Here is a 57,671-nt window from a genome sequence, read left to right on the forward strand (position 1 = left end):
GCGCTTTCAATATTTTATTGAAAGCTTTGAGAGATACCTCCCAAGCCGGAATCCTGACCGATTTTCAGGTTTTGCCATACACAGCTTGCCGAGGATTGCCGGGAATTGCCGGGTTAAATGTATCTGGTAATATCAATATTGTTGCAAATTCGATCGCTCTCGACACCAAAGGCAGCATTGATGGCGCGACTGTATCGGGTACAGGAGCAAATATCAACCTACAAGCGCGAGATATCCAGTTGCGACGCGGGAGCAGAATTACAACGGATGCAGGTACTTCTGAGGGTGGAAATATCGCCCTCAACAGCGATATTTTGGTAGGGCGAGACAATAGCGACATCACCGCCAACGCTCGCAGCGCTGCGGGCGGCCGCGTGAATGTCAACGTCCCGAATGTCTTGGGCTTTGGAGTAGCGAGCCGCGAACAAGTCAGAGGCAATTTGGGACTGAGTGACGCACAATTTGCAGCTTTGCAAGTAAGTCCGACATCTCTGCTTGACAGCAGCGACATTGCCGCCTTTTCTCAAAGTGTCGGCCCGGCTTTGCAAGGTACTGTTACTTTTAGTGATTCTGGGGTGAATCCGGGTCGAGGTTTGGTGGAACTGCCGCAAAATCTGGTGAATCCGGCTGCTTTAATTGCGGCAAATCCCTGCACGGAAGCGGCCGAGAGCGCGTTGATTGTTACTGGTCGGGGGGGATTGCCAGCTCTTCCTCAGGACTCTCTGGACACCGCAGAAACGCCGTTTCCGTGGGTGGAAATAGAAGGAAGAAGTCCGATGGAAGTCGGAAGAAGGGAAGAAATAGAAGGAAGAAATGCAACGGGTAATGTACGGGATTTAAGGGATGTAACAGATAGAAGTTCGAGGGAATTCGGGGAAAAGAGGGATGGGGAAGTTGTTCCGCCTCGCGGGTGGGTGATGAATAATCGAGGGGATGTGACGCTGGTGGCGGCTGAAGTTGGGGGTGAATTTCCACAGCGCGCCAAACATCCTGTCTCGGTTTGTCAGCCGCGATAAAAGTTGACATCATCTCGATCGAATGCTGGTCGATCGCTGGGAGCAGGCATTCTGCTACACTGCGGGTGATATCACCTGCGATCGATTAGCATCACCAAAACTGTTCTGTGCCGAATGCGAGTCCGCTTTCAGGCGGAGGACTCGCATTCGGCACTACGAACCAATATTACTGCTGATATGAAAGATTGTATCTGCACGGATGTGGAGAAACATTTGAGGGGCGTTCGATGATGGGGCGATCGAACTCTGACCATAACAAACATCTACTGTTCTAGCAAATATTTTCACTTAAGGCGATCGTCATGACTAATTACAAATTGCCAATTAGCCATCAAGCTTACTTTTTCCTAATTAATTTTTACTTGTTACTTCTGGCTTTCCCAGCCCGCGCCCAAATCGTCCCCGACAGCAGCTTGGGTGGCGAAAGTTCGCGAATTGTTCCCGATACAATCAACAACTTACCCTCAGATAGAATCACCGGCGGCGCCACTCGCGGCTCCAATCTTTTTCACAGTTTCCGAGAATTCAACATCAAAAGCGGAGAGGGAGCTTATTTTGAAAATCCCCGCGGCGTGTCTAATATTTTCACTCGCGTTACTGGCGGCAACTCTTCTAATATTTTAGGAACCTTGGGAGTCCAGGGAAACGCCAATTTATTTTTAATCAATCCCAAAGGAATTGTGTTCGGCCCCAACGCTCGGTTAGATTTGCGCGGTTCATTTATCGGTACAACGGCTGAGGGCGTAGTGTTTAATAACGGGTTTGAATTCAGCAGCACCAACCTGCAAACATCACCGCTGCTGACAGTTAATATTCCCGTAGGTTTAAGATTTAGAGACAATCCCGGTACAATTGTCAATCAATCCACGGCTTCAGGAAAAACAAATCTGCCAGCATCTCCCGTACCAATTCCGATTACAGAGCGAGTAGGTTTAGCAGTAGACCCCGGTCAAACTTTAGCGCTAATTGGCGGGAATGTCCAAATTGCCGGGGGCAATTTAACGGCTAGCGGCGGACAAATTGCACTCGGTAGCGTTGCCAGTCCGGGTGTAGTTAATGTGGCACTTACAGCGCCGGAACTAGGAAATTTAAGTTTAAATTATGGCAATATTCGGAATTTTGGCAATATTCAAATATCCAATGGAACACTTATCAATACCAGCGGCATCGGTGGCGGCAGAGTAGAGATTAAAGGTGGAAATGTCACCATTAATGCAGCGCGAATTTATGCGCTGACATTGGGAAATATTGATGGTAGAGGTATCGAAATCGGCGCCCAACAGTTGCGAGTGCAAAACGGCGCACAATTTTCTACTTTTACTTTAGGAGATGGTGCTGGAGGCAATATCAACTTGCGGGCTGCTGATTCGGTAGAAATGAGCGGGGTGGGAGTTGATGGCTATCAACAGGTTGTAATTAAATATCTCGTATCGGGAACGACAGACCCATTTGACCCGCTATTTATGCTGTTTAATGGTAGTGCTGGTGCTGGTGCGGGGGGGAATATTGCGATCGACACCGGACGCCTGCTCTTCAATAATGGGGTAGTTGGTAGCGGGATTACTTTTGGCAGCGGTAGGGGCGGCAATTTAATCATTCGCGCCAATACTTTTGAGATGGTAAGTTCTGGAGTCAACAACGGCACGGCAAAAGACAGTAGCGGTGCAGGGGGAAGCATTACTATTGACGTGTCCAAATTAATTATGCGCGACGGTTCTCTTCTGGGTACTACCAGCTACAGCAGCGGCCCGTCGGGGAATATTAACGTGAAAGCTGTTGAATCAGTCGAGTTGTCTAACAACGGCCCGAGAACAGTTGTATCAACTGGAATTAGCACGCTGAGTATCGGCTCTACGGGCCGCGCGGGAAATATTAACATTGATACGAAGCGGTTGAGTCTTTCTCAGGGTTCTGCGTTTACCTTAGGAACGGGTGTATTGATTGGCAGGCTCTTGTTTTCTCAGGATGGCGGGCCAGCGGGAAACTTAACAGTTAGGGCGAGCGAATCAGTAGAAGTTTCCGGGATTTCTCCACTTTTAACCAGCGGAATTCAAAATGCTAGCGCGCTGACTTCTGGAACTTTAAGCTCTAGTCGTGGCGGGGATATTCGGATTGATACGCCCAGCCTGACTGTGCGGGATGGGGGGATAGTTTCTACAAGTTCTTTGGGTAAGGGAGATGTGGGGAATATTACTGTGAATGCCGATCGCATTTTGGTCAGCGGTAGCGGTAATAACGGTTTGTTTGTCAGTACAATTGATGCTTCCGTTGGCAAGACTTTCGGTACTAATCCTAATGCTACAGCAAATGCCGGTTCCTTGAATTTGACTGCGCGCGATCGACTAACTGTCACCAACGGAGCTACAGTCACAGTACAGGCTACAGGAACCGGGCGCGCTGGTAATATTAATGTGGTCGCAAATTCGATCGGCCTCGACAACAAAGCCAGGATTGACGGTACAACTGTATCCGGTACCGGAGCAAATATTAACCTGCAAGCACAAGACATCCAACTGCGTCGCGGGAGTCGAATTACCACCGATGCGGGCAATTCTGACGGCGGCAATATCAACATCAACAGCGGGATTCTGCTAGCCCTCCCCCAAGAAAACAGCGACATCACCGCCAACGCCCGCACAGCAGCCGGCGGCCGCGTCAATGTCAATGTCCCCAATGTCTTCGGCTTTAGGGCGGTGGGCCGCGAACAAGTCAGAAGCAACTTGAATCTCACCGACGCGCAATTTGCAGCTTTGCAAGTCAGCCCAACTTCCCTGCTTCCTACCAGCGACATCGCCGCGATTTCCCAAAACGCCGGCCCGGCTTTGCAAGGCGCGGTAACATTTAGTTCTTCTGGCGTGAATCCCGCTCAAGGTTTAGTAGAATTGCCCCAAAATGTGGTGAATCCGGCAGCATTAATTGCAGCAAATCCCTGCATTGAAGGAGCCGCCAACGAGTTTACTGTTACTGGTCGGGGGGGAGTGCCGCCCAGCCCAAATGACTCTCTGGGCACCGCAGAAACGCCGTTTCCGTGGGTAGAAGCCGCAGGCAATTCGGCAGCGAACACTGTACCGGATGTAAAGGAGAAAGTGATTCAGACAGAAGCGGAAAAAAAAGCTCGCGAAGTGGTTCCGGCGCGCGGTTGGGTAGTGAATGAGAAAGGAGAAGTTACCCTTGTAGCTTCGGAAGTTGCGGGTCAATTTCCACAGCGCACGCGGCCTCCTGTGTCTGCTTGTCAACCGCGATGAGTTGAAAATATAGCAGTTCTCAGAAAGGTGAGGTACGTTTAGGGTAATGGGTAATAAGCTGTTGCGGCATTTAAATTGTATATCAAAAAACCATCAAAATCTTGTGGGGTGGGCGTCCCGCCCGCCCTGAATATGCAATTTAAATGCGCGACAGCTTAAGTAATAGGTAATCGGTAATGAAAGAAAAAGGCAATCAATAAAAAGCTGGGCTCGTACCGCAGATGGTTTCGTGCTTTCTCAGCCATTACCCACTACCATAAGCGTGCCTCATCTTTGTGATAAAAGCTATAGCTTGTAGAAACAAAAAATCTCGCCGAATGTCAGCTAATTAAAGGTTAATTATGGTTCAATACGGTTTACTTAAGATTGTCCGAAGAGAGGAACGAAGCAAACAAGAGAGATTATTTTTCAGAGGTTTTTCCTGTTGTCATCTCTTAAGTGAACCGTATTGAATTATGGTTTTCCAATATCTCTCCTTGTGGAAAATCTTCAAAATTAATCAACTAAAAGACCCAGACTTAGCGGTTCTCAAAAAAGTGAGGATAGCCCTATGCCCTATGCCCTATGCCCTATGCCCTATGCCCTATGTCCTATGCCGGATAGTACCTCATCTCTCAGAGAAAGGCTCTAAATACTATATCTCTGGAGCGAGTTACCTGTTTTTTTTAAGTTTGTACTTGTGCTTGTTTCCCGGAAGTGCGATCGCCCAAATCGTCCCCGACGGCAGCTTGGGCGCCGAAAGTTCGCGGATTGTTCCCGATACAATCAACAACTTACCCTCAGATAGAATCACCGGCGGCGCCACTCGCGGCTCAAATCTGTTTCACAGTTTCGGACAATTCAACATCGGTGAAGGGCGGGGAGCTTATTTTGAAAATCCCCGCGGCGTGTCTAACATTTTTACCCGCGTTACGGGCGGAAACTCTTCTAATATATTAGGAACCCTCGGAGTCCAGGGAAACGCCAATTTATTTTTAATCAATCCCAAAGGAATTGTCTTCGGCCCGAACGCTAGGCTAGATTTGCGGGGTTCATTTATCGGTACAACGGCTGAGGGCGTAGTGTTTAATAACGGCTTTGAATTCAGCAGCAGCAACCAGCAAACATCACCGCTGCTGACAGTTAATATTCCCGTAGGTTTAAGATTTAGAGACAATGCCGGGACAATTGTCAATCAATCCACGGCTTCAGGAAAAATAAATCTGCCAGCATCTCCCGTGCCAATTCCGATTACAGAGCAAGTCGGTTTAGCAGTAGACCCCGGTCAAAGTTTAGCACTCATAGGTGGCGAAATCCAAATTGCGGGCGGAAATTTAACGGCTAGTGGCGGACAAATTGTACTTGGTAGCGTTGCCAGTCCGGGTGTAGTTAATTTGGCAGTGACATCGAACCCACAGCAGGGAAATTTAAGTTTAAATTATAATAACATTGATAACTTCGGCAGTATTCAAATATCTGAAGGAAGCCTCATAAACACGAGCGGAACAGGTGGTGGCAGGGTTGAAATTCAAGGTGGAAATGTCACCATTAACTCCGCGCGAATTTATGCGCTGACATTGGGAAATATTGATGGTAAAGGTATTGACATCCGCGCCCAACAGTTGCGAGTTCTAAACGGCGCGCAATTTTCCACCCAAACCATAGGAGATGGTGCTGGAGGCGATATCAACTTGCGCGCGACTGATTCAGTAGAAATGAGCGGGCTGGGAATTCAGGGCTATCAGCAGCTTGTAATTAAATATCTGGCATCGGGACTAATCGACCCATTAGATCCGCAATTAGTCTTGCTGAATACTACTCTTGGCGCTGGGGCGGCAGGAAATATTACCATCGATACCGGACGCCTGCTGATGCGGGATGGGGTAGTATTTGGCGGCATAACTTTTGGTGCTGGAAATGGTGGAAATTTAAGCATCCGTGCTAACACTTTTGAGATGCAGGGTTCTGGGAGCAACAACGCGACAACAAAAGGAAGTACCGGTGCTGTAGGAAATATTACCATTGATGTCCAAAGATTGAACCTGCGGGATGGTTCTATTATTGGCAGCACTAGCTACAGCGATGCTCGATCGGGAAATATAACTATTAAAGCTGCTGAATCGGTAGAATTGTCAAACACCATTTCTAGAACTGCTGTCGCCAGTGGCATCAGCACGCTTAGCATCGGCTCTACGGGAAAGGCGGGAGATATCACTATTGATACAAAACGGCTGAGTCTTTCTGGGGGCTCGGCGTTTACCTTGGGTAGCGGTGTCTCAGTTGGCGGGGTTGTCTTCTCTACGAATGGGGGGCCCGGAGGAAACTTAACAGTTAGGGCTAGTGAATCAGTAGAAATTGTAGGTATTTCTGAAGTTTTGAGCACCGGGGATCGAGTTGCTAGTGCTTTTTCTTCGGGCACGGTTAGTTCTAGCCGCGCTGGGGATATCCGCATTGACACGCCCAACCTGACTCTGCGGGATGGGGGCTTCATTGCTTCTAATTCTTCGGGTAAAGGGAACGTGGGGGATATTACGATTAATGCCGATCGCATTGAAGTAAATGGTACTTTGGGCAATCCTCGTTTTAACAGTTCTATTGATGCTTCCGTTGGCAACGTGACGGCTGAGAATCCCAATGCTACAGCGAATGCAGGTTCGGTAAATCTCAATGTCGGTAGATTGATTGTCCGGGATGGAGGCAAGGTGACGGTGCAGGCTTTGGGAACCGGGCGCGCTGGTAATATTAATGTGGTGGCAAATTCGATCGCCCTGGACAACAAAGCGAGGATTGATGGCAGAAGTGCCTCCGGTGTCGGAGCAAATATTAACCTGCAAGCACAAGACATCCAATTGCGACGCGGGAGTCAAATTACAACCGATGCGGGTACTTCTGAAGGTGGCAACATCAATATTAATAGCGACATTCTAGTGGGTTTGCCGCGAGAAAATAGCGATATTACTGCGAATGCGCGATCGGCTGCCGGTGGCCGAGTTAATATTAATGTCCCCAATATTTTCGGCTTTACGGCGGTGGATCGCGAACAAGTTCGAGCTCGTTTGGGATTAACAGATGCTCAATTTGCAGCGCTGCAAGTAAGTCCTACTTCTCTACTTCCTACCAGCGATATTGCGGCGATTTCACAAACTGGTGCGCCGGCTTTGCAAGGGACGGTAACATTTAGTTCTTCAGGGGTGAATCCCGCTCAAGGTTTAGTGGAACTGCCGCAAAATCTGGTGAATCCGGCTGCTTTAATTGCGGCAAATCCCTGCATCGAAGGGGCTGCAAACGAGTTTAATGTTACTGGCAAAGGAGGAGTGCCACCGAGTCCTAGCGATGCCCTCAGCAGCGCAGAAACGCCGTTTCCGTGGGTGGAAGCCGAAGGTTCGGCAACGGATTCTGTAGCGGATGTAACGGATGTCACGGATAGAAGTTCGCCAACTAGCAATGTACGGGATGTAACGGATAGAAGAAAGAGGGAAGAAGCAGAAAAACAAGCTCGGGAAGTTGTTCCGGCGCGCGGTTGGGTGGTGAATGAGAAAGGGGAAGTTAGCCTAGTTGGGTACAATCCGGGTAATGCTGCTGACTCTCGCAATCCTCGATCGAATTCTCTGTGCCCGCCACGCTGACGAGATGTTTTTTGGCTGCGGATAAATGCAGATTCATTTAGTAATTGGTAATGGGGAATTAGTAATTGGTAATGGGGAATTGCTTCGACTGACAACTATCAACTGAAAACTGTCAATTATTAACTGCCAATTATCAACTGCCAACTGAGAGGGCGGGCACGGGGGCACCGCCCCTACCAACTGTCAACTGCCAACTGCCAACTGCCAACTGCCAACTGTCAACTGTCAACAGAATGAAATGAAATTTACCCGATCGCTCCGACAAACAATTTTGTTATTTGTGATTTCCTGTCTACTAGCGGTTGCGATTCTTCCCGCAGTGGCTCAGATGAATGTACCGCCTGCATTACAGCTTTTGAGACAAGCTAAAACTCTCTACGCTTCGGAACGTTTTTCCGAAGCTGTAGGGCTGTTGCAGCAAGCGGTGGCGCAGTTTGAGGCGAAAGGTCAAAATCTCGATCGCGCCGCAGCGTTGAGCAATTTAGCCGCAACTTACGGGCAGCTAACACTTTGGGAACCAGCAGCACAAGCTGTGAATTCGAGTTTGTCGGTGGTGCGGGCGCAACCCACAACTCCGGAGCAGCAGCGGATTTTGGGGGAAACTCTCAACATTCAAGCACAGATTAAACTCGAACGAGGTCAGACTCAAGAGGCGATCGACATTTGGGCGGAATCTGCTAAAATTTTTGAGAAACTTGATAACAAAAACCAACTCGTTCAAGTTCAAATCAATCAAAGTCGAGGCTGGGAAAATCTGGGACTTTACCCGAGAGCTTGCAAAATATTGTTAGGTTCATTGAAGCTGGAAAACAAAAGTTGCGAAGTTTTAGATGCGGCTTTAGCTCGTTTAAAAAATCAGTCTATTTCCTTAGAAAATGTTCGAGGAATGAATGCTTTAGGCAGGGTGCTGCGGGTTTTGGGAAAACTCGATCGCTCCGAAGAGATACTGTTATTAGGACTTGATGCAGCCGTCCAATTGGGAGTCAGACAAGAGCAGGCTGCAATGGAGCTGAATCTGGGCAATACGCAACGCGCTAAAAGCAATAAACCAGGTTTAAGCCGTCAACAGCGGACAGAATTGGAACGCTCGGCTCTAGATTATTACGATCGATCGGCCCAAGACAACTCGGGGGCATCAACAATCGGGATGCAGGCGAAGTTAAATCAGTTGAGTTTGTTTGCTGACAGCAAAAATTCCGAGGAAGCAGGAGTTTTGTGGCGATCGATCGCACCTCAAATCTCTCAATTGCCATCGAATCGGGCTGGAATTTACGCTAGAGTTAATCTCGCAGAAAGCTTGATGAAATTGGATCGGTTCCCCATCGGTACTCCTGGTTTAAATGATATTGAAAAAATACTTTCAGATGCAGCATCCGCAGCAAACAGCTTGGGCGACAACCGCATACAAGCTTATATTTTAGGAGCTAAGGGCAAGGTTTACGAACGAAAGCAACAGCATTCTGTGGCTGAAAGTCTGACGGTAGAGGCTTTGAGTTTAGCACCGGCGTTTCAGTCTCCTGATATTGCTTATCAATTATTGTGGCAGCTCGGACGAATTCGGAAAGCTCAGGGAAATACACAAGGGGCGATCGTTCAATATACTCAAGCTGTAAATGTACTGTCTTCTCTGCGGGGCGATTTGGTGACAGTCAATCCAGAAGTGCAATTTTCGTTTCGGGAAAGTGCCGAACCGGTGTATCGCGAATTAGTCGAACTGCTTTTGCAAGAAGAATCGCCCAGTCAAGATAAGTTAAAGCAGGCGCGCCAAACTGTGGAATCTTTGCAGTTGGCAGAATTGGATAACTTTTTTCGAGATGCTTGTGCTGATGCTAAACCAAAGTCGATCGAGGAAATAGATCCGAAAGCGGCGGTGATTTATCCGATTATTTTGAGCGATCGTCTGGAGGTAATTTTGTCAATTCCCGGCAAACCCCTGCGCCGCTACAAAACTAAGAAGACTCAGGAAGAGTTAGAAACTGCCTTCAGACAAGCCAAAAATACCATCAGGCCTGCTGCTTTTCCCAGGGACAGGTTGCCCCCTGTCCAACAGGTTTACGACTGGTTAATTCGCCCAGCAGAGGCGGATTTGACCGCCAGCGGGATTAAAACTCTGGTATTTGTACTTGACGGTTATTTGCGGAATCTGCCGATGGCGGTGCTGCACGACGGCGAAAAGTTTTTGGTAGAAAAATACAGTATTGCTTTGGCGCCGGGGCTGCAACTGCTGGCGCCGAAGCCGTTGAGCCAAGTCAAGTTAAAAGTGCTCACGGCTGCTCTGTCGGAAGCGCGTCAAGGCTTCTCGGCTTTGCCGGGGGTGATGCGGGAAGTGAAGGAAATTGCAGCGCAGATGCCGGCGAGCGGGCTGCTAAATCAAGAGTTTGTCAGCGGGCAGTTGCACGATCGCATTAAAGCTTTGTCATACCCGATCGTCCATTTGGCAACTCACGGTCAGTTTAGCTCGAATGCGGCGGATACTTTTATTGTGACTTGGGATCGGAAAGTGAATGTTAAGGACTTCGATCGGCTTTTGCGATCGCGCACGGGAGAAAACCAACAGCCGATCGAGCTTTTGGTGTTGAGTGCTTGTGCGACGGCTGCGGGTGACAACCGGGCGGCTTTGGGTTTGGCAGGTGCGGCAATTCGATCGGGAGCCCGCAGCACCGCCGCCACCCTTTGGCAAGTCAACGACGAATCTACAGCTATTTTTATGACTGAGTTTTACAAGCAGCTTGCTTCTGCTAAAAGCAGCAAAGCTGAAGCCCTCCGCAACGCTCAATTAACCCTGCTGCAAAACCGAGAGTATCAAAATCCCTATTTTTGGGCGCCTTTCGTGCTGGTGGGGAACTGGCAATAATTTGACAGTTGACAGTTGACAGTTGACAGTTGACAGTTGACAGTTGACAGTTGACAGTTGACAGTTGACAGTTGTCTGTTGTCTGGGAACCGATATCTAAATACTCTGCATCGCCTCGGAAAAAATTTTCGGACGGGCAAGATGCCCGTTCCACAAGAAAACACAATGTTTGTGGGATGGGCATCTTGCCCGTCCCAGCCCCAACAAACAACAACAATGCTTTGTGGGATGGGCATCTTGCCCGTCCCAACCCCAACAAACAACACAATCTTTGTGGGATGGGCATCTTGCCCGTCCCAACCCCAACAAACAACACAATCTTTGTGGGATGGACATCTTGCCCGTCCCAGCCCCAACAAACAACAACAATGCTTTGTGGGATGGACATCTTGCCCGTCCCAGCCCCAACAAACAACAACAATGCTTTGTGGGATGGACATCTTGCCCGTCCCCACCCAAAAAACAACAACAATGTTTGTGCGATGGGCATCTTGCCCGTCCCCACCCCAAAAAACAACAACAATGTTTGTGCGATGGGCATCTTGCCCGTCCCAGTCAATCAGAAACCGGGTTTCTCGGAGGTGTGCACAAATCTTGAAAAAATGCCAGTGCCCAGTTCGTGTTGGTTTTTTGTAAAAAATTGTAAACTGTAACGAGTGCTTTCTGCATCTGATATTTTTTCGAGGAGTCCCATGAAGCAACTTTTGATGGCTGAGCGTTTTTGCCTGATAGCCCATGTCTTGTCAATGGCTTTTGGATTGGCAGGGTTGCTGCTGATTTTACCCCGTCCCGAATTGGTAATGAATTTACCGCCCGCCGGACAAACTTTGTTCCAGTGGGGGATGGCTGGGGGTGGAGTAGTTTATATCATTTTTGGTGCAGCGGCGGTTGCTCTCTATGCCTATCGGACGTTGGGGCTGGGTGCAACTTTGACATTTTTGCTGCCTTCGGTGTTTTTATCTTTGAGTAGCGAGTTGTTGGGAACCAGTACGGGTTTTCCCTTTGGCAATTACCACTATTTGAGCGGTTTGGGCTACAAAATTGCAGGGCTGGTGCCGTTTACAATTCCCCTGTCGTGGTTTTATCTAGGACTGGTTTCATATATAATTGCTCGCGCTGGACTCGCTGGCGGTAAAGGCGAACTGAACTGGGTGCGCCAAATAGGAGCGATCGCCCTTGGCGCTCTATTATTGACAGCTTGGGATTTTGTACTAGATCCGGCGATGAGTCAAACTGCTGTGCCTTTTTGGGAGTTTGAGGAACTTGGGGCTTTCTTTGGGATGCCTTACCGCAATTTGGCGGGCTGGATGGGTACGGGGGCTGTGTTTATGTCGGTAGCAGCTTTCTTTTGGAGAACTAGATCGATTAAATTAGAGCGATCGGAATTGGGTTTGCCTTTAATTGTTTATTTGGTAAACTTTGCTTTCGGAGCAATTATCACTGTCACTTCCTTGGATTCTCGCTTCTGGTTCCCGACATCCCTAGCTGTGCTTCTGGGTGTAGTTCCGGCGATCGTATTGAGCGCGATCGCGAAACCCGCAGCAGATGACTTAACAGAAGCAATTCCATCTTTGGAATCTGCTCTGAAAGCTGAAATTCCATCCGAGCGCGTGGGCGCTTTGCGGAAGTAAGCGACTGATGAGCGATCGCGACTGATTTGGCGAAAATTTACACGAAATTTTGAGCTAATTTAAAAACCCGGTTTCTACCAGAAACCGGGTTTTTTAGCTATAGAACCCATTTGATATCTATTTTGCGTAAATCTCAGAAACCGGGTTTCTCTCTATATTTCTCGTCACCCAACCCAAAAACTCGTAGAAACCCGGTTTCTCGCCCCTTGCGTAAATCTCAGAAACCGGTTTATCTCTATATTTCTCGTCACCCAACCCAAAAACTTAAAGATGTCAAATGGGTTCTATACAGCAATAGGCTTGGGATAAGAGATTCCAACAGGAAAAACCTATGAAAAATAGACACAGTTTGCTTCGTTCCTCTCTTCGGACAATCTTAACTGAACCGTATTGAGCTATACAGTATTTCTTCTATTTTCCCAATCTTGGTAACGGGCAACAAATGGTTAATCAAGTTGCTGCCCGATTGCGATCTAAAATTACCAGAAAGAATTGGTTTAAAGCCGGAACCCTTGTAGGGAGAAATTAAAAGAAGACTATTCATTACTCCAATCCTCTTCCTGACCGGGAGAGGTCGCCCTCATCCCCTCGGCTCCGCTACTTCGGCTACGCTCAGCACAAGTCGGGCCAAGCTGTCAACTGTCCCAGGTCAACTGTCAACTGAATGACTTGATAGAATAAAATTGATTAAATTGCAATTAAGGCCCAAAACAGTAATTTTCATCCTTAACCCACTGGGGTCGAGGCAAGCAAAATGTAGTTTCCAAAACCATTTCGGCCGTATTCAGTGCCCCTCCAACCCAGCCCTGATTTTCCGAATAGCAATCGCCACAAAGAAACACATTATATCCAGGTAAAGGCTGGCGGATGCGCGGCGCAACATCCCAACTGCGGACGTGAGGATTCCAAAAGTACCAGGCTCCGCCAAACGGGTCTTCCATCCAATCGTGGTAAATTGCTGCGTAGGGGTCAGGGATTTGACAATTGTGCATCTCTTTAAGTTGCCGCTGGATCTCCATCACCATATCGTGAGGTGCTAACAGACTTTGTTTGAGTTGACCTCCGTGACGGCCCATATAGGGTGGGTTGTGCAGTCCGAAGCGATCGGGTTGCAGATAACCATCCCAGAATGAGGCAGCGCGGTCATCATTATAGCTGGCCATCATTAGCGACATTCCCTTGTTTTGCCCTTCAGTCTCAGTACCGACGTAATAGCACTGTCGCACAGGCAAGTCAGTGTCAGAACGACCCTTCTCAATCTTCGGAGAAAGTTCTTGCCACCAAGGTCGATCGTAACTCAGAAAAAGTTTACTAGAGGCCTGAGCACTGACAGTTGCCAGATCCTTCTTAAACTGTCGGTTGAGGAAGATGAAGCTATCAGGATCGAGTAACTCCAGCGATCGCCCTCATCGACCAAACCAATGATAACATCAGTAGCGGCCAGCATTTGCACCACATCCTCCCGCCTGCGCTTGTCGCACCAAAACTCGTTTTTGTACAAATCCATCAAATCAGAAACCTGATTTTCCGTCAAAGTTTCGACGATGCGGTACTTATCCATGTTGTCGGTCATACTCGATTTTACCGTAATCTAGTTTAATTGCGCGATCGGCTAAATCGAAATAGCGATCGTCATGACTGATAACAAACACAGTTTTACCGCGCCGCTTCAACTCCGGTAACAACTGCTTGTAAAAAATATCCCGAAAAAACGGATCTTGATCCGAAGCCCACTCATCAAACAAATAAATCGGCCTATCTTCCAAATAAGCAGTCAGCAAAGCCAACCGTTTTCGCTGTCCCTGAGACAAAGCCGTAGTTGACAAAACACCATCTTTCACCTCAACCTTATTATCCAAATGAAACTCTCGCAAATATTCAGCCGCCTGCTTGTCCAAATCATGATTAGTCATTCCCAACAGCCTTTCAAACAAATAGAAATCCGAAAAAATTGCCGAAAAATGTTGCCTGTACCACTCTCTGTTTTCATTAGTAATCCGCTGTCCATCTAGCAAAATTTCTCCCGATTCAGGAATGTACAAACCAGTAAGTAACTTAGCAAAAGTAGACTTACCGCTGCCATTTCCACCCACAATAAACACCAACTCTCCACGATGGAACTTTAAACTAATTTCGCCCAATATAAAATTGCTGTCTTCCTGATCTCCCGGATAGCTGTGAGTAGTCTCCTTCAACTCAAGTGTTTGCCAATCAGCAGTTTTAACTGGTTTAACCGCAGCAGTTATCTCAGCTTGACTCGCCAAAGCCAATCCCATTCTCTCAATTTTTTCTACAGCAGTATTGGCTCGAAAAATTGCCGGCAACCTCTGCAAAATATTCTGAAACGGAGACATCAAATAGGTACTTGTCAGAATATAAGCCGACAAAACAGAAGTAGAAACTGGCACAAATTTCGGTACAGCAAACAGCAGCAAACCAATCAACATAAAAAATAGCAACTGTCCGACTCCAGTCGCCACCGCAGCGGTATTCAGCGCCTGCAAATTGTAATCACGGGAATCAGCAGCACTTACCTGCAACTCTTCATCAAAAAACTCTTGGCGGCGCGACGAATGCAGTTTCAATTCCTTAATTCCTTCAGTAATGCTGCGAAAATGCTTGAACAATACATCTTGTTCTTCCCGCGCCAAATCAAAAAACTTTCGCATTTTGTTCAGCAGCAACTGTACCGTAGCAATCGTCAAAGCTAAAAAAGCAAATACAACTGCAAAAACCGTCCCAGACAGCGTACTCAAATAAGTCAAGCAGCCGACAACAACGGCCATGTCAACGCAAAGAAAAGGAATCAAAAATATAGTATTAGAAAGCGTTCCCACATCATCAGTGAGAGTAGCCATCAAGCGATTAGCGCCCAATTCTTCTAAGTGTCGCAAAGGAGAAGACAAAATCCCTCGGCTTAAACTCAGCCGCAGATTGTAAACAGCTTCTTGGGAAAGGTAGATTAACAAAAATTGGGAAATAACGCCGGTGACGAGGGCTAAAACTGCTAATCCGGCAAAGTACCAGACTAAATTCTGATTGGCATTATCGCTGATGGCGCGGTTGATCAGAGCAATTAATTGGGCGCTACAACCGCCACTAATTAAGCCTGTGAGGATGGCGATGGAAACATTTAACCACGAAGCTTTTAACAGCAGCCAGATTACATTCATGCGATTTTATTTTGTATTTAATAGGTGTTTGCGATCGGGTTTTAGTTTTCAGCACAAAAGAAGGACTAAAGTCCTCACTACGAACCTGTTTTTTTTGTGAGAGGGTTGGCTTTTTATGAGGGTTTTAGTTTTCACAACGAACATAGTTACTGCTGCACTTCTATTTCCTCCGTCTCGAATACAACCAGTTCATAAATATCACTCACCAACATTTCCACACCGAAGTAAAAGAAACTGTTGCAGATTCTCCCAGATATTCTTGAAACAACCATTGATTCGATTCATTGATTGTATGAAACTTTGGCTTGATTTTTACTAACATTTTTACACCTCCACTATATTTTATCCGCGTTAATCTGTGTTAATCTGCTTAAATCTGCGGTTAAAAATCATAACTAATAGTATATCACAATCATCAGCGATTTGAATTTGATTACAGAAGACCGGGCGGTTGAAACCGCGTCTACACAAACAAAACCTGCCTCCGCAGGTTGAAGATATAAAAAAGCGCCTAATCAAACATTAGGCGCTTTTTTATTTTTCAAGATTCGCTGAGATTAATCGTTGCGAGACAAAAGATTTGATTCGACTTTTGCCGCCGAAATCGGAACAAGGTGACTCAATGCCGATTGCAACATCGGAGTTTTGGTGACAGAATCGTTTGCTAAGTTAAACAAAGGATTCGATAGGACACCTGCCAAAGTTGTGGCAACTAAGGTGAGTACAACGCTGACTTGCAAAGGCCGCATTCCTTGAAGATTCCAGCGAACGGGCGGATAATTTTTCACCGAGTCTGACATTTCTTGAGGTTCTTTTACTACCATCATTTTGACGACGCGGATGTAGTAGTAAATTGAAACTACGCTGGTGATTAATGCCAGGATAACTAAGCCGTAAAGTCCAGCTTGCCAGCCAGCCCAGAACAGGTAAATTTTACCGAAGAATCCAGCTAGGGGCGGAATTCCACCGAGGGAAAGCAGGCAAATACTCAATGCTAATGTTAGCAGCGGATCTTTGTTGTACAAACCGGAGTATTCGCTGATTTGATCGGTTCCTGTCCGCAGGGAGAACAAGATGATGCAGGCGAAAGCGCCTAGGTTCATGAACAGGTAAACCAACATATAAAATATCATGCTGGAGTAACCGGCTTCGGTTCCTGCTACTAAACCAATCATCACAAATCCGGCTTGGGCGATCGACGAATAAGCTAACAGCCGCTTCATGCTAGTCTGGGCGAGGGCCACTACATTACCTAACACCATGCTGAGGATGGCTAAGGCTGTGAATACCAAGTGCCACTGGGCGGTAAGTGCGGGGAATGCACTGGTTAACAAGCGGATTGCTAGGGCAAAACCGGCTGCTTTGGAACCGACAGACAGGAACGCGACAACGGGTGTCGGCGAACCTTCGTAAACGTCTGGAGTCCACTGGTGGAAGGGAACTGCGGAGATTTTAAAGGCGATTCCGGCGATCGCAAAAACCAATGCAATCACTAAACCGAGAGATTCACCGTTATTCACAGTAGAAAGGTTAGCTGCGATCGCACTTAGCGTAGTTTGGCCGCCAGACAATCCGTACAGCAGCGACAAACCGTAGAGAAATACCGCCGAAGAAGACGCACCAATTAACAAATATTTCAAAGCAGCTTCATTGGAACGCGGATCGCGTTTTGTGTAACCCGTCAGCAAATAAGACGAGATACTCAGAGTTTCCAACGAAATAAAAATCATCACCAATTCATCAGCGCCGCTGAGGAACATTCCCCCCAAAGTCGCGGTGAGTAAAATGCAGATAAATTCCGCTAAAGCCGTACCGGTTTGCAGTACGTAGCGGACGGATATCAAAATAGTGACAGCCGCCGTCAAAGCGATAATTCCGCGAAACAACAAACTCAAGGCATCGCTGTTAAAACCGCCCAGAAACGAGATAGTGTTAGTGTTATCCCACTGCAAACACAAGGCACCGACGGCGGTCAGCAAACCGGCAACGGCAACGTAGGGAGTCCAATTAGAGGAACTGCGGCCTACGATTAAATCGCCGACGAGAACCACCAAGAGGGTGATGATGACAATTCCCTCGGGTAAGATAGTTCCAGCATTTAGCTGGGCTGCAAGAGTAGCAAAATCCATATTTTCAGGCTGGTTGGGTAATACAGGCTAGGGAAGGCTGTAATGGGCAGTGATCTCGTAAAAATTATTTACCAAACTGGATTGTAACTGATTACAGCTTCGCGATCCCAGCGGGGCCTACGTTTGTTGTCGGAAATTCGGGCTGCGGCGGGGAGTTGGCGGTTGAAACCGCAACTAGACAAACTATTTCCCTTTTGATGGTTCGATCGTTCTGAATGCAAGTCCTTCTGTTGGGATGCGGACTGAAGTCCTCACTACAAACGGTTTTGATGGTTCGATCGTTCTGAATGCAAGTCCTTCTGTTGGGATGCGGACTGAAGTCCTCACTACAAACGGTTTTGATGGTTCGTCGTTAGGACTTTCGCCCTACTCTTGGATGCGGACTGAAGTCCTCACTACAAACGGTTTTGATGGTTCGTCGTTAGGACTTTCGCCCTACTCTTGGATGCGGACTGAAGTCCTCACTACAAACGGTTTTGATGCTTCGTCGTTAGGACTTTCGCCCTACTCTTGGATGCGGACTGAAGTCCTCACTACAAACGGTTTTGATGGTTCGTCGTTAGGGCTTTCGCCCTATTCTTGGATGCGGACTGAAGTCCTCACTACAAACTATCGGAACTGCCACAATGTAGAAAATATAACTAATCTCTCGGCATGACTGACTCGCTAAGTGCTTACAAACAGCAGATTCTCCATCACTTTAACAACCGCCCGGATTCAGAAACACGGCGCAATATTTTCTCCCCAATTAGCGCGTTCCTTGGGTTGTCAATTAGCCCTGTGTCTAGGAACACAACACCAAAAAGTATCGCCCATCCTTTGGCGCGTTGCAGTGTTGCTTCCGAAGCATTTGTATATTCTACGATCGCCCGTTGGCGTGCATTTCGATCGCCAAAAAGCATCCAAATAGCAGCAATATCTGTGGCAATATCGCCTGATGTCATGTCGCCCCAATCAATAATCCCGGCGATCGCACCGTTGACAACCAGCACATTTCGCGGGTGAAGATCGCCGTGCAGCCATGTTGCTTCAACGTCAACAGGCGCGTTTAAAGCCACATTCCAAGCATTCTCGATCTCTCGATCGATCGGGTTAGTTTTCGCCTTTAGCCGTTGCATCCGTTCCTCAACAGAAGCTGCCCGCTGCTGCAACGGTACGCCACGAAACGCATTTGATGGCGCATTAAATGGCGCAGGTACGTGCAACGATCGCAAGAAAGAGGCAAAGCATTTTGCTTGATTGGCATGAGGTTCTTCTAAATCGGCAGTCACACCGGGCAGCCAGGGCAATACACTCCACGGCCAAGGATAGCCCTGTGCTGGCTTGCCAACCCTGTAAGGGGTTGGAACAGGCAGAAAAAGCCGATCGGCCAAAATCGGCAGCCAAGTTTGCTCGTTTTCGAGAAGGGAGGCTGCTATTTTTCGGCGCGGGAGTCGTACCGACAACTCGTCGCCCAGCCGAAACATTGCATTATCCCAACCAGAATCAACGAGATGAATTGGCAAGTGTTTCAAATCTGCGTGCTGGTTTTCTAACAATCTGTAGACGAGGGCTGCATCTATTTCGACTTCGGATATCGGTGTTCCTATCGAACTCGGTTTTCCTTCCAACTCCATATTTGCCTCTTTGGCTTGACTGTCGCTTTTTTAAGGCAATAGTCAGGATTTTTTTTTGAACGGTTCTCTAACAATTTTTGGGCTTTAATTTCAATTATTGTGCTTTTTCCCTCTCGTTATGCTCCACCCCTGACTTGAAAAAAAAGATCCATCGGTCGGCTCAGGCTTCTATCCTTAAAATCAACCAAAATTATGTCAGGAGTTTACTTAAGAGAGGGCGGGTGCCGGCCTTTATACAGTCGATTATTTCATGAATTTTTCGCCGGCACGCGCCCCTACCGCCATATGGTTGACTGAAGAAATTCGTCAAAAAACCTATTTGTCAACCGTATTGAACTATACATCCTCCTCAACAGATTTTTCTGCCAACATTCCGTGAATATCTCGTTTGACTTGCTCTAAAAGTTCGCGCACTTGACTCATTCGGGCTGTGTTACGGCTGCGAGCTATCTGCATCACTAAAGCAGATAGCTCAGTTACAGTATTCCGCAATTCACTGAATTCTGGAGGCACATTGCGGATCTCTTTAGAAGAGTCCGACGGGCTTTGCTCGGAACGCTCTGCTAGGAGTTCCTTACCAGTATCAGTAATGGTATAAACGCGCTTGCCGCTTACTTGCTCGCTGGTTAAATAGCCCCCTTCTTCTAACATTTGAAGTGTGGGATAGACTGAACCAGGACTGAGACGACGGAATTCACCATAGCGGCTTTCCATTTCTTTGATCAGGTTGTAACCATGACTGGGCCCATCGGAAAGCATCTCCAACAGAATAAATTTAATGTCGCCTCGGCGAGTTCGATGTTCGTCTCCCCAGTTTCTATCAAGTGATTCGTGGTGGGGAGGTCTTCCGTGATGTTTACCGTGATGTCTCCCGCGCTCTCTCCCGTGATGTTCGTCATGTTGGAATACAAACCAATCTAACCCTGGGCGATCGCCTCGATCGCCCACTAATGCCAATACTGGAAAGCGGAACAAAAAGTTTCTAAACATAGGTCACTACTAAATCAACAGACTTCAGTATAACGATATATCGCGACCTATCGCGATATATCGTTAACTTGTAATATATCTTTACAAAAACCGAGATTCACCCTCAATCGGTTGTATAGAGTGGGTTTCGGCTAGGTAGCGTCAGCGTCCAGTATCCGGTGGCGAATCACAGCAGCGTCGAAGGTTACGCCAAGGGTCGTTTCTACGATCGCGATCGGCGCGATCGCAAAGCCCAAGCATCACCTCGCCCTGTTCGCTTGCTGCAAATCCAGGGAGGCAAAACCTACGCAGGGCTGTACGCCAAAGGTGACATTTCCATAACGCCTGCAAAGATGCCGTTGTTTGCCCGTTGGGATAGTGACGATCGCCCGATGCAGATTCCGATTGCGTCTCGTTTCATCGAAAGTGTTGCTGTTGAAGCCTTTGAGATGAATCCAGAGCGGCTGGAATTGCTCTCGGAATTTCGGACGCGCGATCGACAAATTGAGTCGATCGGCATTATGATGCTTTCGGAACTGCAACAGGAGAATTTAGGCGGAAGACTCTACATCGAATCGTTGTCAAATATCCTAGCAGTGCATTTGCTCAGACAATACTTTGCTGCCAAACCGCGCCTGACAATTTACGAGGGTGGTTTGCCCGAGCGTCAAGTTCTTCTAGTATTGGAATACATAAACGAACACCTAAGTCAAGACATTAAGCTTGCAGATTTAGCGGCATTGCTGGGTATGAGTCAGTTTCATTTTAGCCATATGTTCAAACAGGCGATCGGAATAGCTCCTTATCAATATCTACTCCAGCAACGAGTAGAACGGGCGAAGGATTTGGGAGCATCTCAGTTTTGCATTATTTATAGTGCGAGTATTATATAGCTTGCAAGCTGTATAATACTCGCGAGCTATATAATACTCGCACTCAAATAAAAAATGTTTTTTGCAAAAATGAGATGCTCCCAAGGATTTGTTGAAGCAAAAAGAGCGATCGATTATGGAAATTGCTTGAGAATGTGGGTTCAATAGCCACAGCCATCTGAGCAAACAGTTTCGGCAGCTTACGGGCATGACACCGAAATCTTACAGAACTCATTATGGGAGCATTTCAGTTTTGCTTTAAGAGTGCGAGCGTCCTCGCACAGCCCAGGTTATAAAAGCCCGTGCGAGCGTCCTCGCTCGCACTCAAACAAAAAAATGCGGCGTTGCAAAAATGAGATGCTCCCGCTACCAACTGATAATCAGCGGCAATCCAGGTCGGAAATCTACCGGTTGCCCCTGCATTTCTCCATCAAAACCAAGCTCCACACAATACTCCGAGCCTCCCCGCAGCTTTAGCTGATTTGTCTCAAGCACTGCTTGAAGTTCTGGTGACGGATTATTTGCAGCAGGACTGACTAATTCTACACGAGTAATTTCGCGAAAACCAACACCGTGATTCAAAGGCTGTAACCTCTCAGCAGGGTCTCGATCTGGACGCTTACCAAAGGGAGTTTGGAACAGCATGGGTTCAGTCAAGACATCACTATTTGTGGCCACCGCAATACTCATCGTTTCAGGGAAATAAGGCGGATGATATGCCCAACTAGAAAATGCAACTGTGTTCTCAGAACCTCTGGTTGGACGCAAACAGATGCCTAAGGGACAGGCGCCACGATCGCGATTTGTCGTAGCTTGCGGGGCGGGACGCCATCGCTCCCACAGACGAGTCCGACGAATTGGCTCAGATTGCGCTTCATCAGGAGCGTGAATCCACAACAACTCCAACATCGCATTATGGAAAAAGAAACAGCGATTGGTTGTACCTTGTCCGTGATGAATTCTAGAGCGCCCTTCGGCTAAACCGAAGGATGATAGGCGATCGGCTTCCGGGGCACCAACATCGGTCAAGATGAATAGATGGTCAAATTCAAATGCCATAGTTTTCAAGATATTTGGCGCAATCTTTTTGATATTTTCTACAATATTCCGATCGCCGTGAGTTAACAATAGAGGTTGGGCGATCGGTGTGCATGGGCATTATTAGGCAGACGTTTGTACCGAATGATATGGCTGGATCAAAATTTCAGCCGGAACCCCCAATTCTTGATTTAACTTGCGAATCATCTCCAAGGTTAGGGAACGTTTACGAGATAGCACATCAGACACGTTATCTCGACTGCCAAGACATACCTCTAGATCGATTCGAGACCATCCACGGGTATCCATATAATATTGAATTGCTGCGATTGGATCTGGTACTGCGATCGGGAAGTGCGCCTTTTCATAGGCTTCCACCAAGGTACTGAGGATATCTAATCGATCGCATTCAGGGGTATTCGGGGCTGCATCAAACAGTGATGCGATTTCTCGCAGGGCTTTCTGATAATCTGTTTCAGTTCTAATCGGATGCAATTCCATACATCAACCTCTGTTTAGATATAGCAATCCTAAATGATTTGTACATATTTGTAGGGGTAGTGCCCCCGTGCCTACCAAGAGCGTCAACTAAAGAGGGCAACCACGGGGGGTTGCCCCTACAAGAATTACACTGATGAACGGACTGGATAATGATTTAGGATTGCTATAGTTTCCGCATCTACTTTGTCATACTCGGCATGAGTACCAATAAATCGTATAAAAATAATTCCAATGTCATAGCGAATTGCCACAATCAGTCGATAGGTATTGCCTTTGATATTGAAAACTACACGATTGTTAGCAATGATGCTGGCATTACGATGAGCAGTTTTAATATCGGCTGGACTCTGCCAATCCGCGTGAGATGCTTCGTAGTACCAAGTTTTCAGTGCTTCTTCAACATCTGGATGAAACTCCCAGAAGTCTCGTAGGGTGCTGCGGGACAAGATATAGCCGAGTCTCACTCATGTGAGGTACAGGTTCTGATTGAAGAATTGAAGAATTTTAGATTGGGGGATTGGGGGATTGAGGGATTGAGGGATTAATTGGTTAATACCTCATCTTTCTGAGAACTGCTATACGCATAGTGTTTATAATAATGCGCTCCCAAAATGGTATCAAGAATTAGTCCCAGAATATCTGATGTTAGCTGGTGATGGCGATCGACTGCTTGTGTAAATGCGATCGAGAATTGGTCAAATAGTCGATCGCATTTATAGTCAGTCCTTGACGCACGGGTGGCCAGAAACCGGGTTTTTTCCGAAAATTATTCGCTATAACCCGTAGATTAGGTGAAAAACCCGGTTTCTCTGATCTTTGTGCGTAACTCATGAGCCTTTTTTGCAGGGAAACCATCAAATCTTTCCCAATCTAAAATCTCAAATCTTAAATCTAAAATTGAGGAACCATCCGCCCCCATCCAGCAGTCTCAGCATCCAGTTACCGCCAATTCTGCTAGAGTCAGGTGAGACATCCGTTGCATCTTGCAGAGACAAGGGTTCCCAGCCTCTGCGCCGAAAGCAGTAAAATCCCATCAGCTTGTATCCTGCAACCCGATCGGCAGTAACTTAAAAATTAAGGTAGTTTGAAATAATCGCCGAAAGTTCCCATAAGCCTTGACATCCGACCTACACTCTGTAAATTAGACACTCTAACTGCGCCGCCATCCATATATAAAAAGATGCCATGTCAACCTTAGTCATCGTCGAATCTCCCACCAAAGCCCGTACCATTCGCAACTTCCTGCCCTCAAACTATCGGGTAGAGGCATCGATGGGACACGTGCGTGACCTCCCATCCTCCGCCGAAGAAATACCAGAATCCGTTAAAGGTGAAAAATGGGCGCAACTCGGCGTAAACGTGGAGGCAGATTTTGAACCACTTTACGTCATCCCCAAAGATAAAAAGAAAATTGTTAAAGAACTCAAAGACGCGCTAAAAGACGCTACAGAACTGATTCTAGCCACTGACGAAGACCGGGAAGGCGAAAGCATTTCCTGGCATTTGCTGCAAATCCTCAAACCAAAAGTTCCTATCAAGCGGATGGTGTTTCACGAAATTACCCGCGAAGCTATCCGCGACGCCCTCACTCACTGTCGCGATATCGACAATCGAGTTGTACAAGCCCAGGAAACTCGCCGAATTCTCGATCGACTCGTCGGCTACACCCTCTCTCCGCTACTGTGGAAGAAAATCGCCTGGGGTTTGTCCGCAGGGCGAGTGCAGTCAGTCGCTGTACGCCTTTTGGTACGCCGGGAACGGGAACGCCGCGCCTTCCGCCAAGGTAGCTACTGGGATTTGAAAGCCCTTTTGACCCCCCCCAACCCCCCCCTTGGTAAGGGGGGGGCTTCGGACAATTCCCCCCTTGGTAAGGGGGGACAGGGGGGTGCCTTTGATGCCAAACTGGTCACAGTCGGGAACGTAAAAGTTGCCAACGGCAGCGATTTCGATGAAAATACCGGACAAATTATCGCAGGCCGCCGCGTACTTTTGCTCAACGAAGAACAGGCGCGGGCTTTACTCGATCGCATTCAAAACAAACCCTGGACTGTTGGTAATATCGAAGAACGGCCAGTCACCCGCAAACCCTCGCCACCGTTTACGACCTCGACTTTGCAGCAGGAGGCTAACCGCAAGCTGAGACTGGGTGCGCGGGAAACCATGCGAATTGCCCAAAGTTTGTACGAACGCGGTTTTATCACCTATATGCGGACGGATTCGGTGCATTTGTCCGAACAAGCGATTACCGCAGCCCGCAGTTGTGTGCAAGAACTGTACGGTAGCGAATACCTCAGCCCCCAACCGCGCAAATACACAACCAAAAGCAAAGGTGCTCAGGAAGCCCACGAAGCTATTCGTCCGGCCGGCAGCACTTTTCGGACGCCGCAGCAAACGGGATTGGATGGGATTGATTTCCGCCTCTACGATTTGATTTGGAAGCGGACTGTGGCTTCTCAAATGGCAGATTCGCGCCAAACTCACGTCACGGTATTAACTCAGGTTGAAGATGCCGGTTTCCGTTCCAGCGGGAAACGCATTGATTTTCCCGGCTTTTTGCGCGCCTATGTAGAAGGTTCCGATGACCCAAATGCGGCGCTGGAAGACCAAGAGGTAATTTTGCCGGCGCTGAAGGTGGGGGATAAGCCTAATTGCAAGGATGTAGGGGCTGTTGGGCACGAGACTCAACCTCCCGCCCGCTACACGGAAGCTTCGCTGGTGAAGATGCTAGAAAGCGAGGGTGTGGGCCGTCCGAGTACCTATGCGAGTATTATCGGTACAATTGTCGATCGCGGATATGCAAAATTAATAGCTAACGCGCTAATTCCGACATTTACTGCTTTCGCCGTCACGACTTTATTAGAAACACATTTCCCTGATTTAGTAGATACCGGTTTTACTTCGCGCATGGAACAAACCCTGGATGAAATTGCCACCGGCGAGGCGAAATGGCTGCCGTATTTGCAAAAGTTTTATACAGGGGAAATGGGACTCGCCACCCAAGTTAAGGAACAAGAAAGTCAGATTGACGCGAAAGTTGCCCGAACTGTGATATTGGAGAATATCACGGCGAAAGTCTGCATCGGTAAATACGGCGCTTATCTAGAATCTGAAAGCGAAGAAGGCCAGGTAAAAGCATCGATTCCCCAGGATTTGACTCCGGCAGATTTAGACCCGGAAAAAGTCGATTTTCTGTTAAAGCAAAAGACGGAAGGCCCAGAAAAATTGGGTCTCCACCCGGAGACTGGGGAACCGATTTATGTGCTGATTGGCAATTACGGCCCCTATGTTCAATTAGGAGATGTTTCGGAAACGAACAAGAAACCAAAGCGTTCTTCTTTACCGAAGGGGACGGATAAGGATAGCGTGACGGTTGAGATGGCGGTGAGTTTGTTGACTCTACCTCGGTTGTTGGGTACTCACCCGGATACGGGGGCGAAGGTGCAGGCTAATTTGGGGATGTATGGCCCTTATGTGGTGCACGACCAGGGTAAGGTTGGTAAGGATTATCGATCGATCAAGCCGCCGGATGATGTTTTGACTATAACGCTCGATCGGGCATTAGAGTTATTATCGCAGCCGAAAGCCGTCCGCGGCAGCAAATCAACGACACCATTGAAGGAATTGGGCGCGCATCCAGAATCGGGAGAACTCCTGAATGTTTACGACGGCCGCTACGGGCCCTACGTGAAACACGGCGATATCAATGCTTCTTTGTCGAAGGATGAATCTGTGGAGAATTTTACCTTACAAAAAGCACTAGATTTGTTAGCAGCGAAGGAAGCAGCGGGCGGCGGCAAATCTAGCAGTAAGTCGAAGAAGTCTACTAAGACTGCGGCGGCAAAGTCTGAGACTGCAACTGAGAAGACTGCGGCGAAGAAAACCACTGCTAAGAAGACGACGACTGCCGCGAAGAAAACGACGACTAAGAAGGCGGCGACTGCGACTGCGACTAAGAAGAAGACAACTTCAAGCTAGTGTAGTTTTCAGTTATTCAGAAACCCGGACGGTGTAGGGGCGGTGCCCCCGTGCCCGCCCGGTTTCTTTGTTGGTCGAATACTGCACAAATTTAGGTTTGTAGTAAGGACTTCAGTCCTGAGAATTGGGTTAGAGTGTCGTAGGGCATAAGGTCTCTTGAATGCAATTAAGATATAGACGGCGGCCCAGAACGATAGACTCGAATCACTTTTCCCGTCAGAGTATCAGCATTAGATATCGCATCATTAATATTAGCAGTCAGTCTAGCAATATCGTCATCTCGCGTGCAGGCAATAATACCGCAGTGGTCAGGTTGCAGCTTGTGCAGTTGAAAGAAATCGCGCCGATTTACGGTCAAAACAGCCCGACTTTCAACGATAGCAAATGCTAATACATCCTCATCAGGTAGTCCAGCGTTTCCTGCTTGTTGAACAGTCAAAACATCATGCCCCAAAGAACGCAGGTTTTGCACAACTTGCCGGGGAAAGTGTTCGTCTGCATAAATACGCGCCATAGGTTTATGGGATATTTTCAGGTGTATCTAAAATTTCGTCAGCCTCGTCTTGCAATCTGATTGCTTCCTCAATTTCGTCAGGGTAAGCTTCAGCATAAGCCCAAACATTTACTAAATCAGCAGCACCCAGATGGGGATAGCAATCTAAGATAAAAGCATCGGTAGCGCCGTCATTGCGATAGCTAGCGAGCAACCAAACGGGAATGCGAGTATTGTCAATACAAGCGTCGCCACCCATCACGCCGGGAGTTTTTGTAATAGAGCGTCCGCTGTTTTTGAGACTCTGGGTTAAGATGCGAATTGCCTCTGCTTTCTCTGCTGGCGTTAAGGCCTTGAGTTGCGCTTCTAATTCTGGGATTGTCATAGAGCTTATTTGATTTATGAATTATGTATCTATTTGATATTGTAGGGCTATATCCCTATTAGTTAGGTTTCTTGCAAAACGTTGTGAATTAATTCTGCTGCTAGTTCTAGTTTATCTCGGTGAGTGAGGGCTTCCATGTCAACGGTGACTGCTGAGCGGCGCTTGGGTGCGGGTGTGGCTGGCGATGCCGCAGGCAATTCCAGAGTTTCGTAGAAATAATCGATAGGTTTGCTGTAGACGGCGGCGAAGGCGGGTAGCTCCCTCTCGGCGTCTACTTTGCGCTTGCCGTTTTCGATACACGATATGGCTTGTTGGCTCAGGGTTATCCCGTAGCGCAGCTCTAACTGCTCTAGGACTTGCTCTTGGGTTAATCCGAGTGCTTCGCGGGTAGCCTTGAGGCGCTTGCCAAGGGAGAACGCCATATCAGGAAATCATGTAAAGGACAATGAAATCCTATATTTTTCCTTAAGAAACATCTATACGATAAATCATTTGCTATACGATAATCGTGTAACAAAAGATTCCGATGGGTTCTAGCCAGTCGGAAGACTTGCGGACAAACCAGAAACATTGTGGAGAAGAAGTGAAATGAACGAAATAGTTGAAAAAGCTCAACAGGCAATTGCTACACCCGAAGTGCAAGAGATGTTGAAGAAGTTATCTGAATATGGTTTAGGTGTGTTCATGCCACATATGCACGATCCAGAAACAGGTGACTTTGCCCCCCTTCCTTCAGGGATGGTAGCCGTAGAGGATAATCTACAAGTATCTTTTCATCATGCTTCTGAACCAGAAGTTTCTAACGCTAGACCTGTTGGTTGGGTTTGGGATAATTCTTCTCAAACAGCTATGGCTTGTATTACTTGTATTGAGTATAGTGGACAACATGGTAGAACTAAGCATTAAGATTCGATACCTGCTTTATTTTCTATCAATTAGTCAGCCGACAATTACAGGAGCTAAATCATGGCCAATGAGAAACCCCCTGATATAAGAGACCCCAATGCTTTTGAAGCAAAAGATGGAAAAAAATGCCCTTCGTGTGGCGGCACAGGAAAAATAAAGCCTGAAAAAGCTGTTAGAGAGGCAGTTTGCCAAAAGTGCAATGGCAAGGGGTACTATATCTAAACGATTTTTGTTAATTGAGTACAGTGTGAGATAAGTCCACTCTTATCTCACTCTATGCCGGAAAAGGTATAAAACAGTTGTTATTATCAAATATTTTTGGTTTAACAACGTAATGTCTATTATTCCACAGGAGTTGACTATGAAATTTTCCGCTGACCGTACAGAGAAGAAAGGGCCTTTGGGAGGAGCTTACTACGAAACATATATCAAAATAACTTTGACACCTGAAGAGGAAAACATTGCCCGCAAACAAGGCATTATGAGAACGATAATTTTCGGAGGTAGAAGTTCTGATGATCCTGAAACAATAGAGGCTTTTCGTCTTTGTGGCATGGTAAACATAACAATGGAAGATTTAATCCAGGGAATTACTGTTAAAGTTGGTAGCGGTCAAGAACTGGGAAGGCTTGCAGGGTTTGAAGATTTGATAAAACAGCGTTGTAAAAACCTCAAGTCTAACATTACAGCAGATCAGTTTTTTGGGTCGGGAGGGTCGAAAGACGAAGAGGAGTTATAGGCTCGGATTGTGCAGTAATTTGTCCTGAGTTTTGTTTATAAATGGAGAGATAAAAAGATCGCCATTTTTCCCAATCCCAACAAAAGTGCGATCGCACTTTTATCAACACCTTGATGAAAGTGCGATCGCTCTATTTTGCATAATTTGCACTGACTCAGTATTAATTTCGGTTAAATTAGTCAGTTTTATATCATTTGTGCGATCGATCGCACCACCCACCCTATCCCTAACCTCGCGTTGGTCTAAAATCTCCTCAGCCGCCAAAAAGGCCATATGTGCGATCGACTTTCACGACAAAACTGCGGCAATCCAGAACGATACAAACTCTTTGGCTTCTGTATGGCACAATCAACATAAAAAGGATGGAGAGGTTTCAGGGTGAAGATTCCAGAAGATGTGATCATCCCAGACGACAAGATAACCGGCTACTTACTTGTGCAAAAAGCCAGAAATGATAAGTCAAAATTTTTGGCACGGGCTGGATTTACCTCAGCAAACCCAGAAGCACTCAGAGCCGCCATCCAGTCAGTTGTGGGAGTAGGTGAGGCTGTTGAAGACAGGAACAACGAGTATGGAGTCTTTTATCAAGTTATAGGAGAACTCGTTGGTACAAATGGCATAAACCTATTTGTTGTTACAATTTGGCTACAGCGACGGATTGATGGAAAATTTCAGTTTGTGACCCTCAAACCTCTTAAGGAGAATTAACATGACCCTAGAGCTATATCAAGAAGTTGCTTTAACCCGTGACTTACCAGAATATCAACTCAAAGCAGGAGATATTGCAACATTAGTTGATTTTGTTTCTCATCCTAGTGGTGGTGAAGAGGGCTGTCTGTTGGAAGTATTTAATGCTATTGGTGAGTCTCTGACAGTGATTGCCGTCCCAATCTCTACTATAGAAATTCTCCGCCCTGATGAAATCTTAACAGTTCGTTCTTTGGCAAAAGCAGGTTAATATTCATTCAACTGTCAAACTGCGGCAATCCAGAACTAGAAAGCGTACTATAAGTATTATGTTGAGTATTTTTCCAAGAAATGACCAAACCTCCCTTAAATGAAATATTGATTGGTGACTGTCGTGAAGTGATGAAATCACTCCCAGAAAATTACATTTCTGCCTGTATCACCGACCCACCTTATAACTATGAATTTATTGGTCACAAATGGGATGACTCAGAAATTCAAAGGCGTATGGAAAGAATCAATAACAAGGAAAGTAAAACCCTTGTCAAAAACATTCCCTATGGTAGCGGTTTAGCTGGTGGAGTTAGAAACGAAAGATGGTATGAACGGAATCGTAACAACATTCTGGATTATGAAAAGTGGTGCTGCGAATGGGGTGAAGAGCTTTTTCGGATCTGCAAACCTGGTGCGACAGTTTTAGTTTTTAATAGCACGCGAACTGTTGCTCACGTACAAGTGGCACTTGAAAGTGCTGGCTTCTATGCCAGAGATATTGTTGTTTATAAAAGACCAAGTGGCATTCCTAAAGGTGTCAACATTAAGCAACAGTTGGAGAAGAAAGGATATGAAAATTATGAGAAATGGGAGGGTTGGCACAGTTGTCTGCGAAATGAATGGGAAGCAATTTGTGTGCTACAAAAACCACTTGTCAATAATTATCTAGAAACTTTACTAGAGTACGGTACTGGTCTTTTTTACACTAAAGATAATTTCGGTGGTTTTCAATCAAATATTCTAGAAGGTATACAACGCGATAAAACCGAAGATTTTAATGTTCATTGCACGGTGAAACCAATTGCCCTAATGAGAAAGTTGGTAGAAATATTTGTGCCACGTTTAGAGGACTCGATTCTCATCGATCCTTTTGCAGGCTCAGGAACTACATTGCTCGCGGCAAAAGAACTTGGTATTAGTTATGTTGGAGTTGAAATAGTACCTGACTACATAGAAATAATTAAGAAACGCCTTGATAATTTCAGCGGTTTACAGGGAATTCTCCCGCTCTTTCAGTGAGAAATGATTTTAAATCAAAGCCGCTGATGCTTTGTATGAATTCAAATGAAGCATTACCAGTATAAACTTTCCAAGTGCCAACTAGACAGGCCGTAATAGCTGCGGCTAAATTATCTTCTCGAAGAATCAAGATGATTGGTTCATAGTTATGAGTACGAAGTAGTGGGCCGTAAGATTTGAATTTTTTAAGTGTTCCAGAATCTCCTGAGCCAATACGGTATTTTGTATCTATTGCGTATCCATCAACAATCAGGTCACATGGTTCATCGCTACCCACTCTAAATGCTGGCTGAAAACCACTGCAATATGCTTTACATATTTCAATAACTAACAATTGCCAACACATACCTAGCTCACGTCCCCAATACTGCTTATTTTCTTTTTTGATTATGGGAGAAATGCCAAACACATCCATTAACAAATCGTGTTCTTCATTTTCTTCTGCATAAACCTTGGCAACAAATGATTTTTGATATTTTGCTAAGATTTGATCTAGTTTTCTTTCAGTCATCATCAGTTACCAGTTCAGCTAGGCTCACAGATAGTGCATTAGCTATTTTCTTGGCATTAAGGAGGGTTATGTTCCTTTCTCCTCGTTCAACTGAGCCAATATAAGTACGATGTAATTCAGATAGTTCTGCAAGCTGATCTTGTGAAAGATTTCTGAGCTTTCTGAAATGTCTAACTCTCCTACCAAATTGCTCTGTAATATCCATAGAACGGTCAAGACTTAACAAGAATCATCATAGGCTGACAGACTATAAGTAGCGACAGACTATAAGTAGCATTAGAGAGATCCAGTGCTATCTGTTTGTGGCGTGGCGTGTGGCAGAATCACCAAAAGGTAATCTGCTGGGGCTTCTCGCGGCTCTAAGGTCGATCTAATAACCTCACGTTGGCCTAAAATCTCCTCAGCCGGCAAAAAGGCCATATGTGCGATCGACTTTCAGAACAAAACTGCGGCAATCCAGAACTATAAAGCATACCATACCACAAATCGCCCACACTGGAAATTTTTAATACTTTTCTTGAGTAAAACTTTACACAGATCCAAACCATGAATTATATTAGACCTATGGATGCAGCAGACATGATCTAATCATGACATCCCGTTACCCACGGGGTCGAGGAATTCCGGTAAAGACGTTCTGAATACCAAAATAAAAATTTTGGCGAAGGTTCCTTAAGGAGCCTTTGTTATTTTAGGGCTTCGGTAATTCCTTATTCTGCAATAAGTTTTTGGCTATAATATTTGTTATAAAATGCTTGATTCTGTTGGCGGATGCCATCCAGCACTAACCCACTGACGCCTGACAGTAACAGCAATATTATTGTTTAGTTGTAGTGCTATAACTGTAGCACGACCGCAATCTGTAAGTCCAATAATTTCCGTAGCGTCCTCACTCCAAGCAAAATATTGTGACCATTGTTGAGTGCGCGGATTAAACAACTTAACGCGCGTTTGCGTGATGGGATCTAATGCGTCAGTTTGAGTTCCTTTGTAATTATTGCACAGACTACAAGCCAGCCAGAGATTTTCTTCCTCGTCAGTACCGCCCATTGCTTTAGGAATAATATGGTCAATTTCCAGTATTCCCAGGACATACATTTGTAAACTGCGACAATAACCGCATCGGTTTTGAGCTTGTGTGCGAACTCTGGCTCTAACTTGTTCGGAAATTGCCATTTTGATTATCCTTTTAATGGTTCGAGCAAGCCGCGCTGCACAGCTTCATTTAAGGATTGAGCTTGTCGCAAAAGTCGAGTTTCATAGATGTGGATTAATTCCTGTAATTCATCCTGTTCTACTGAAAGAATTGTACCGGCTTGTTTGCGGTCTAGCAATTCACTTAATCGTTGTTCTTGAATTGGTTGCAGCCGGAGTTTAGTCTGAGCGATTACTTCTGCATCAGACAATTCTGATACTGGTTTTGAAGTTGGTAACAGAAAAGTTTCGAGAGTTTCGACTAGAATCTCGCTCACGCTGCGGTGGCATTGCTGCGCTAGCAATTCTGCTTGGTGATAGACTTCATCTGGCAAATTTAGGGTGATTTGGGCGGTCATAGGTGGAAGGCTATGAAACGAATATTTATATTATGCCATATTTGACTATTTGATATTTTCAACTGAAACAAAATATTGTCCTGCTGGTAATGGATTTATTAAGCGACCGCCCAAGTAGTACAAAGCTACATTGGTATCTAACACAATTAAAGCTTGACTCAATCCCACTCCTCCCTAATTTGTTTCTGATAATCTAACGGGTCTTGAGTAAGTTTAATGACACCCGCATACTTTGCTAAATTACTTGTTTCTGTCTTTTGAATTATCAGAGTCTCTAACAATTGCTCAATTTTCTGCCAGTCCTCGTAATCAATCAATACTGCAACTGGACGCATTGCTTCATCGGTGACAAGTTTTTTCTTAACAGGTAGCATTAAGGCCCCCTTCAGATTTAATGTTTAACTTTTTCATTATAGCTCCACAATTTAAAATCTGCATATGTAATATAAACCATTCTTACATCTATCTAGAGAAGTATCTTTTTGATTGCTGGCTTTTACCCCTCACAACCTCCGGGTTTTCTGCCGTGATCATAGCGTGCTGGTTACTCAAAAATTAACGTTGATTTAAAGTTTTATCTAGATAAAATTGGTACAATTCAATTGTTTACTTGTGAAATATGGAGTAAACATAAATTACGCACTCCGACAAAGAAACCGGGTTTTTTACGAAAATACTTTGTTGAATCCCGCAGATTCGGCAAAAAACCCGGTTTCTAGGCCCCCATCATAATTTCAAAACAAAGTTTACCGAACCAAGAACTAAACTCAGGATTGAATCGCGTATGATGCTAAGAACGACCGAAATCCCCCAATTTAAACCGCTTTCCGACTCAGAACTAGGCAAAATCAACGCTTACTGGCGCGCTGCAAATTACCTATCCGTCGGACAAATCTATCTCCTCGACAACGCGCTACTCAAAGAACCCCTCAAACTCGCACACGTTAAACCCAGACTCCTCGGACATTGGGGCACTACTCCAGGCCTCAACTTCATCTACGTTCACCTCAACCGGATTATTAAATCGCAAGACATCAACGCTATCTACATCGCAGGCCCCGGACACGGCGGGCCCGGTTTGGTGGCTAACACCTATCTCGAAGGCACTTATAGCGAATATTACTCGAACATTTCCCAAGATTCCGAGGGGATACAACGGCTGTTCAAACAGTTCTCGTTTCCCGGCGGTATCCCCAGCCATGTCGCCCCGGAAACTCCGGGTTCGATTCACGAAGGCGGGGAGCTCGGCTACGCCCTCGTCCACGCCTACGGTGCGGCTTTCGATAATCCTGATTTGATTGTGGCGGCTGTTGTTGGTGATGGGGAAGCGGAAACCGGCCCGCTGGCTGCTAGCTGGCATTCTAACAAGTTTCTTAACCCGATTCGGGACGGGGCTGTGTTGCCGATTCTGCACCTGAATGGCTACAAAATTGCCAATCCGACGCTGTTGGCGCGCATTCCCCGCGAGGAATTGGAAAGTTTGATGGTGGGTTACGGCTACAAGCCTTATTGGGTCGAGGGTTCAGACCCGGAGACGATGCACCAGTTGATGGCTGCAACTCTCGATGCTGCGATCGCCGAAATTAAGGCGATTCAGGAAAAAGCCCGGACTCACGGCTTTTCTGGCCGCCCGCAGTGGCCGATGATTGTGATGAAGACTCCGAAAGGTTGGACTGGGCCGAAGCAGGTTGACGGTAAGCAAACTGAGGGCTCGTGGCGATCGCACCAAGTTCCATTAGCAGAAATGGCTTCTAAGCCCGGACACGTCCAACTCCTGGAAGATTGGATGAGAAGCTACAAGCCGGAAGAACTGTTTGATGACAATGGTAAATTGATTCCAGAATTGGCGGAACTTGCACCGAAGGGCGATCGACGGATGGGGGCAAATCCGCACGCTAACGGCGGTCTGCTGCTGCGAGACTTGAAAATGCCGGAATTTGCCGACTACGCCGTAGACGTGCCAAAACCGGGTACTGGGATGGGTGAAGCAACTCGCGTGACTGGGCGTTTCCTGCGAGATGTGATGAAACTCAATCAGGAAAATGCTAATTTCCGAGTTGTGGGGCCGGATGAGACGGCCTCTAATCGACTCGATCCGCTGTTTGAAGTGACGAGTCGGGAGTGGATGGCCGAAACTTTACCGGAGGACGACGGGCACTTGTCTCCCGATGGCCGAGTGATGGAAGTCCTCAGCGAACATCTGTGTCAGGGATGGCTGGAAGGTTATTTGCTAACAGGAAGGCACGGATTTTTCTCTTGCTATGAGGCGTTTATTCACATCATCGATTCGATGTTCAACCAACACGCTAAATGGTTGAAAACTACTCGCGATATTCCTTGGCGCAGACCGATCGCCTCTCTGAACTATTTACTAACATCTCACGTTTGGCGGCAAGATCACAACGGTTTTTCTCACCAAGATCCGGGCTTTATTGACCACGTAATTAACAAGAAAGCGGAAGTGGTGCGGATTTATTTACCACCGGATGCGAACACTTTGCTGTCTGTAACTGACCACTGTCTCCGCAGTCGCAACTATGTGAATGTGATTATTGCAGGGAAGCAGCCGGCTTTGCAGTATTTGGATATGGATGCTGCGATTAAACATTGTACGGCCGGCCTCGGTATTTGGGAGTGGGCTAGCAATGATAAAGGTGGCGAACCGGATGTGGTGATGGCTTGCGCGGGTGATGTTCCGACTCTGGAAACTTTGGCTGCTGTTGACATTCTGCGCCGCGATTATCCTGAGTTAAAGGTGCGGGTGGTGAATGTGGTGGATTTGATGACGCTTCAGCCTGCTAGCGAACATCCTCACGGTTTGTCCGATCGCGATTTTGATGCTTTGTTCACGAAGGATAAGCCGGTGATTTTTGCTTTTCACGGCTATCCTTGGCTGATTCACCGCTTGACTTACCGCCGGACTAATCACTCGAACATTCACGTTCGCGGTTACAAGGAAGAGGGGACGACTACTACGCCGTTTGATATGGTGGTGATCAACGATCTCGATCGCTTCCATTTAGTTGGCGATGTACTCGATCGCGTTCCGAAACTGAGTTCTGTTGCAGCTTACGGTAAACAAGCGATGCGGGACAAACTGATCGCTCACAGGGAGTATATCACTAAATACGGTGACGATATGCCGGAAATTCGTGACTGGAAGTGGCCGCACGCGGGCGCGGTTTCGTCGGAAGCGCCGAAGGAAACGAAAGGTTCGGAGGTGACGGGAGATCAAGGTGTGCGATCGGGTGCACCGGGCTAGTGATATTCTGGGTAGGGAAACGGTAATGCTGTATCCGGCGCGCGATCGTGAATTAGGACACGGCAGTGCCGTTTCCCTACGGGCTATCTATTTGTTTTAGAATAAATCTGCTGTAATTCAGGATTTAGATATTCATGAGGAATTGGTAATGCTTAAGCAAATAGAAATCCAAAATTTTAGGTGCTTTGAGAAAATCAAAATCTCTGGGTTTGAAAGAGTAAACTTAATCGGCGGTAAAAACAATGCCGGCAAGACAGCCTTGCTAGAAGCACTTGTTCTCTATGTTGCTCCCAAAGCGAGTAGCATAGAAATGCTAAGAGAGCTAAGAAGGGAGTCATCAGAAGCTTTAAAGGCTATGCCTAAGAGAGCATGGGATAATTTGTTTCATTTGCTTGAGAAAAATAAAATTATAGTAATTATTGGATCACGGGATAATTATCGAGATTATCGAGTAGAAATAGTGAGAGAGTCACTCTTCAATATTTTTACAACAACTCTAGTTGATAAGATTGCTAGTCAAGGTATAATAGATTCTTTACCAAAAGATAAGGCAGGTGTATCTGTAATAACTATTAAGTTGATAATAAACGAAGAAGATCCTTTTCTGTCCTCTTTAATAGCCAGTTCCAGTGGATCAACAAATATTGATAGAATTTCTCTTGATGATGATACTGATGAAGTAGCAATCATTCCCTCCTTTATCAGAATTTCTGGAAAAGAACTCACAGCAGCTTACGATCGAGCACGTTTAGATGAGAAAGATAGCGAAGTTCTGAAAGCTTTTCAAGTTATCGATCCGGCGATTGAATCAGTAGAAAGTTTTTCTATTGGTGAACCGACGCTGTACTTAAGAAGAAAGGGTGAAAGCCGTTTGCCTCTTTCATTATTTGGAGATGCAATTAATCGAGTTGCAGACATTATCCTGAAACTGGTAAACAGTGAACACAAAATACTGTTGATAGATGAAATAGAAAATGGGATTCACTATACTAATCAGCGAGATTTTTGGAGAATTGTGTTTAGGTTAGCAGTTGAAATGGATACCCAAATTTTTGCCACAACTCACAGTTTAGAGATGTTGCAAGCATTTGCTGATGTTGGTTTAGAATTTAATCAAAAATGCAGCAGCGCATATTTTGAACTAGCAAGGAAACTCAAAACAAATCAAATAATCGCAAGTCGGCTCGATTTGGAAACTTTGAATTACGCACTAGAGCATCAAGAAGGAGTCAGAGGTGAGTAATATTGTCATAGTAGAAAGTAAAAATGATAGAATTTTCATGCAGGCAATGGTTGAGAAACTAAACTGCGATATCCAGGTAGAAAAACCTATTTATATAGATGATTATCAAAATTTGGAAGGCTTGAGCGAAACAGAGTTAATCAAAGCTTTGAAAAATTCAATAAGAAAGATTGACCGAAAAGATATCGAAAAAATAGGGATTATTATTGATATTGATAATTATTCAGAGCAAGAACGGCTGAAATTCGTAGATAGATGTATAGAACCAGTGTTTAAAGCTGAAAGCTTGTCAAGCACTAAGCAATTTATCGATATTTGTACAGATTATGGAACAAATGCAAAATTGGCTTGTTACTTTACAAATGTTGGAGGTAAAGGCGAACTGGAAACGCTTTTAAAGGCAATCAAGGCGAAAGATTCCCCTTACGCTGATTGTTTGGATAGCTGGAAAACTTGCCTAGAAAGCCAGGGAAAGGAAATCAACCAGAAAGATTTTGATAAATTCTGGATTAGCAACTATATTAGATATGATACTTGCTCAAATCAGGAACAGAAGCAGGCTGGAAGGAAATGCAGTATGTCTGGGTTTGATTATGTTATGGAACACAAAAAAGAGATTTGGGATTGGAATAATCCTGCTCTTGATGATTTGAAAGAGTTTTTTCAACTCTTTTGCTAATCTGATAAAATTCAAATACAATCAATATCAAATCCGTAGGTATCGGAATTACTCATCTCTCTCTTCTCTGACTCTGCGCCCTCTGCGCCCTCTGTGGTTAAAAAAATCCTGTTCACCAATGAAATAAGATATCTATATGAGCTTAAAAATCTACTTTCTGCGACACGGTGAAACAGTTTACAGCAAAACAGGCGGCTTCTGCGGCGACCTCGACCCGGAATTGACACCGGAAGGTTCTATGATGGCCGAACAGTTTGCTGCAACTTACGCCAAATTACCTTGGAGTGCTGTTTATCTCAGCCCGATGAAGCGCACAATTGCTACTGCTAAACCTTTGTGCGATGCGCTGGGAATTGAAATGCAATTTCGCGATGGATTGAAGGAGATTAAGTACGGCAAATGGGAAGGTGAAACGGTTGAATTTGTCCGCGAAAAATATGCCCAAGAGTATATTAATTGGTTGACGGAACCCGCTTGGAATGCACCGAATGAGGGGGAAACTTCTGTGCAAATTGCTAGCCGATCGTCCTTAGTGATCGCAGAAATTCAGGAAAAGTACAAGGATGGTAATGTTTTGGTGGTTTCCCACAAGGCGACTATTCGGATTATGCTGTGCAGTTTGTTGGGGATTGATTTGGGAAGTTATCGCAATCGCATCGCCGCTTTAGCAGCTTCTATTAGTATTGTCAAGTTTGATGTCCGCGGGCCGATGCTGGAGGTTTTGGGCGATCGATCGCACTTAGATGAAAACCTCCGCAATTTACCCGGTACTTGAAATTGTGGATCGGGTGCGCCCCAGCGCACCCAGAGCTTCTAAATCGCACCGATGTAAGACAATCCTAAAATCGTACCTGCACCCAAAATATGACCAAAACAGGTGGTTCCCAATACTGCACCCAAACCAAAACCGCCGAACATACTCGACGATGGCATTGCGCCACCTGTGCTCTGATGCTTGATTGTTAATTTGCCGAAAGCAATTGCTAGAACATTGCACAGAACCATAATTAACCCAATTGTAGGGCTCCATTCTACGGTTCTGGGCGCAACGGTTAATAAAATTGTTGTCAACATGGCGATCGGCTCCTTAAACTTTAATCAATGAAAATCTGATGATGAAGGTATATCAAACAGCCGTAACCGTTGGCTACAGATTGCATTAATACTTAATATTTTGATATGTTTCTTAATAAAGCCATCATTAGTTAATAACTAACAATTAATATGGGCAGCCTGAAACCGGGTTTTTGAGCAAAATACTTGGTTCCAGCGAGCAGAAAAAGTAAAAACCCGGTTTCTGAGGTCGCAGCGCGCAAGCCCTGAATTACCAATGCCCAATTACCAATTACCAATTCCCAATTACCATGAAAATATTAGTTTTAAACGCAGGTTCTAGCAGTCAAAAAAGCTGCTTGTACGAATTAAATGACACGCTTCCCGATCGCCCGCCACAACCTCTGTGGGAAGCAAAAATAGACTGGACTCACCGCGAAGGTACGGGGGAGTTGCAAGTCAAAACTGCTGCGGGCCATAGCTTTGAGGAAGAAATTGCCTCGGATTCTCGCGCAGGGGCGATCGCCCGAATGCTACAGACTCTGTGGCAGGGTGAAACTCAAGTTATTAACAGTTTAAACGAGATTGATATTGTCGGTCATCGCGTCGTACATGGCGGGGAAAAGTATCAGCAAAGCACGCTGATTTCGCCGTTCGTCAAACAGGAAATTTCCCGTTTATCTGAGTTTGCTCCCGTCCATAATCCAATTAACTTGGAAGGTATCGAAGCCGTTGAAAAAATCCTCCCAAATGTGCCGCAAGTCGCAGTTTTTGATACATCTTTTCACGCACAATTGCCGCCCGCTGCGTTCGTTTATCCCGGCCCCTACGAATGGCTGCAAGAGGGGATTCGCCGCTACGGTTTTCACGGCATTAGCCATCAATATTGTACTCGCAGGGCGGCTCAAATTCTGAACCGCGATTCTGCCGATTTGCGGCTGATTAGCTGTCATTTGGGCAACGGATGCTCTCTGGCGGCGGTTCGCGGTGGCCGGAGTGTTGACACGACTATGGGTTTTACTCCTTTGGATGGTTTGATGATGGGAAGTCGATCGGGTGCGATCGATCCTGGTATCATTATTCATCTGTTAAGGCGATCGCACTTTACCGCTGAGGATCTCGATAATATTCTGAATCGGAATTCGGGTTTACAGGGGATTTCTGGGGTTTCTAGCGATATGCGGCTGGTTGGGGAGGCTATTAAAGATGGCAACGATCGCGCTCAACTTGCTTTGGATATTTATCTGCACCGCTTGCGTGCCGGAATTGGTGCCATGCTGGCGAGTTTGGGCGGGTTGGATGCTTTGATTTTTACTGCCGGTGTTGGGGAAAATTCGCCTGTTGTGCGGGCTGCGGCTTGCGAAGTTTTTGGGTTTATTGGGTTAAGCTTGGATGATGAGAAGAATTTGAATTCGCCGGTGGATGATGATATTGCGGCGGTTGATTCTGCGGTGCGGGTTTTGGTGATTCATACTCAGGAAGATTGGGAGATTGCGCGGGAATGTTGGGATATTTCTCGCAGGTGTGATGCGTAGATGGGAGCGAAGCAAGAATTCATCGGTGGCATGAAAGGGCGATCGGGCGATCGAGATATTGCTACAGTCTACCAGAGCAATTAGATATTTACCGATTGCTGTCGATCGCGTCATCTTTCCTCCGACAGGCTATATGCAACATCCTTTACTTTATGCAGCCAATTCCAGGTAAATGAACTAGAGAGCTAGCAGAGGTAGGGATGCCCTTTCCTGCGGCGATTAATCGATCGGCGCTACTTGATAAAAGTTGAATCTGCTGTCAGTCTTCATAATATAACTTTTTATAAATTTTCCATTCAACGCAAGTATTTATACTGGTGTTATGTAAAGATTTGATGAAGTAAATTATTCCCTCGACTCCCTACTCATATAAGTTTCAATTATCTATAAACAGTCAGAGCTTGACATAATGGTATTAATAGTTACTGAAAGCGACTGAATGTTCCCAAAGCTTCATCACAGAACCATGTCCTTTGAGTTGTTAATTATTGATGCTAATCGGCACCAACAAAAACATAACAATTACTTATAAAGGTGTTTTTAAAGATTTGATGAAGGCTGGCCATAGGGGATGCCATTACTTATAGTAAGCGTGTAGGCTGTTAATACAGACAAGTTAAAAACAACTATTTTAAAATAATCCCTCATCAAAAAACATCAAACTAAATTTAGTTACATCGAGATTGTTTATTGCCCAAAATAACAAAAACTATGAAAAAGATACAAGCTCTCAATATTTTTATTGATAATTTTTCTACAAAAGAACTGTTGCAACAACTAGACGAAAGAGGTGGTATTGTTTTTACCCCAAACATAGATCACTTAATGAACCTGCAAAAAGATAGAGAGTTCTACAATGCTTATCAAATTGCAGACTATAGAGTTTGTGACGGACAAATACTAATGTATTCCTTGCAATTTTTAGGAACACCGATTAAAGAAAAAATTTCAGGTTCAGATTTGTTGCCCGCATTCTATCAGTATCACAAAAACAACCCCAACATTAAAATGTTTTTGTTAGGAGCGGCGCCTGGAGTTGCTCGCCAAGCTCAGGAAAATATTAATTTAAAAGTCGGAAGAGAGATTGTAGTTGGAACACATTCGCCATCGTTTGGATTTGAAAAAAAAGAAGAAGAATGTTCTCTTATAGTTGATTTAATTGAAAAATCCGGTGCCAACGTACTAGCAGTAGGAGTTGGTGCGCCGAAGCAAGAAAAATGGATTGTTAAATATAAAGAACAGCTAAAAAGCATCAAAATATTTTTAGCGATAGGTGCCACAATTGACTTTGAAGCAGGTCATAAAAAAAGAGCACCGAAATGGATGAGTAACGCCGGACTTGAAACTCCTTATAGATTGTTAAGTGAACCCGGACGACTTTGGAGACGCTATTTAATCAACGATCCACCTTTTTTGGGGCTAGCTTTAAAACAGAAAATAAACATTTATCAAAACCCTTTTACTGACTCGTAAACTTACCAGCAGGAATAAACAATGTTACACCCCTCCAACAAATTCCCAAAAACTACTGTAGAAAATGTCTTAACAATCGATATCGAAGATTGGTTTCACATTTTAGATATTAGTTCAACGCCAAGTATCGAAGACTGGCACAAACTAGAAAGTAAAGTTACCAAAAACACCGAGGTGATTTTGGATTTACTCAACAAACACCATACCAAAGGAACATTTTTTATTCTGGGGTGGGTTGCCGAACATTTTCCAGATTTAGTCCGAGAAATAGCAAAGCAAGGTCATGAAATTGCTACTCATGGGTACAGCCACGAACTAATTTACAATTTAACTCCCAACGAGTTCCGCCGAGATGTAGCTCGCTCTCTAGAAGTGTTGGCACGAATTACTTCTAAACCGATTTTGGGATATCGCGCTCCCGGTTTTTCGATCGCTAATTCATCTCTGTGGGCATTAGATATTCTCGTAGAATTAGGTTTACAGTATGATGCTTCGATATTTCCCATGAACAGAAATCATGGTGGGTTGCCGGGGTTTTCTGGCGACGCAGCATGGCTTACTACTACCCAAGGAAACACAATTCTGGAAATCCCGGTAACTCCGACTACACTCTTCAATAAAAAAGTGTATTTGTTTGGAGGCGGTTACTTTCGCCTCGCACCCTATTCTGCTATTGCTGCTGGGATTGAGCAACTCAACGAGCAAGCGAAACCGGCATTAGTTTACCTACATCCTCGGGAATTCGATCCGAAGCATCCTAAGCTGAAAATGAATTTTTATCGTTCATTCACAAGTTATGTGAATCTACACCACACCCATTCTAAATTTGAGCGGATGATTCAGGATTTTAATTTCAACAGTATTGAGAAAATTTGGCAAATAGGTAGCGATCAAAAGCAGCGCCCGCGGGTAGTTGATAATTGTGTAACTCTTGCTTGCTAACAACGGTAAATCGGCAAGAGTTGATTGGGAAAAAAATCGATCGCTCTCCAGATTGTGCCGCAGTTGCATTGATAGCGATCTACACTTGCTGAAGTCTAAGTCTGGTTATCGGAGAAAATTTTGATGTCAGAACCGTACAATGCCCAAACTTATGCAAATTTTGGAGTAATTAACGCCTTTAGAGAGGTGGTACACGCACTGCGCGAGCGCAATAAAGCGGATAATGCCGTAGCTGTCGCCCTAGAGCGCATTCACCGAGACGAGCAACGGATTGCTCGATGTCTCGGTAAGCCGGTGCGTGAACTTGATATCCTGGAAATAGGCGGCGGACAGCAGATGGAACGCGCTCGCTATTTCGGAATTGAGAATCGGGTTACTGCGATCGATCTAGATGTGATTCCCTACGGCTTCAATCTGGGAAGTTATCTGCGAATGTTCCAAGAAAACGGGTTCGGGCGATTGGCGAAAACAGTTGGACGCAAACTGCTATTGGTCGATCGCACAAAACAGCTAGCTTGGCAAAAAGCACTCGGAGTTACCAACTTGCCGAATCCCACTTTTGTGCAAGGAGATATCTGTCAGGGAATTCTCAAATCGGAAACTTACGACATCGTAGTTTCTTGGTCAACTTTCGAGCATTTGAGCGAACCTGAAATTGCTCTACAGAATGCGATCCAAGCCCTGCGACCGGGCGGAGTGTTGTACATCGGCATTCATTTATACACGTCAAATAGCGGACATCACGACCTCCGTGCTTTTACTGGTTTTCCGCTGCCTTTCTGGGGGCATTTGCGGGAATCTACCAGGGATTCGATCCAACCAAACTCGTATTTGAACGAGTGGCGGCTGTCTCAGTGGCGATCGCTTTTTAAACGAGAAGCCCAAGGATTTGAAGAGTTTCTCGAATCCTACGGTTCGGAACAAGATTTGACTAGCGACATTAGAAGCGAATTAAGCGACTATTCTGATGAGGAATTGTGCACAGTCGATGCGTTTTATGTCTGGCAGAAACCAAGAGTTTAATCAAGTTTAGGTAGAAAAAAGAGCGGTTGAGGTATTGGGAAAAAATCTGGCGGAGTCGAGCCGATATTCCCAATTACCCATGAATAATAACGAATTACCACGTATTTTAAATCATCATAAAAGACGGCGGTTGAGACGGCGGTTGAAACGGCGGTTGAAACGGCGGTTGAAACCGCGTCTACACAGACGAAACCTGCCTCCGCAGGTTGAAGAGTGCGTGGTTGAGACGGTGGTTGAGACGGCGGTTGAAACCGCGTCTACACAGACGAAACCCGCCTCCGCGGGTTGAAGAGTCGGTGGTTTTAAGCGCCGAGTTTTGTGAATTTAGAATATACTCTGTACATAGATTGACAAGTGCGATCGCCCTTCAACCATTTATCTATCGCAAATATGAACGTCAACCATAAGCTCCAGACTATTCTAACCCAGTTGCGAGATCAATTTGAGATCCTGTATGGCGATCGGCTTACGCAAATGGTACTATACGGTTCCCAAGCGCGGGGCGACGCCCATCCCGACTCGGATATTGATGTTTTAGTCGTTCTCAAAGCACCAGTCCAAATCGGTGAATAAATCGATCGAACTATCCCAATTGTAGCAGATTTATCTCTTCAAAATGACGTAGTAATTAGCTGCAACTTTATGAATGAGGAACAGTTTACTAATTATCAAGGCCCTTTGCTCAGAAATATTCGTAAAGACGGAATTTTAATATGACACCCGATCAATTAAACTTACTTCTGAAAGCTCGTCAAAGCCTTTTAGCAGCTTTAGCCTATCATCTGTAGGGAAACGGCACTGCCGTGTCCGGCGAAAGACTATGCCAATAACACATAAAAAATTGTAGGGTGTGTCGCTAAGAGAAAATCCCTGAATAAAATCGACAATCTCATAGCGACGCACCAACCTACACAGTCCAAACAAACCTAACGAATTCTGAAAATTAACACTCAATCTTTCATATTTAGCCTATCATATGTAGGGAAACGGCACTGCCGTGTCCAGCAAAAAACTAGGCCAATAAAAGCTCAAAAACTGTATGGTGTGTCGCTAAGAGAAAATCCCTGAATAAAATCGACAATCTCATAGCGACGCACCAACCTACACGCCAGTCTAAACAAACCTCATAATTTTGTCATAGCAATATTTTCAATAATTACTATTAACAAAGTCAAAAATTACGCACCACCATCGAAGAAACCGGGTTTTTTACTTAATCTGTGAAATACAGCGAAGATTTCGGAAAAAACCCGGTTTCTGGCCCCCGTGCGGAAGTTTTGAAATACAAAAATTGTAGGGTGTGTCGCCATTAAAAATCCCTAAAAAAAATCGACAATCTCATAGCGACGCACCAGCCTACACGATCATTGTAAGGTGCGTCGCTATGAGATTTTTACTCTTTTTTAGAGATTGTCGATGGCGACACACCCTACATATACTCCACGGACTCCAGATGATTCAGAAAGTCGGATTTCCCCCTTGTTTTTCCCCCACAAAAAAGGTAAAATTCTCAAAACATGGGTTGTAAGCAATGAACGAAGCGCGCCGCGAAGCCTATCAAAATCTGATTGAGTCTCTCCTCACCTGTCCCACCGAGGAAAGAATCGAGATCCTGCAAGCTAACCTAGAATTAATAGATGATAGTTTTGCCCAATTTTTGCGAGATTGGGCAACTGAAATTATGCCAATCTTGGAGGCAGAAGAAGCAGACTATTTTGCTAATTTTTTATACGGCTTAGATATCACTTTTTATAATTTGCGTCAGGGCAGTCGGGCAAGTAATTTAGAGGTTGCAATTGCTTGTATGGAGATAGGATTAACTGTTGTCACTCGCGAAGCTTACTCGGAAAAGTGGGCACTGTTTCAAAACAGTCTGGGAGGTGATTACCAATACAGAATCAGAGGGGAAAAAGCCGATAATCTAGAAAAGGCGATCGCAGCTTTTGAGGCATCCTTGGAAATTTACACCCGCGACACATTTCCCTTTGAGTGGGCAACGTGTCAAAATAATTTGGGGCTTGCCTACCAAAACAGAATCAGAGGGGAAAAAGCCGATAATCTAGAAAAGGCGATCGCAGCTTGTGAGGCATCCTTGGAGATTTACACCCGCGACGCATTTCCCGAAGACTGGGCAAGGAGTCAAAATAATTTGGGGATGGCATACCACAACAGAATCAGAGGGGAAAAAGCCTATAATCTCGAACTGGCGATGGCAGCTTTTAAGGCATCCTTGGAGATTTACACCCGCGACGCATTTCCCGAAGACTGGGCAAGGAGTCAAAATAATTTGGCGAATGCCTACGGCGACAGAATCAGAGGGGAAAAAGCCGATAATCTCGAATTGGCGATCGCAGCTTTTGAGGCATCATTGCAGATTTACACCCGCGACGCATTTCCCGAAGACTGGGCAAGGAGTCAAAATAATTTGGGGATGGCGTACCTCTACAGAATTAGAGGGGAAAAAGCCGATAATCTAGAATTGGCGATCGCAGCTTTTGAAGCATCCTTGGAGATTTACACCCGCGACGCATTTCCCTTTGAATGGGCAACGTGTCAAAATAATTTGGCGACTGCCTACCAAGACAGAATCAGAGGGGAAAAAGCGGATAATCTAGAAAAGGCGATCGCAGCTTTTGAAGCATCCTTGGAGATTTACACCCGCGACGCATTTCCCTTTGAATGGGCAACGTGTCAAAATAATTTGGCGACTGCCTACCAAGACAGAATCAGAGGGGAAAAAGCGGATAATCTAGAAAAGGCGATCGCAGCTTTTGAAGCATCCTTGGAGATTTACACCCGCGACGCATTTCCCTTTGAATGGGCAACGTGTCAAAATAATTTGGCGACTGCCTACCAAGACAGAATCAGAGGGGAAAAAGCGGATAATCTAGAAAAGGCGATCACAGCTTTAGAGGCATCCTTGGAGATTTACACCCGCGACGCATTTCCCGAAGACTGGGCAAGGAGTCAAAATAATTTGGGGCTTGCCTACCAATACAGAATCAGAGGGGAAAAAGCCGATAATCTCGAATTGGCGATCGCAGCTTTTGAAGCATCCTTGGAGATTTACACCCGCGACGCATTTCCCTTTGAATGGGCAACGTGTCAAAATAATTTGGCGAATGCGTACAAATACAGAATCAGAGGGAAAAAAGCCAATAATCTCGAACTGGCGATCGCAGCTTATCAGGCATCCTTGGAGATTTACACCCGCGACGCATTTCCTATAAACAATGCTCATGTTTTATATAGTCTCGGAGGTGCCTACCGGGATAATTCCCAACTCCCAGAAGCTTACAATACCTTTAAATCTGCCATTGAGACAGTCGAATCAATGCGGCGTGATATCATTGTAGGTGGCGAAGCAGACAGGCAAAAATTAGCCGAAGAATGGAATGAACTTTATCAGTTAATGGTAGAAGTTTGTCTACAAATGAAAAACTCCACTGCCGCCCTAGAATACCTCGAACGCAGCAAAACCCGAAACCTCGTAGAATTGTTTCACAAAGCCCGCAGCCTCCCAGAAAAATTACAGCGGATTAGTTTTGCACAAATTCGCAGCCTGCTAGCTGAAAACGAAGCTATTTTGGAATGGTACATTACCCCAAATGGCTTTAAAGTTTTCATCATCACCCGCAACTATACTCAACCGGATATCTGGCAATCTTCCTCTCAAGACTTGCAAGAATTAAATAAGTTTCAGCAGGAATATATCGACGACTATATTGAGGGAAGTGACAACTGGAAAAACCAACTAGACAACCGCCTGGAAAAATTAGCCCAAATTCTGCACATTGACGAAATAATTGCTCGCCTCCCCGAAAACTGCCAAAAATTAATCTTAGTTCCCTTCCGATACTTGCACCTATTCCCCCTACACGCCCTCACCAGCAGCCGACAAAAAGCCGACAAAACCGTACAAACTGGATGTCTTCTCGAACTTTTCCCAGGCGGCGTGAGATACACACCGAGTTGCCAACTTTTGCAATTATCTCAACGGGTAAATCCGACAGCGGAAGACTCATCACCCAGCAAATTTTTTGCCATCCAAAACCCCACAGAAGATTTAGACTTCACCGATATCGAAGTCGAAGCCATTGCCAAATCCTTCAATCCAGCCACAGTATTGAGTCGGCAAAACGCCAGCAAAACAGGATTGATGCAACAACTTGCCAGCTTGCAAAATGCCGACATCGCCCACTTTTCCTGTCACGGCTTCTTCGACTTTCTCAATCCCGAAAAATCCGCATTAATCCTAGCCGGCGCGAAGATAACCCCCCTTAATCCCCCCTTGCTAAGGGGGGAGACAAGAGAGGATTTCCCCTTGGTAAGTGAGGAAAAAGGTCAAGAAACTCAAGAAACTCCCCCCCTTAGCAAGGGGGGGCTGGGGGGGGTTCCCTCCGAGAATAAAGGTCAAGAAACTCAAGAAACTCCCCCCCTTAGCAAGGGGGGGCTGGGGGGGTTCCCTCCGAAGAAAAAGGTCAAGAAACTCAAGAAACTCCCCCCCTTAGCAAGGGGGGGGCTGGGGGGGGTTCCCTCCGAAGAAAAAGGTCAAGAAACTCCCCCCCTTAGCAAGGGGGGGCTGGGGGGGGTTCCCTCCGAAGAAAAAGGTCAAGAAACTCCCCCCCTTAGCAAGGGGGGGCTGGGGGGGGTTCCCTCCGAAGAAAAGCGTTACATTCGTTCCCGCCGAGGCGAAACTTTCGACATTGCAGAATGCCTAACACTGACAGAAATCTTTGATTTGCAGTTAAGTAAGTGCCGTTTAGTAGCCCTTTCTGCGTGCGAAACAGGATTAACCGATGCGAGAAATACCACAGATGAGTATATCGGATTGCCTAGCAGTTTTTTCTATGCGGGGGCGACGAGTGTACTCAGCACTTTGTGGGCTGTCAATGACGTATCTACCGCGATTTTAATGATCAAGTTTTATGAACTTTTGGGCTCAGAAACTCGGCCGCGTGTGTCTGTGGCTTTGCGCGAGTCTCAGTTGTGGCTGCGGGATTTAAGTGTTGAGGATTTGCTAAAATGGACAGCAGCCTCGAAGTTGCTGAGTAGCGAACACCAACAGAAAATTCAAAGCAGATACAGTCGCGGTTACAAACAGGATTATCAACCTTATCACGCCCCGATGTATTGGGCGGCTTTCTGTGCTGTTGGACAATAAGCGTTGCTATCAGAAACCGGGTTTCTACCGATATTTTTTGTTCCACTTAAGATATCTCGCAAGAAACCCGGTTTCTTGGCCACTGAATTGAGGATTGACTCACCAGGATTGAGAAACCGGGTTTCTTCCTAGATTTTTTGTTCCACTTGAGATTTCTCGCAAGAAACCCGGTTTCTTGGCCACCGAGTTGAGGGCTGACTCACCGGGATTGAGAAACCGGGTTTCTTCCTAGATTTTCTGTTCCACTTGAGATATCTCGCAAGAAACCCGGTTTCTTTGCCACTGAATTGAGGGCTGACTCGCCGGGATTGAGAAACCGGGTTTCTGCCGATATTTTTTGTTCCACTTGAGATTTCTCGCAAGAAACCCGGTTTCTTGGCCACTGAATTGAGGGCTGACTCGCCGGGATTGAGAAACCGGGTTTCTGCCGATATTTTTTGTTCCACTTGAGATTTCTCGCAAGAAACCCGGTTTCTTTGACCTTAGTGCTAAACTTTGAAAAATATAACCTTACTATAATTCAAGGAAAAGTTGACCATGACAGATGAAGAATTTATTTCCGCTTTCCTGCAAGTTTTTGAAGCCAAACCCGAAGTATTTGAACAAGTGGGGGCGGTTGATGCTTTAGCAACTCTCAGCAACACGATATCCCAGATGGCGGATTCATCCAACCAGGAAGTAGCCGATGCCATTGGCAATTGGTGTCAAGACTATCCTAAAATAACAGATGAGATTAATTCAATTAGTAGAAAACCAGACCCACAACGCACCAAAAAAGAAGAGCAAGAACCAAGGCTATCAAACCGCTACCCAGAATTACCCGAAAAGCTAAAAAAACGCCTTCCCAAATCCTAGCCTAATACGCCTGCCTACCTCACTTAATGGAGAAGTATCATAGTCTCTGAGATTGCTTCGCGGGGACGCTCGCAATGACATAACATACTGCGCTAATTGAACCGTATTGAATCCTAGCCACCGCGCCAATAACATGAGTGATAAAATTTCTGCCCCCAATGTTTATTTATACGCTTTCCAACTGCACAATAACAGTAAGGGCAGCAATAATCCTCTGTGGAAACACTGCGATAACATCCTCGCCAACTTCACCGATGAAACGGTAACGCCTAATCTAATATTCCCCCCAAATTCTCACAGCAACCGCGAGGATTTACTGCCCAATGTCGCCCTAAAATTTACCAGCAATCCACCCCTAGAAGGTTTTGCCCAACCGCTACAAATTCAAGACAGCTATGCTTTATGGTTAAATATAGGTTGCGCGGAAGACGGCACGGCTGATAATGTAGATGTTGATTTGATCGAGAAATTTAACCCAAATCAAGCCTTACTTATCGATGGCGATGACTATTTTTTAGGTCAAACTCTCCTCATCACCGCATGGCTTCCCGAAAACTCATCGGATGATTTAGATTCCCTCAAACCCCTCGCCGATAAATGCCGCAATGCTTTATTCCAGGGAAATGTAGCACCTACATTCTACCGATCGGGTAAATTATTTGGCAGTCCAATTTTTGAGTACGGTTTAATTGCCGATATTGCTAATTATCGCCACTTACTTGTCTGGCTGCTAGCCGACCAACAAACCGATCGCGATTTTAACACTTTTCAGGAAGAAATACTTGACCTACTATTTCACCGCAACAAAATCATCAGCGCTTTTCAAGACAGCCGCAAAATTTACCACGAACTCGATCGCGAATACGCCGAAATAGAGCAAGATATACAGTACGTGCAGGATCAACTTGTCCAAGGCAGCGCTTCCTTGCAACCCGCACAATTGCAGAGTTTTAAGGAACAGCTAAAAGTTCTCCTCCGCAAAGCTTTGTCATATACTCAACTGCTGCGAAAAATAGAAGATTTTGATAATTGTATTGCGATAAATCTTAACAATTACACTGACATTTTGCAGAAAATCTGTGATATACTAGGAAACGATAAGGAAGAACTATCTATATTAAGTCACTTCAGTAGAAAAACAGCTCCTTTTTTCCGATCGCAAATAGCAGCAGATTTAGGATATTTCCGCCACGGAACACACTTAATCGACCAGGCGATCGCCTCAATCCGCGGCATAGTAGAAATAGAACAAGCCAAGAACGATCGCACCAATCAAATCGAACTCCGCAAAAGCGAACTCGGAGAGAAAGATCGGGACGATCGCCTAGAAAGTACCGTACAGGCGATCGGCGTAGGTTTAGCAGCCGGAGGCATCGCAGCATCCAGCGGTACAGACAAACTCTTCGAGACAGTCCAAAACCATCACGTCCCGATTGTCATGCACTTGCATCCGTTTGCATTCTCCTTTTTCTTGAGTTGTGCGATCGCAGCGATCGCAGCCAGCATCACCTGGTGGCGCACCAAACCGAAAAAGAACGACCAAAATCAAACAGGTTCGTAGTGAGGACTTCAGTCCGCATCAGGTTCGTAGTGAGGACTTCAGTCCGCATCTTTCATCCGAGGACTAAAGTCCTCACTACAAACCCAATCACCACGGACTCCCAATCATCACAAAAGCCGACCAATAATAAGGATGCGACAACTTCAAATCCGCAAACCCCCGCAAAGATTGCGGTAACTCCACCCCTTCGCCCCGACTCGAACCCCGCAACCTACCGCCCTCCAAACGCACATCACCCCGCAACATCGCAATTTGCGCTTGTCGCAGCGCCGCCGCCTTAATTGGCGCCGTCTTCAAAGACTGGTAAAACTCATTCATCAATCCCAAAGTACCCTCATCCGAAACATACCACAAACTCCCCACAGCCGTTTGCACCCCAGCTTGCAGCGCCAAACCTCCAAAACCCAACTCCGCATTTTCATCACCCACCGCAGTCCGACAAGCACTTAAAACTAACAAATTCACCTGCGGATTATTCAATCTCAAATCAGGCAATTGATCCAGTCTTAGCCGACTATCCCACAACTGAATAAAAGAATTATTCGGCGCCCCCGGACGAAATTCGCCGTGAGTAGCTAAATGAATAATCCCAAACGGCCGGCTTTGATGCTGTCGCTTCAAATTTTCCAAAGTGAAACCCTCATTCAAAAAACTCACTCCCGGCCACTCTCGCGAAATAGCCGCTATTTCCGCAGGAACCGCAGGTAAAGGATTCAACTCGAAAAATTGCGACGCACCCATTGCTAAAACTTGAGATTTTCTGAGATCCACGTAGCGAGTATCTGTTAAATTAAGGCTAGGCATCAAGCTGAGATTGTACTTTTCGATCAAAAATTGCTTTCCGTCGTGCAGCGCAGCAAAGGGCATACCTCTCAAACCCCGATCGACAACAAACGAAATAGTATCGGTTTCGCACTTCTTCAAATTCTCCTCCAAAGGCTCAACCATCCACTTATAAAGCTGTTGGGCTGATGGCAGATAACTCGTAGTAGCCCGCACCCCTGGCTTAGTAATCTCATTGCGGAACACAGTTACAAGTTTCAGCAATTCTTCCGGGTTGGCTTGCGGCACCGTTTTGTGCACCACTGCACCGCAAGAATCTACTAACACTAAATCTAATTTTTCCGATCGCGAAAACAGATAAATTAAGCTTGGTTTCGTGCCAGTTTCTGCGCCCACGGCTGCTAACTTTTTCTTGATATCGTCTGGCGACTGCAACTCGTCGCTGCTGTTAATTCCGAAATATTCCCGGAATTCTTGGCTGAAAGATTTGTCCAGCAGAGGCAAAGCTGCTAATATTTTCCCGACATCCAAGTTCCTGCCGATGTCGCCGCGAAATGGTGTCTGAAAAACTGGTTCTCTACCATTTTGACCGATTAAATTTCTCATTCCTCTCGGAGATGGCATTCTTTCCGGTGGCAGCCTGTCTCCGGGTTTTCCTATATCTCGCGATATGCTGTTTTGATTCTGTAGCTGTTCGGGGGTAAAGGGTTGATTGGCATCGGGAAAAACCCGCCCTCTATCACTTGGAAATCTATCGCTTGGCGATGGTGGTAGCGGAGTTATTCCGGGTGGAGTTATTCCGGGTGGAGTTATTCCGGGTGGAGTTATTCCGGGTGGAGTTATTCCGGGTGAAGTTATTCCGGGTGGAGTTATTCCGGGTGGAGTTATTCCGGGTGGAGTTATTCCGGGTGGAGTTATTCTGGGTGGAGTTGTTGGTTGGTTGGTAGTGACGATCGCACTATTGCCCTGCGTGTAAGAATTGATGAAAGATTGGCCCTCACTAATTGTACCCGCAGCATTGCTGGCGATCGCCCCAGCAGTCCCGTTAGTTGTCGCACTTCCCACCGCAAAAGGCGTCGGCGGATTGATATCACCGCCGCCGTGGGCGATTCTCACAGTACCAGGTTGAGCGCCACCAAGCGTTGAGATGCTGACAGGAGTACCGTTTTGGTCAAAAGTACCAGTCACTCGCACCAAACCCGGAGTCTCGATATTCACCTGAGCGCCCGGAGCATTGATTGACGCAATACTAATATCATTTTGAGCGTTAATATTGACTGCGGGAGCGAGAGCGCGTCCCAAGACATTAACATTAATTGCCTCAGTTTTGATTTGTCCTCCGGCTAAAATTCCCACAATGTCCGCAGCATTAATATTCCCAGCGGTAACATTGCCGCGGCGGCTAGTTAAATTAACAGTACCTCCCTGCAAATTACCCGCAGTCACATTTCCCCCCGCTTGTAAACTGACATTTCCTGTTGACAAAGCATTGGCGATCGCAATATTCCCACCGCTAGTAATATCAACTGCACTCCCTTGCAAATTTCCCGCCGTAAAGTTAGTCGGTGTTCTCGAAACAATACTAGCAGCAGGAGCCTCAATCGCTCCCACATTAATATTATTTTGGGCATTCAGAGTTACCGCCGACAGGCGATTAACCGCGCCTGCGGGTGCGGGAGTAATATTAACTGTCCCCGTTTGAATTTGCTGTGCTGCCGAAATTACAAGTTTTTCCGAAGCGGTGACGTTACCAGCAGCAACAGCTCCAGAATTGCTGTTGAGATTAATCCCAACTCCCTGCAAATTTCCCGCATTTAAATTGCCAGAAGCTGTTAAATCAACATTACCTGTAGCATTAGTATTACCAGCAGCAACAGTTCCAAAATTGCTGGCAACATTAATCCCAACTCCCTGCAAATTTCCTGAATTTACATTCCCCGCAGCTAGGACATTAATATTTCCTGTTGACGAAGTATTGGCAGTGATAAGATTCCCGGTATTGCTGGAAACATCCACGGCTCCCCCCTGCAAATTTCCGGCAGTTACGTTGTTGTTTGCTCTCAAAGCAACGGTGGCAGTGGGAGCCGTTACCGAGGCAACGTTAATATTAGTTTGCGCGTCCAGATTGACTGTGGGAATAGTACGATTAACTGGATTTGTCGCAGCCGGATTCACGGTTATGGGCGCTGTGGTGATTTGCTGTCCCGCTACAACTCTCACATCTCCCGTACTGGCGATCGCACCCGTAGCGACACTTCCGTTGCGGCTGGTAGCGCGAACAGTCGCACCGGTGAGGTTCCCTACGGTTAAGTCACCCGAAGCTGCCAAACTGAGATTCTCGGTGGCTGTAACGTTAGCAGGTGTTATATTCGGAACAATGGTATTGGGATCGGTCAACACTCCCACAGCGCCGGAGCTGCTGGTAACATTAACTTGAGAACCCTGCAAAGTCCCAAAATTGACACTACCGGCTGCTGTAAGTGCGATCGCCCCAGTATTCCCAGTGTCGATCGCACCTGTCACTATATTGCCCGCAGTCGAATTCACAGTCAGATTGCCGTTAATATCAGCAGGAGTAATGTCATTTGTCAAGATAATATTGTTAACAGCTTGAATATTAATCGTCGAACCAGACGTTAATCTGCCCCCAACAATTGCAGCCCCTGCGGTACTTTCCAAATTAATCCTACCAGCGTTAATATCTCTAGTTGCCACATCTCCCGTCGCCGACAAAATCACCGGCCCGCCTGCTACAATATTTTCCACAGCAATCAAATTTCTGCGAAAAACAGGCCCGGAAGTGAAACTGGCATCCTCACCCAAACTGTCAGGAGAAATATTCACCTGGTTTGCCAAATTTGCCACTCCCGCCCGCAGAATCAAAGCCGGACTTCTAGTTAAAATAGCAATATCTGGATCGTCAGGATTCACATTTTCAGTCCGCAATGCAACATCCGGGCCAGTAATTGTAATATCCTCACCAACAATGCTTCCCCTCGCCTCCACTTTCAGCGAAGTACCAGTATAATCACCAAAGAAAACATCACCTTCGGAACTAATAATCGGGTCAAATAAACTGACAAAATTTCCCGGCATTCCCGACAGATTCCGCACCGAAAAATTGCCCCTCGAAGCAAAGTGAGCATCCCCCGAAATCGTGCCGTTGCTGACTAAACTCAAATTGCCGCCACTTTGGAATTGCGGGGGAAGAGATAAGCCGCCGGTAGCGTTTAAGGTGAGAATGTCGATCGCGCGATCGGCCCGAATCTCTAAATTCCCCCCAGCCCGCGCCAAAAAAGGATTCTGCACGCTGTCTCGAACCCGCACCGCATCCCGTGCCAGCAAGTTCAAATCCCCCGCAGTTTGCAGCCTAGCCCCCGCTAACGTCAGATTTCCCGCAGCCGAAATAGTCGCACTTCCCGCATTCACCTGCGGAAGCAGAGACATATTCCCAGCAAGCGCCACATCCCCTGAATTCACCTGCAAACCCGAACCCAAAAGCCGCACGATACCATCAGCAGCAACCTCAACACCCGCCGCCTGATTTTGTCCGGTACCTGTTAGCAACTGTGGCAAAGAAACAGGATTGAAACTTGGTTGAGAATTCCCCAAATTTGGGTTCGTTGCTATTTCCAAACTCAACAAATTTCCCGGTTGACTGATGCGTAAAACATTCTCGCCCGGAACAGCAGCAACAGTAATTTGTCCGCCCGGTGCCGACAACTGCCCGGTACTCACAACCGTACCGCCCAGCAAAGTCAAATTCTGCCCGGGAGTCACCGCCAAATTGCCAGCATTAACAATACTTCCCGGTTGAGTCGCACCAAAATAAAAAGCATTTGGCGCACCAACTAAGGCGCTAAAATTATTTGTACCAGCCGCATTAAACCAATTAGAACCAAAACCGACATTCGTCGCAGTAGTCGCAGTGAAAGCCCCCGGCACATTCAAACTCGCGTTCTGGCCAAACACAATCCCCGCCGGATTAATCAGAAACAGATTAGAATTGCCACCCGTGACAGTAATTAAACCATTAATTAGCGAAGGGTTCGAGCCAGCAATCCGAGCTAATATATTTTGAATAGCCGAATTAGTCAGAAAATTAGCAATTTGACCTTCATTCAAGCCGAACTGTTCAAAACTGTGAAAAAGATTCGCCCCGTCTCCCGACAAACTGCCACCGTTAATATCGTAGCGGTTGCCGCTGCGGGTGACAGCAGTACCCGTACCGTCAGCAGCAGGCACGACTGTTTGCGCCTGGGCGAAAGTATTAAAAATTAACAAAGAAAACGGACAAATAAATAGCCCGACCTTTTTAATCTTTAAGTTGGCATTTTTCATAGCAGCTACAGTCGATCGCAATTTCCCTCAATTATCGCACCCGCGAACAAAATAATCGCAAGTAACAAATTAATTGCTCATGACAACTCCCACAATCAAAAGCTTGTACACAGACGGCGCTTGTTCCGGCAACCCGGGCCCCGGCGGTTGGGGTGCAGTAGTCTGCTTCGCCGACGGCAAATGTCACGAACTCGGAGGTGCAGACCCTCAAACCACGAACAACCGCATGGAAATGCAGGCTGCCGTCGCCGCACTCGAATTTTTTGCCAAATCCGGTCAAACCGAACCAGTCACCGTTTACACCGACAGCGAATACGTCAAAAACGGCATCACCAAATGGATTCAAGGCTGGAAAAACAAAGGCTGGAAAACCTCGACAGGCAAAGAAGTCGTCAACCAAGACCTCTGGCACCTGCTAGACAAGCTGAATTCCCGACAAATCAAGTGGGAACACGTCCGCGGCCACTCCGGCGACTTCTATAACGACAGGTGCGACGAAATCGCCCGCAGCTTCTCGCACAATCGCACTCCCCAACTGCAACAGCAGAAACCAACCGCAGATGAGC

General features: G+C 46.0%; 49 protein-coding genes and 2 pseudogenes (1 of these 51 running past the window's edge). 28 read left to right on the forward strand and 23 right to left on the reverse strand.

Annotation, left to right across the window (positions count from 1 at the left end):
- The 6 genes and pseudogenes from QZW47_RS11745 to cruF form a co-directional block, all read left to right on the forward strand.
- Nucleotides 1–1,016, forward strand: a pseudogene (locus tag QZW47_RS11745) (hypothetical protein); the annotation flags it as partial.
- Between the two features lie 302 nt (nt 1,017–1,318).
- Nucleotides 1,319–4,261, forward strand: a complete 2,943-nt coding sequence (locus tag QZW47_RS11750) for an S-layer family protein (protein WP_293127336.1) — start codon at nt 1,319–1,321, stop codon at nt 4,259–4,261.
- 578 nt (nt 4,262–4,839) lie between these two features.
- Complete coding sequence (locus QZW47_RS11755) at nt 4,840–7,866, forward strand: filamentous hemagglutinin N-terminal domain-containing protein (RefSeq protein ID WP_293127338.1); 3,027 nt, start codon at nt 4,840–4,842, stop codon at nt 7,864–7,866.
- A 238-nt stretch (nt 7,867–8,104) separates the two neighbouring features.
- Nucleotides 8,105–10,720 (forward strand): CHAT domain-containing protein, encoded by a 2,616-nt coding sequence (locus tag QZW47_RS11760; RefSeq protein ID WP_293127340.1) that lies wholly within the window; start codon nt 8,105–8,107, stop codon nt 10,718–10,720.
- Between the two features lie 169 nt (nt 10,721–10,889).
- The gene (locus QZW47_RS11765; RefSeq protein WP_293127342.1) at nt 10,890–11,318 is read left to right on the forward strand and encodes a hypothetical protein; all 429 of its coding nucleotides are present in this window, start codon (nt 10,890–10,892) and stop codon (nt 11,316–11,318) included.
- A gap of 94 nt (nt 11,319–11,412) precedes the next feature.
- Complete coding sequence (gene cruF, locus QZW47_RS11770) at nt 11,413–12,351, forward strand: gamma-carotene 1'-hydroxylase CruF (protein ID WP_293127344.1); 939 nt, start codon at nt 11,413–11,415, stop codon at nt 12,349–12,351.
- Nucleotides 12,352–13,049: 698 nt separating this feature from the next.
- Here cruF and QZW47_RS11775 read toward each other — a convergent pair.
- The 5 genes from QZW47_RS11775 to QZW47_RS11795 form a co-directional block, all read right to left on the reverse strand.
- Nucleotides 13,050–13,748, reverse strand: coding sequence for an FAD-dependent oxidoreductase (locus tag QZW47_RS11775; RefSeq protein WP_366930869.1), 699 nt, complete (start codon nt 13,746–13,748; stop codon nt 13,050–13,052).
- Nucleotides 13,649–13,924, reverse strand: coding sequence for a hypothetical protein (locus tag QZW47_RS11780; RefSeq protein WP_293127346.1), 276 nt, complete (start codon nt 13,922–13,924; stop codon nt 13,649–13,651). The genes QZW47_RS11775 and QZW47_RS11780 overlap by 100 nt, the downstream gene beginning before the upstream one ends.
- The gene (locus QZW47_RS11785; RefSeq protein ID WP_293127348.1) at nt 13,905–15,524 is read right to left on the reverse strand and encodes a cyclic peptide export ABC transporter; all 1,620 of its coding nucleotides are present in this window, start codon (nt 15,522–15,524) and stop codon (nt 13,905–13,907) included. The genes QZW47_RS11780 and QZW47_RS11785 overlap by 20 nt, the downstream gene beginning before the upstream one ends.
- 146 nt (nt 15,525–15,670) lie before the next feature.
- Nucleotides 15,671–15,796 (reverse strand): hypothetical protein, encoded by a 126-nt coding sequence (locus QZW47_RS11790; RefSeq protein ID WP_293127350.1) that lies wholly within the window; start codon nt 15,794–15,796, stop codon nt 15,671–15,673.
- Between the two features lie 285 nt (nt 15,797–16,081).
- A complete protein-coding gene (locus QZW47_RS11795; RefSeq protein WP_293127352.1) occupies nt 16,082–17,653 on the reverse strand; it encodes an NAD(P)H-quinone oxidoreductase subunit N in 1,572 nt (523 codons plus the stop codon).
- Between the two features lie 235 nt (nt 17,654–17,888).
- Here QZW47_RS11795 and QZW47_RS11800 point away from each other — a divergent pair, with 235 nt between their 5' ends.
- Complete coding sequence (locus QZW47_RS11800; protein ID WP_293127354.1) at nt 17,889–18,311, forward strand: hypothetical protein; 423 nt, start codon at nt 17,889–17,891, stop codon at nt 18,309–18,311.
- A gap of 37 nt (nt 18,312–18,348) precedes the next feature.
- On the opposite strand, the gene QZW47_RS11805 is transcribed toward QZW47_RS11800, so the two are convergent.
- Both QZW47_RS11805 and QZW47_RS11810 read right to left on the reverse strand, forming a co-directional pair.
- The gene (locus QZW47_RS11805; RefSeq protein ID WP_293127356.1) at nt 18,349–19,269 is read right to left on the reverse strand and encodes an aminoglycoside phosphotransferase family protein; all 921 of its coding nucleotides are present in this window, start codon (nt 19,267–19,269) and stop codon (nt 18,349–18,351) included.
- A 336-nt stretch (nt 19,270–19,605) separates the two neighbouring features.
- Nucleotides 19,606–20,259 (reverse strand): PadR family transcriptional regulator, encoded by a 654-nt coding sequence (locus QZW47_RS11810; protein ID WP_293127358.1) that lies wholly within the window; start codon nt 20,257–20,259, stop codon nt 19,606–19,608.
- Between the two features lie 158 nt (nt 20,260–20,417).
- Here QZW47_RS11810 and QZW47_RS11815 point away from each other — a divergent pair, with 158 nt between their 5' ends.
- Together QZW47_RS11815 and QZW47_RS11820 are read left to right on the forward strand one after the other, a co-directional pair.
- On the forward strand, nt 20,418–21,131 hold the full coding sequence (locus QZW47_RS11815) for an AraC family transcriptional regulator (protein ID WP_293127360.1): 714 nt from the start codon (nt 20,418–20,420) through the stop codon (nt 21,129–21,131).
- Nucleotides 21,132–21,273: 142 nt separating this feature from the next.
- Nucleotides 21,274–21,372 (forward strand): annotated as a pseudogene (locus QZW47_RS11820) (AraC family transcriptional regulator); the annotation flags it as partial.
- Nucleotides 21,373–21,476: 104 nt separating this feature from the next.
- Here the strand turns inward: QZW47_RS11820 and QZW47_RS11825 are convergent.
- The 4 genes from QZW47_RS11825 to QZW47_RS11840 all read right to left on the reverse strand — a co-directional run bounded on the left by QZW47_RS11825 (nt 21,477) and on the right by QZW47_RS11840 (nt 23,480).
- A complete protein-coding gene (locus tag QZW47_RS11825; protein WP_293127362.1) occupies nt 21,477–22,169 on the reverse strand; it encodes a hypothetical protein in 693 nt (230 codons plus the stop codon).
- A gap of 102 nt (nt 22,170–22,271) precedes the next feature.
- Nucleotides 22,272–22,649, reverse strand: coding sequence for a transcriptional regulator (locus QZW47_RS11830; protein WP_293127364.1), 378 nt, complete (start codon nt 22,647–22,649; stop codon nt 22,272–22,274).
- Nucleotides 22,650–22,774: 125 nt separating this feature from the next.
- Nucleotides 22,775–23,098, reverse strand: a complete 324-nt coding sequence (locus tag QZW47_RS11835) for a type II toxin-antitoxin system HigB family toxin (protein ID WP_366930870.1) — start codon at nt 23,096–23,098, stop codon at nt 22,775–22,777.
- A 196-nt stretch (nt 23,099–23,294) separates the two neighbouring features.
- A complete protein-coding gene (locus QZW47_RS11840; protein WP_293127368.1) occupies nt 23,295–23,480 on the reverse strand; it encodes a hypothetical protein in 186 nt (61 codons plus the stop codon).
- Nucleotides 23,481–23,834: 354 nt separating this feature from the next.
- On the opposite strand from QZW47_RS11840, the gene topA reads away from it, so the two are divergent.
- A complete protein-coding gene (gene topA, locus QZW47_RS11845) occupies nt 23,835–26,624 on the forward strand; it encodes a type I DNA topoisomerase (RefSeq protein WP_293127370.1) in 2,790 nt (929 codons plus the stop codon).
- A gap of 166 nt (nt 26,625–26,790) precedes the next feature.
- Here topA and QZW47_RS11850 read toward each other — a convergent pair whose 3' ends face one another.
- The 3 genes from QZW47_RS11850 to QZW47_RS11860 form a co-directional block, all read right to left on the reverse strand.
- On the reverse strand, nt 26,791–27,138 hold the full coding sequence (locus QZW47_RS11850; RefSeq protein ID WP_293127372.1) for a DUF5615 family PIN-like protein: 348 nt from the start codon (nt 27,136–27,138) through the stop codon (nt 26,791–26,793).
- A 4-nt stretch (nt 27,139–27,142) separates the two neighbouring features.
- A complete protein-coding gene (locus QZW47_RS11855) occupies nt 27,143–27,502 on the reverse strand; it encodes a DUF433 domain-containing protein (protein ID WP_293127374.1) in 360 nt (119 codons plus the stop codon).
- Between the two features lie 62 nt (nt 27,503–27,564).
- Nucleotides 27,565–27,924: a helix-turn-helix transcriptional regulator gene (locus tag QZW47_RS11860; protein WP_293127376.1), complete on the reverse strand. Its 360-nt coding sequence runs from the start codon at nt 27,922–27,924 to the stop codon at nt 27,565–27,567.
- A gap of 166 nt (nt 27,925–28,090) precedes the next feature.
- On the opposite strand from QZW47_RS11860, the gene QZW47_RS11865 reads away from it, so the two are divergent.
- Complete coding sequence (locus tag QZW47_RS11865) at nt 28,091–28,408, forward strand: hypothetical protein (RefSeq protein WP_293127378.1); 318 nt, start codon at nt 28,091–28,093, stop codon at nt 28,406–28,408.
- Nucleotides 28,409–28,742: 334 nt separating this feature from the next.
- Entirely contained in the window at nt 28,743–29,147 is a 405-nt protein-coding gene (locus QZW47_RS11870) for a hypothetical protein (protein WP_293127380.1), read from the forward strand.
- A 102-nt stretch (nt 29,148–29,249) separates the two neighbouring features.
- Here QZW47_RS11870 and QZW47_RS11875 read toward each other — a convergent pair whose 3' ends face one another.
- Entirely contained in the window at nt 29,250–29,420 is a 171-nt protein-coding gene (locus tag QZW47_RS11875; protein WP_293127382.1) for a hypothetical protein, read from the reverse strand.
- Nucleotides 29,421–29,525: 105 nt separating this feature from the next.
- Here QZW47_RS11875 and QZW47_RS11880 point away from each other — a divergent pair, with 105 nt between their 5' ends.
- From QZW47_RS11880 to QZW47_RS11890, 3 genes are all read left to right on the forward strand, one after another.
- Complete coding sequence (locus tag QZW47_RS11880; protein ID WP_293127384.1) at nt 29,526–29,855, forward strand: DUF6883 domain-containing protein; 330 nt, start codon at nt 29,526–29,528, stop codon at nt 29,853–29,855.
- A 1-nt stretch (nt 29,856) separates the two neighbouring features.
- Nucleotides 29,857–30,105, forward strand: coding sequence for a DUF4926 domain-containing protein (locus tag QZW47_RS11885; protein WP_293127386.1), 249 nt, complete (start codon nt 29,857–29,859; stop codon nt 30,103–30,105).
- An 80-nt stretch (nt 30,106–30,185) separates the two neighbouring features.
- The gene (locus tag QZW47_RS11890; protein ID WP_293127388.1) at nt 30,186–31,127 is read left to right on the forward strand and encodes a site-specific DNA-methyltransferase; all 942 of its coding nucleotides are present in this window, start codon (nt 30,186–30,188) and stop codon (nt 31,125–31,127) included.
- Here the strand turns inward: QZW47_RS11890 and QZW47_RS11895 are convergent.
- The 5 genes from QZW47_RS11895 to QZW47_RS11915 form a co-directional block, all read right to left on the reverse strand.
- Nucleotides 31,090–31,641 (reverse strand): hypothetical protein, encoded by a 552-nt coding sequence (locus tag QZW47_RS11895; RefSeq protein WP_293127390.1) that lies wholly within the window; start codon nt 31,639–31,641, stop codon nt 31,090–31,092. The genes QZW47_RS11890 and QZW47_RS11895 overlap by 38 nt on opposite strands.
- Nucleotides 31,631–31,843: a helix-turn-helix transcriptional regulator gene (locus QZW47_RS11900; RefSeq protein WP_293127392.1), complete on the reverse strand. Its 213-nt coding sequence runs from the start codon at nt 31,841–31,843 to the stop codon at nt 31,631–31,633. Before QZW47_RS11900 ends, QZW47_RS11895 begins: the two co-directional genes overlap by 11 nt.
- A gap of 539 nt (nt 31,844–32,382) precedes the next feature.
- Nucleotides 32,383–32,814, reverse strand: coding sequence for an HNH endonuclease signature motif containing protein (locus tag QZW47_RS11905; protein WP_293127394.1), 432 nt, complete (start codon nt 32,812–32,814; stop codon nt 32,383–32,385).
- 5 nt (nt 32,815–32,819) lie between these two features.
- A complete protein-coding gene (locus QZW47_RS11910; RefSeq protein WP_293127396.1) occupies nt 32,820–33,191 on the reverse strand; it encodes a hypothetical protein in 372 nt (123 codons plus the stop codon).
- A 158-nt stretch (nt 33,192–33,349) separates the two neighbouring features.
- Nucleotides 33,350–33,565: a hypothetical protein gene (locus QZW47_RS11915; protein WP_293127398.1), complete on the reverse strand. Its 216-nt coding sequence runs from the start codon at nt 33,563–33,565 to the stop codon at nt 33,350–33,352.
- Nucleotides 33,566–33,975: 410 nt separating this feature from the next.
- On the opposite strand from QZW47_RS11915, the gene QZW47_RS11920 reads away from it, so the two are divergent.
- The 4 genes from QZW47_RS11920 to QZW47_RS11935 all read left to right on the forward strand — a co-directional run bounded on the left by QZW47_RS11920 (nt 33,976) and on the right by QZW47_RS11935 (nt 39,150).
- Nucleotides 33,976–36,453, forward strand: coding sequence for a phosphoketolase (locus QZW47_RS11920; RefSeq protein ID WP_293127400.1), 2,478 nt, complete (start codon nt 33,976–33,978; stop codon nt 36,451–36,453).
- Between the two features lie 148 nt (nt 36,454–36,601).
- Complete coding sequence (locus QZW47_RS11925) at nt 36,602–37,696, forward strand: ATP/GTP-binding protein (RefSeq protein ID WP_293127402.1); 1,095 nt, start codon at nt 36,602–36,604, stop codon at nt 37,694–37,696.
- Nucleotides 37,689–38,375 carry a DUF3226 domain-containing protein gene (locus QZW47_RS11930; protein WP_293127404.1) on the forward strand — a complete coding sequence of 229 codons (687 nt, stop codon included), beginning with the start codon at nt 37,689–37,691 and terminating at the stop codon, nt 38,373–38,375. Before QZW47_RS11925 ends, QZW47_RS11930 begins: the two co-directional genes overlap by 8 nt.
- 136 nt (nt 38,376–38,511) lie before the next feature.
- Nucleotides 38,512–39,150, forward strand: coding sequence for a histidine phosphatase family protein (locus QZW47_RS11935; protein ID WP_293127406.1), 639 nt, complete (start codon nt 38,512–38,514; stop codon nt 39,148–39,150).
- 38 nt (nt 39,151–39,188) lie between these two features.
- Here the strand turns inward: QZW47_RS11935 and psaK are convergent, their stop codons facing one another.
- Complete coding sequence (psaK, locus tag QZW47_RS11940) at nt 39,189–39,449, reverse strand: photosystem I reaction center subunit PsaK (RefSeq protein ID WP_293127408.1); 261 nt, start codon at nt 39,447–39,449, stop codon at nt 39,189–39,191.
- 290 nt (nt 39,450–39,739) lie between these two features.
- Between psaK and QZW47_RS11945 the strand changes: the two genes are divergently transcribed.
- From QZW47_RS11945 to QZW47_RS11970, 6 genes are all read left to right on the forward strand, one after another.
- Entirely contained in the window at nt 39,740–40,963 is a 1,224-nt protein-coding gene (locus tag QZW47_RS11945; protein WP_293127410.1) for an acetate kinase, read from the forward strand.
- A 711-nt stretch (nt 40,964–41,674) separates the two neighbouring features.
- Nucleotides 41,675–42,436 (forward strand): WecB/TagA/CpsF family glycosyltransferase, encoded by a 762-nt coding sequence (locus tag QZW47_RS11950; protein ID WP_293127412.1) that lies wholly within the window; start codon nt 41,675–41,677, stop codon nt 42,434–42,436.
- 21 nt (nt 42,437–42,457) lie between these two features.
- Nucleotides 42,458–43,378 (forward strand): XrtA system polysaccharide deacetylase, encoded by a 921-nt coding sequence (locus tag QZW47_RS11955; protein WP_293127414.1) that lies wholly within the window; start codon nt 42,458–42,460, stop codon nt 43,376–43,378.
- A gap of 123 nt (nt 43,379–43,501) precedes the next feature.
- Complete coding sequence (locus tag QZW47_RS11960) at nt 43,502–44,401, forward strand: class I SAM-dependent methyltransferase (RefSeq protein WP_293127416.1); 900 nt, start codon at nt 43,502–43,504, stop codon at nt 44,399–44,401.
- Between the two features lie 390 nt (nt 44,402–44,791).
- Nucleotides 44,792–44,974 (forward strand): nucleotidyltransferase domain-containing protein, encoded by a 183-nt coding sequence (locus QZW47_RS11965; protein WP_293127418.1) that lies wholly within the window; start codon nt 44,792–44,794, stop codon nt 44,972–44,974.
- 958 nt (nt 44,975–45,932) lie between these two features.
- Nucleotides 45,933–49,565 carry a CHAT domain-containing protein gene (locus tag QZW47_RS11970; RefSeq protein ID WP_293127420.1) on the forward strand — a complete coding sequence of 1,211 codons (3,633 nt, stop codon included), beginning with the start codon at nt 45,933–45,935 and terminating at the stop codon, nt 49,563–49,565.
- Between the two features lie 199 nt (nt 49,566–49,764).
- Here the strand turns inward: QZW47_RS11970 and QZW47_RS11975 are convergent, their stop codons facing one another.
- Nucleotides 49,765–49,911 (reverse strand): hypothetical protein, encoded by a 147-nt coding sequence (locus QZW47_RS11975; protein WP_293127422.1) that lies wholly within the window; start codon nt 49,909–49,911, stop codon nt 49,765–49,767.
- A 191-nt stretch (nt 49,912–50,102) separates the two neighbouring features.
- Between QZW47_RS11975 and QZW47_RS11980 the strand changes: the two genes are divergently transcribed.
- Together QZW47_RS11980 and QZW47_RS11985 are read left to right on the forward strand one after the other, a co-directional pair.
- A complete protein-coding gene (locus QZW47_RS11980) occupies nt 50,103–50,420 on the forward strand; it encodes a hypothetical protein (protein ID WP_293127424.1) in 318 nt (105 codons plus the stop codon).
- A 133-nt stretch (nt 50,421–50,553) separates the two neighbouring features.
- Complete coding sequence (locus QZW47_RS11985; protein WP_293127426.1) at nt 50,554–51,981, forward strand: hypothetical protein; 1,428 nt, start codon at nt 50,554–50,556, stop codon at nt 51,979–51,981.
- A gap of 87 nt (nt 51,982–52,068) precedes the next feature.
- Here QZW47_RS11985 and QZW47_RS11990 read toward each other — a convergent pair whose 3' ends face one another.
- Nucleotides 52,069–57,105 carry a CHAT domain-containing protein gene (locus QZW47_RS11990; protein WP_293127428.1) on the reverse strand — a complete coding sequence of 1,679 codons (5,037 nt, stop codon included), beginning with the start codon at nt 57,103–57,105 and terminating at the stop codon, nt 52,069–52,071.
- A gap of 79 nt (nt 57,106–57,184) precedes the next feature.
- Between QZW47_RS11990 and rnhA the strand changes: the two genes are divergently transcribed.
- On the forward strand, nt 57,185–57,671 hold the 5' portion of the coding sequence (rnhA, locus tag QZW47_RS11995) for a ribonuclease HI (protein WP_293127430.1). The gene runs 419 nt beyond the window's last position; the window shows 487 of its 906 coding nt (coding positions 1–487); its start codon is at nt 57,185–57,187; its stop codon lies beyond the right edge, outside the window.

The sequence above is a fragment of the Microcoleus sp. bin38.metabat.b11b12b14.051 genome (assembly GCF_013299165.1).
Taxonomy (GTDB): domain Bacteria; phylum Cyanobacteriota; class Cyanobacteriia; order Cyanobacteriales; family Microcoleaceae; genus Microcoleus.

Bases quoted from the DNA above. Each gene is read 5' to 3' on its own strand.
- QZW47_RS11750 (WP_293127336.1), top strand. From the start codon at position 1,319: ATGACTAATTACAAATTGCCAATTAGCCATCAAGCTTACTTTTTCCTA.
- QZW47_RS11755 (WP_293127338.1), top strand. From the start codon at position 4,840: ATGCCCTATGTCCTATGCCGGATAGTACCTCATCTCTCAGAGAAAGGC.
- QZW47_RS11760 (WP_293127340.1), top strand. From the start codon at position 8,105: ATGAAATTTACCCGATCGCTCCGACAAACAATTTTGTTATTTGTGATT.
- cruF (WP_293127344.1), top strand. From the start codon at position 11,413: ATGAAGCAACTTTTGATGGCTGAGCGTTTTTGCCTGATAGCCCATGTC.
- QZW47_RS11780 (WP_293127346.1), bottom strand. From the start codon at position 13,924: ATGACCGACAACATGGATAAGTACCGCATCGTCGAAACTTTGACGGAA.
- QZW47_RS11785 (WP_293127348.1), bottom strand. From the start codon at position 15,524: ATGAATGTAATCTGGCTGCTGTTAAAAGCTTCGTGGTTAAATGTTTCC.
- QZW47_RS11790 (WP_293127350.1), bottom strand. From the start codon at position 15,796: ATGGTTGTTTCAAGAATATCTGGGAGAATCTGCAACAGTTTCTTTTAC.
- QZW47_RS11795 (WP_293127352.1), bottom strand. From the start codon at position 17,653: ATGGATTTTGCTACTCTTGCAGCCCAGCTAAATGCTGGAACTATCTTA.
- QZW47_RS11800 (WP_293127354.1), top strand. From the start codon at position 17,889: ATGCGGACTGAAGTCCTCACTACAAACGGTTTTGATGGTTCGATCGTT.
- QZW47_RS11805 (WP_293127356.1), bottom strand. From the start codon at position 19,269: ATGGAGTTGGAAGGAAAACCGAGTTCGATAGGAACACCGATATCCGAA.
- QZW47_RS11810 (WP_293127358.1), bottom strand. From the start codon at position 20,259: ATGTTTAGAAACTTTTTGTTCCGCTTTCCAGTATTGGCATTAGTGGGC.
- QZW47_RS11825 (WP_293127362.1), bottom strand. From the start codon at position 22,169: ATGGCATTTGAATTTGACCATCTATTCATCTTGACCGATGTTGGTGCC.
- QZW47_RS11830 (WP_293127364.1), bottom strand. From the start codon at position 22,649: ATGGAATTGCATCCGATTAGAACTGAAACAGATTATCAGAAAGCCCTG.
- QZW47_RS11840 (WP_293127368.1), bottom strand. From the start codon at position 23,480: ATGAGTTACGCACAAAGATCAGAGAAACCGGGTTTTTCACCTAATCTA.
- topA (WP_293127370.1), top strand. From the start codon at position 23,835: ATGTCAACCTTAGTCATCGTCGAATCTCCCACCAAAGCCCGTACCATT.
- QZW47_RS11850 (WP_293127372.1), bottom strand. From the start codon at position 27,138: ATGGCGCGTATTTATGCAGACGAACACTTTCCCCGGCAAGTTGTGCAA.
- QZW47_RS11855 (WP_293127374.1), bottom strand. From the start codon at position 27,502: ATGACAATCCCAGAATTAGAAGCGCAACTCAAGGCCTTAACGCCAGCA.
- QZW47_RS11860 (WP_293127376.1), bottom strand. From the start codon at position 27,924: ATGGCGTTCTCCCTTGGCAAGCGCCTCAAGGCTACCCGCGAAGCACTC.
- QZW47_RS11865 (WP_293127378.1), top strand. From the start codon at position 28,091: ATGAACGAAATAGTTGAAAAAGCTCAACAGGCAATTGCTACACCCGAA.
- QZW47_RS11870 (WP_293127380.1), top strand. From the start codon at position 28,743: ATGTCTATTATTCCACAGGAGTTGACTATGAAATTTTCCGCTGACCGT.
- QZW47_RS11875 (WP_293127382.1), bottom strand. From the start codon at position 29,420: ATGGCCTTTTTGGCGGCTGAGGAGATTTTAGACCAACGCGAGGTTAGG.
- QZW47_RS11885 (WP_293127386.1), top strand. From the start codon at position 29,857: ATGACCCTAGAGCTATATCAAGAAGTTGCTTTAACCCGTGACTTACCA.
- QZW47_RS11890 (WP_293127388.1), top strand. From the start codon at position 30,186: ATGACCAAACCTCCCTTAAATGAAATATTGATTGGTGACTGTCGTGAA.
- QZW47_RS11895 (WP_293127390.1), bottom strand. From the start codon at position 31,641: ATGATGACTGAAAGAAAACTAGATCAAATCTTAGCAAAATATCAAAAA.
- QZW47_RS11900 (WP_293127392.1), bottom strand. From the start codon at position 31,843: ATGGATATTACAGAGCAATTTGGTAGGAGAGTTAGACATTTCAGAAAG.
- QZW47_RS11905 (WP_293127394.1), bottom strand. From the start codon at position 32,814: ATGGCAATTTCCGAACAAGTTAGAGCCAGAGTTCGCACACAAGCTCAA.
- QZW47_RS11910 (WP_293127396.1), bottom strand. From the start codon at position 33,191: ATGACCGCCCAAATCACCCTAAATTTGCCAGATGAAGTCTATCACCAA.
- QZW47_RS11915 (WP_293127398.1), bottom strand. From the start codon at position 33,565: ATGCTACCTGTTAAGAAAAAACTTGTCACCGATGAAGCAATGCGTCCA.
- QZW47_RS11920 (WP_293127400.1), top strand. From the start codon at position 33,976: ATGATGCTAAGAACGACCGAAATCCCCCAATTTAAACCGCTTTCCGAC.
- QZW47_RS11925 (WP_293127402.1), top strand. From the start codon at position 36,602: ATGCTTAAGCAAATAGAAATCCAAAATTTTAGGTGCTTTGAGAAAATC.
- QZW47_RS11935 (WP_293127406.1), top strand. From the start codon at position 38,512: ATGAGCTTAAAAATCTACTTTCTGCGACACGGTGAAACAGTTTACAGC.
- psaK (WP_293127408.1), bottom strand. From the start codon at position 39,449: ATGTTGACAACAATTTTATTAACCGTTGCGCCCAGAACCGTAGAATGG.
- QZW47_RS11945 (WP_293127410.1), top strand. From the start codon at position 39,740: ATGAAAATATTAGTTTTAAACGCAGGTTCTAGCAGTCAAAAAAGCTGC.
- QZW47_RS11950 (WP_293127412.1), top strand. From the start codon at position 41,675: ATGAAAAAGATACAAGCTCTCAATATTTTTATTGATAATTTTTCTACA.
- QZW47_RS11955 (WP_293127414.1), top strand. From the start codon at position 42,458: ATGTTACACCCCTCCAACAAATTCCCAAAAACTACTGTAGAAAATGTC.
- QZW47_RS11960 (WP_293127416.1), top strand. From the start codon at position 43,502: ATGTCAGAACCGTACAATGCCCAAACTTATGCAAATTTTGGAGTAATT.
- QZW47_RS11965 (WP_293127418.1), top strand. From the start codon at position 44,792: ATGAACGTCAACCATAAGCTCCAGACTATTCTAACCCAGTTGCGAGAT.
- QZW47_RS11970 (WP_293127420.1), top strand. From the start codon at position 45,933: ATGAACGAAGCGCGCCGCGAAGCCTATCAAAATCTGATTGAGTCTCTC.
- QZW47_RS11980 (WP_293127424.1), top strand. From the start codon at position 50,103: ATGACAGATGAAGAATTTATTTCCGCTTTCCTGCAAGTTTTTGAAGCC.
- QZW47_RS11985 (WP_293127426.1), top strand. From the start codon at position 50,554: ATGAGTGATAAAATTTCTGCCCCCAATGTTTATTTATACGCTTTCCAA.
- QZW47_RS11990 (WP_293127428.1), bottom strand. From the start codon at position 57,105: ATGAAAAATGCCAACTTAAAGATTAAAAAGGTCGGGCTATTTATTTGT.